The organism is Billgrantia endophytica, assembly GCF_002879615.1.
Taxonomy (GTDB): Bacteria; Pseudomonadota; Gammaproteobacteria; order Pseudomonadales; family Halomonadaceae; genus Halomonas; species Halomonas endophytica.
The window spans coordinates 1-42,134 of the sequence record NZ_PNRF01000004.1; the positions used below are offsets into that span (position 1 = coordinate 1).

Here is a 42,134-nt window from a genome sequence, read left to right on the forward strand (position 1 = left end):
GCTTGTCGAGATCGACGTCGAAGGGCCCAAGGCCGGCGAGGTGCTGGTTCGTATCGCGGCCACCAGCGTCTGCCACACCGACGCCTTCACGCTCTCCGGCGCCGACCCGGAGGGGCTGTTCCCCTCCGTGCTCGGCCACGAGGGCGCCGGCATCGTCGAGGAAGTCGGCCCCGGCGTCACCAGCCTCAAGCCCGGCGACCACGTCATTCCGCTCTATACCGCCGAGTGCGGGCAGTGCAAGTTCTGCCGCTCGGGCAAGACCAACCTGTGCCAGGCGGTGCGCGCCACCCAGGGCCAGGGGCTGATGCCGGATGGCACCTCGCGTTTCTCGCTGGAAGGCAAGCCGCTGCACCACTACATGGGCTGCTCCACCTTCAGCGAATACACCGTGCTGCCCGAGGTGTCGCTGGCGGTGGTCTCGCCGGAGGCCCCGCTGGACAAGATCTGCCTGCTCGGCTGTGGCGTCACCACCGGCATCGGCGCGGTACTCAACACCGCCAAGGTGGAGCCTGGCTCCACCGCGCGGTGTTCGGCCTGGGCGCCATCGGCCTGGCGGTGATCCAGGGCGCGCTGATGGCCAAGGCCAGCCGCATCATCGCCATCGACGTCAACCCGGACAAGTTCGAGCTGGCCCGCCAGTTCGGCGCCACCGACGTCGTCAATCCCCGGGAGCACTCGGACCCGATCCAGCAGGTGATCGTCGACCTCACCGATGGAGGCGTGGACTACTCCTTCGAGTGCATCGGCAACGTCAACGTGATGCGCGCGGCGCTGGAGTGCTGCCACAAGGGCTGGGGCGAGTCGGTGATCATCGGCGTGGCGGGGGCCGGCGAAGAGATCTCGACGCGGCCGTTCCAGCTGGTGACGGGCCGGGTGTGGCGTGGCTCGGCGTTCGGCGGCGTGAAGGGCCGGAGCGAGCTGCCGGGCTATGTGGAGCGCTACATGAACGGCGAGATCAAGATCGACGAGTTCATCACCCACGACATGCCGTTCGAGACGATCAACGAGGCCTTCGACCTGCTGCATGCCGGAAAGAGCATCCGTACGGTGCTGCACTATTGAGCGCTGTCCGGTGACCTGGCACCGGGGTTCAAGGCAGTAACGGCTTCGAACCTCGGATAGAAACAGGCACTATTGAAGGCTGTAACCGGGACGAGCGCTCGACTCCGGGTGCTCATGACGGCGGGAAGCATGACAGGCTGAAGGAGCAAAGCCCTATGACCATGACCGAGAAGCTCGAGATGGTGTCGGCTAACAAGAGTTTCGGTGGCTGGCACAAGCGTTATCGACATTACTCTCGTGCGCTTGATTGCGAGATGGTGTTTGCCATCTATTTGCCTCCCCAGGCCGAGACCGAGCGGGTGCCGCTATTGTGGTGGCTTTCCGGACTGACCTGTACCGACGAGAACTTCATGCAGAAGGCGGGCGCTCATCGGGTGGCGGCGGAGCTGGGCATGGCCATCCTCTGCCCCGATACCAGCCCGCGGGGTACCGACCTGCCCGGTGAACACGACAGCTATGATCTGGGCTCCGGTGCCGGTTTCTATGTCAACGCGTCCCGCGAGCCGTGGAAGAAGCACTATCGCATGTACGACTACGTGACCGAGGAACTGCCTTCGGTCGTGCGACAGCACTTCCCGGTCAATGGCCGCGAGTCGATCAGCGGTCACTCCATGGGCGGCCATGGGGCGCTGACCATGTCGTTACGCCGGCCGGGGCATTACCGCTCGGTGTCGGCGTTTGCTCCGATCGTCAATCCCAGTCAATGTCCGTGGGGGCGCAAGGCGTTCAAGGCGTATCTGGGCGATGATGCAGGAACCTGGACCCAGTACGATACCTGCGAGCTGGTGGCCAAGGGCGCCTCCAGGCAGCCCCTGTTCATCGATCAGGGCGAATCGGATGACTTCCTGGAGGAGCAGCTCAAGCCCGAGCGGCTAGAGGCGGTGTGTGCCGAGCATGATCACCCCCTGACGCTGCGTCGTCAGCCGGGGTATGATCACAGCTATTACTTCATCGCCAGCTTTATCGAGGACCACCTCCGCTACCATGCCGAGTACTTATTCAAACACGGATGAACCAACGCCGACGGGCGTGGCATGATTCGCGCATTACTGCTTCGAGCACTACGTTGGGCGGCCCTGGTCGGGGCCGCCTTCGTCGTGCTGTCGGTGGTACTGGTGCTGTTGATGCGCCAGGTTCCGGCTTATGGCTCCATGGTGATGCTGGAGCGCAAGGTGGAGGCCTGGCTGGGTGGAGAGACGCTACCGCTGCAGCATCAGTGGCGTTCCTGGAACGAGTTGTCCAGTCACGCCAAGCTGGCGGTGATAGCGGCCGAGGATCAGCGCTTCCCCGAGCACCGAGGCTTCGATGTGGCCGAGATGCGCAGGGCCTGGGAGGCCAGCCGCAGCGGAGGTCGCCTGCGAGGCGCCAGTACCATCAGCCAGCAGACCGCCAAGAACCTGTTCCTCTGGACCGGGCGCAGCTGGGTCCGCAAGGTACTCGAAGCCTGGTTTACCCTGCTGATCGAGACCTTGTGGCCCAAGGAAAGAATCCTCGAGGTCTATCTCAACATCGCCGAATGGGATCACGGTGTCTTTGGCCTGGAAGCCGCTGCCCAGCACTATTTCGGCGTGTCGGCCAGTCAGGTGAATGAAGTGCAGGCCAGCCGTCTCGCGGCCATTCTGCCCAACCCGCGTGCCTGGGATGCGGCACGTCCGGGGCCACAAACGGAGCGTCGCAGTCAATGGATCCGTCAGCAGATGCGAAACCTGGGGGGGACGGGTTACCTGGAAAGACTGGCCGCCAACTGACGGATCGTGACGTCACGCTTTCTGCGCCGCCTTGCCGCGCACGGCGAGCACGACACCGACAATGGTAATGACCATGCCCACGAGGCCCGCCAGCGGCAGGCGTTCGTCGAAGAGCCACCAGGCCTGCAGCGCCGTGACGGGGGGCACCAGGTAGAAGAGGCTGGCTACCCGTGATGCCTCGCCACGCCGGATCAATGCCATCAGCAGCAGGATGGCGGCTATCGATAGCACCAGGACCAGCCAGGCCATGGTCAAGACGAAGGTGGGTGTCCAGTCGATGTGGCGTTCTTCCAGCAGAAGGGCGCCTATCCCCAGCAGGATACCGGCCGCCATGTATTGGACCACGGTGCCCGAGAGCAACGGCATGCCGGTACAGAATCGCTTCTGATACAGGGTGCCCAGCGTGATCCCCGCCAGGGCGGCCATGATGCTGGCCAAGGCACCGAGTCCAAAGCCCTGGAAGAGATCCTTGCCCGGATCGAGCTTGCTACCCAGGACCAGGATGATGCCGGCCAGTCCCAACAACAGCCCTAGCCACTGAACGGTCGTGATCCTTTCGCCCAGGAATGGACTGGCCAGCGTGGCGGTCAGCAGTGGCTGCAGGCCCACCAGCAGTGCCGCCAAGCCGGCCGGCATGCCCAGGTGGATACCGTAAAAGACCCCTCCCAGATAGGCGCCGTGTACCAGCATGCCGGAAACCCCGATATGCCCCCACAGGCGGGCGCCTCGTGGCCAGCCCCCTTTGAACAGCTTTACCAGGGGCACCAGCAGCATGAGGGTCAACACGAAACGCATGAACAGGAAGGTAAACGGCTCGGCATGGGGCAGGCCGAACTTGGCGCCGATGAAGCCGGTACTCCAAAGGGCCACGAAAAGCACCGGCATGCCGGCCAACAACATGGCGTCGAGCCGGGAAGGGGCGAGAGCGGTCATTGACAGGCTGTATCCATAGTTGGAAAGTGGTTGACGATACGGTGTCCTGAGGCGGGGCAAATGCTAGCACGTTAAGTATTTGCAGGATGAATGATGTTTCATTCCGTTACATGAAAATTCTGAACCCTTGGTTCTCAGCCGCGTCTCAGTCCCACATACAACGCAACACACCCAACGCAATATGTTTTGGAGGTATTCATGCAACGGATGACTGCACTGTTTTCGGCCGCTCTGCTCACCGCGGGTCTGATGACCGCTCAGGCACATGCCCAACAGGATCCCGCTCAAGATCCGGCAGCCGGTCAGCAACAGCCGCAAGCAGACGCACCGGCTCAGGATTTTTCTGATGATCAGCTGCAGCAGTTTGCTGATGCGTCTCAGGATATCGCCGTAATCTCCCAGGAGTACACCGAGCGTTTGCATGCGGCGGAAGACGAGCAGACCCAACAGGAAGTGCGCATGGAAGCCAACGACAGGATGGTCGAAGTGGTCGAGGACAGCGGTCTCGATGTGGATACCTTCAATGCCATTGGTCATGCCATCCAGCAGGATCCTGAACTGATGCAGCGCGTGCAGGAGATGGCCGAGCAGTCCTGAGCCGGCTTTCATCGCAGCGTGCATGACAAAAGGTCACCTTCGGGTGGCCTTTTTGCGCATCTGGAGGTCGTGTTCAGAGCTTTACAGCGCTAGAGGAGGCTTACACACTGAGCGTAACCATTGGCAGCGACGACAGCGGGGCGATACATGGAAGTGGAACTGCTGGAAATACGACAACACATGGGCCGCTTCCCCCCCTTCGATGGCTTGTCGGACGATTTGCTCGACGACATTGCCAGCCAGGTCGAGGTGGGCTACTTCAAGACTGGCACCGATATCCTGACTCTCGATCAGGAGCTGCATGAGCTCTGCTATATCCGTAGCGGCGCCGTAGAGGTCTATCGTCGCAATGGCGATCTCTACAACCGGCTGGGAGAGGGGGATATCTTCGGCCACTTCAGTCTGCTGCGGAATCATCGTGTGCGCTTCCCGGCCCGGGCCCTGGAAGATACCCTCATCTATTTCATTCCCGAGCCGGCTTTCCATCATCTCTGCGATACCGATGAGCACTTTGCCGACTTCGTCGAATTGGGCCGTCCTCGCATGGAAGCTGCCGTGGAGCAGCACAAGAAAGCCAACGACATGATGATCACCCGGGTGCGCAAGCTGCTGACGCGCTACCCGGTCATGGTCGAAGCCACGACGACGGTACAGGAAGCAGCACGCCAGATAGGTGAGGCCCAGGCCTCGGCGGTGCTGGTCCTGGACGCCCCGGGCGACAACCCACGCTATACGTTTACCGATAGCGAAGACCGTCCCTGGCAGGTCTGCGGTATCTTGACCGACAGCGATTTTCGTACCCGTGTCGTGGCCGAGGGGCTTTCTCCCGATACCCCTGTCGGCGAACTGATCGGCAATCGGCTGATCACGATCCAGTCCGACGAATCGGTACATGAGGCCATGCTGTGCATGCTCCGCAACAATGTGCATCACTTGCCGGTACTCCATCGTCGTCGGCCGGTCGGTATCGTGCATCTCTCCGACATCATCCGCTATGAGACCCATAGCAGCCTGTATCTGGTCAGCAATATCTTCAATCAGTCGAGTGCGGCGGGGCTGGCCAAGCTGGCTCCCGACGTGCGGGCCGCGTTCGTGCGCATGGTAGGGGAGGGGGCAAATTCCCAGATGGCGGGAAGTGCCCTGTCAACGATCGGACGAAGCTTCACGCGGCGTCTACTGGAACTGGCGGAGCAGGAGCTGGGGCCGCCGCCAGTCCCCTACTGTTTCATGGTCAATGGCTCCATGGCTCGCAACGAGCAGACCATCGTCACCGACCAGGACAATGCATTGATACTGTCCGACGATTTCGATGCCAAGTATCACGATGCTTATTTCCTGGCGTTGGCGGAGCGGGTCAGCGACGGCCTTGCGGCCTGCGGCTACACCTATTGCAAAGGGGATGTGATGGCCACCAACAGCCAATGGCGACAGCCCCTCTCGGTGTGGAAGCACTACTTCAGCGACTGGATCGACAACCCGACGCCGGAACGCCTCCTGCATAGCTCGATCTTCTTCGACCTGGACAGCACCTACGGTGAGGAAGCCTATGTGGAACAGCTGCAGGACCTGGTGGCGCAGAAGGCACCGGCGAGCCCTCTTTTTCTGGCTGCCATGGCACGAAACGCCTTGAACCGCACGCCGCCGCTGGGGTTTTTCCGTACGTTCGTCATGGAAAAGGATGGCAAGCAAAATAACACCATCAACTTGAAGCGCCGTGGGACGGCTCCCCTGGTCGACCTCATTCGAGTTCATGCGCTGGCGTGCGGTTCCCGCGCCCAGAACAGCTTCGAGAGACTCGATGATATCGGACAGACTCAACTGTTGGCGCCAGGCGTTGGCGAGAAGTTGCGCTATGCCATGGAGCTGCTCTCCATGGCGCGAATTCGCCACCAGATCATCGATATCCAGCAGGAGCGAACGCCGGATAACGATATCGAACCGGAAAACGTGGAAGACAGTGAACGACACCACCTCAAGGATGCCTTCCAGGTGCTGAGCAACGCCCAGAAATTCCTCAAGTACCGCTATCCGATACCGGCCCGAGCGGGCCGTTCCCGCTGATCATGCTGCCCCGTCACCTGTTGCCACGTTCCAGCGCCGCCGACTGGCCGACATACCTAGAACATCGTGCCGCCGAGGCGCGCCAGCCGGAATTGGCACGATTCTTTACAGCGGGTTGTCCTGAGCCCGATACACCCATCGCCGAGGCACCATTGGTAGCGCTGGACCTGGAAACCACCGGGCTCGATGTGCGTCGTCACGCGATTGTCAGCATCGGTCTGGTGCCGTTCACCTTGCGTCGTATCCGGCTGGCCGAGCGGCGCTACTGGGTGGTTCGACCCAGCCGGCCGCTGTCCACCCAGTCCATCACGATGCATCGCATCACCCATTCTGAGATAGCCGAGGCTCCGGATCTGGCGGAGGTGCTTCCCGAACTGCTCGACGCCCTGGCTGGGCGCCTGGTGGTCGTCCATTTTCGCCACATCGAGCGGCCTTTCCTGAATGAGGCGATCAAGGCTCGCCTGGGGGAAGGGCTGCGCTTCCCGGTAATCGATACCATGTCGCTGGAAGCTCGCCGGCATAGGCTGTCGACCTGGGCACGCTTTCGTCGCTGGATGAGGCGACCGCCCGTCTCGATTCGTTTGAATGACAGCCGTGGTCGCTATGGACTGCCGGCGTACCAGGGACACCATGCCTTGCTCGATGCGCTGGCCACCGCCGAGTTGCTCCAGGCACAGATCGCGACCCACTACCTGCCGCAGACACCGGTTGGTGAGCTCTGGAGCTAGGCAAGGGATAGCCGACCCTGCGTGCTATGGGAGAGAGGTAGACACATGGCCGGTCGGGTCGGTCCGTGTCGTATTAGAGCCAGAGAGCGGCGAAGGCATCGCCATCCACCGGGCGTCCGTAGTGGTAGCCCTGTACGCCGGTGCACCCCAGGTCACGTAGTGCTTCGGCCTGCCCAGCCGCTTCGACGCCTTCGGCGATGGTATCCATGCCTAGCGTTTTCGCTATGGCGATGATCGTGGCGACGATGGCATGGTCGTGGCTGCTCTTGAGCATATCCTGAACGAAGGACATGTCGATCTTCAGCGTATCAGCGGCAAAGCGCTTGAGGTAAGTCAACGAGGAGTAACCCGTACCGAAATCATCGATTGCCAACCCGAAGCCGGCATCGCTCAGGGCCTGGGTAATGCTGACGGTCTGTTCGGGATTACGCATCAGACCGCTCTCGGTGAGTTCCAGGCCGAGCCTCCCAGGGGGGACACGGGTAGCGAGCCGAAGGACATGCTCGGCCAGCCCGGGGTCGTCCATCTGCTGTGCCGATACATTGACACATAGCCGCCCCGGAAATGGTTTCCCTTGAGCGTCCCAGTGATGCAGCTGGCTACAAGCGGCATCCAGTACCCAGTCACCCAGTTGGCGTATCAGGCCCTGCTCTTCGGCCAGGGGGATGAAGATCGCGGGACTGACCTGGCCCAGAACCTCATCGTGCCAGCGACACAGTGCTTCCGCCCCGATAAGACGCCCACTCGCCAGGCTGAATTGAGGCTGGAAATGAAGGGAGAGCTGCCCATGATTCAGTGTGTCACTGAATCGCACCTGCAGTCTCTCTCGCTGACGCAGTTCATCCGCCATAAGGGCATTGAAGAAGCAGGTTCGGCTATCGGCACGCTTGGCATGGTTAAGCGCGATACTGGCATGTTGAAAGAGGGATCGAGGGTTTTCGGCATCACGGGGAAACAGGGCGGCGCCAACGCTGGCAGCCATGGTAAAGCTACGGTCGGCGATCTGGACGGGAGGAGAAAGGCTGTTGCGATAACGCTCTATGGCATGTGCCATGGCCACCGGGTCTGTCCGTGTGAGCAGGACCATGAACTCATCACTCCCCAGTCGTGCAACGAATTCCCCCGACGCGGCTTGAGCACCAAGGCGACCGGCTATGTCGAATAACAGGCGATCTCCCAGTTCGTGGCCCTGAGTATCGTTTATCTGCCTGAAGCGCTGCAAATCGAAATAGAGCAGGCCAAGGCTATGGCCTTGCAGGCGAGCCAGCCCACAAGCCTCTTCAAGGCGCTCCGTGAAATAGCGACGGTTCGGCAGACCCGTCACGCTATCCCAGTAGATAAGCTGTTCGATGCGATGGTCTCTGCTGCGTCGCATCTCTTCCTCCATGCGGCGAGCCATTTCGGCTCCCGCCTGAGCCGCCGCAATGCGTAGTACTTCCGGTGCGTAGTCGCTCTGGGTGAGCGGGCGATTACACAGCACCGCGAGAAGACCCACCAGTTGGCCGTCCGGCGCGTGCAGCGGGACGCCCAGATAGCTTTCTGCGCCAACTTCCTTGAGCAGGTTGTCTTCCGGAAATCGCTGGGTGACGCTATCGGCGTAGTCGCAGACTTGGTCGTTCAATACGTGTTCGCAGGGAGTGCCGGCCAGTGGGTAGACCACGGGTGGTTGAAGGGCCCCACGTGACCAGAAGGCGATGGTCTGGATAGAGGCGCCGTCGGCCAGTACCTTTCCGATCAGTACGTGGTCCCCATCCAGGATAGTCGCGACCCGCTCGACCAAGTGATCGAATGCATGAGGGGTGCCGGCTTTACCCAAGGCATCGGCAAGCAGGCGGAAAGCATCTTCGGGGGCCATCATGGGCGAAGGGCGGCTCCTTTATCATATTTATTGTGCGGCTTTCAGAAATATGCCCGAAGCGTTAATGGGTTGCCAGTCTCTTATCGCCTTATGTCGATGGGCTTGTCGAAAGGCCTTGGTACGGGCCGGCACGAACGGGAGTCGGTGTTGCCGGAATGGAAAAGGCGGCCTGCTGGCCGCCTTTGTCGTAGCGATCCAGGCCTACGCCCTTGGCTCACTCATCAAGGCCTTGATGATGGTATAGCAGCCCGCCAGCAGCACCAGCGTGAAGGGCAGGCCGGTGGAAACCGCCATGGCCTGCAGGGCGACCAGGCCGCCGCCCAATAGCAGGGCGATGGCGATCACGCCCTCGATGATGGCCCAGAACACGCGCTGTGGCTTGGGTGCGTCGACCTTGCCCCCGGCCGTGATGGTATCGATCACCAGCGAGCCGGAATCCGATGACGTGATGAAGAACACCACCACCAGCACGATACCGATGAACGAGGTGATGGCCGCCAGCGGTAGCTCACCGAGCATCACGAACAGCTGCAGCTCGAGTGCTGCATCGCGAACCCCCTCGAAGTCGGCGCTGACCAACTGGTCGACGGCAGTTCCGCCAAAGGCAGTCATCCACAGCACCGAGACGAGCGAGGGCAACAGCAGCACGGCTGTCAGGAACTCGCGCACGCTGCGTCCACGGCTGATCCGGGCGATGAACATGCCCACGAAGGGTGACCAGGAGATCCACCAGGCCCAATAGAAGGCGGTCCAACCCTGGGTGAAGTTGGCATCCTCGCGTCCGAAGGGGTTCGACAGGGCGGGCAGATTGACCACATAGGCGCCCAGGTTCTGGAAGAAGCCGGTCAAGATCATCACGGTCGGGCCGACCAGGATGACGAACAGCAGCAGCAGTATGGCCAGGACCATGTTGATTTCGGAGAGACGCCTTACCCCTTTGTCGACGCCGGCTATGATCGACAAGGTGGCGATGGCGGTAATGCCCAGGATCAGCAGGACCATGGTGGTATCGGTCTCTGGTATGCCGAACAGGTGGCTGAGCCCTGCCGAGGCCTGGGAGGCCCCCAGGCCCAGAGAGGTCGCCAGGCCGAAGAGAGTGGCAAAGACGGCCAGGATATCGATGACATGGCCAGGCCAGCCCCAGATCCGCTCACCCAGAATCGGGTAGAAGATCGAGCGCATGGTCAGTGGCAGGCCCTTGTTGAAGGAAAAGATTGCCAGTGCCAGCGCCACCACGGCGTAGATGGCCCAGGGGTGCAGCCCCCAATGATAAATGGTGGCGGCCATGCCAAGGCTGGTGGCGGCGGCCGGGTCGTTCAATGCGCCGCCGAGCGGAGCCCAGTCGGTGCGAACTCCATTTTCGGTGGCGGTCCCGTCCATTGCGGCGCTGAAATGCGACATGGGCTCCGAGACGCCATAGAACATCAGGCCGATGCCCATGCCGGCGGCGAACAGCATGGAGAACCAGCCCATGTAGCTGAAGTCCGGTTTGGCATGCATGCCGCCGATGCGGACCTTGCCCAGTGGCGAGACGATAAGGCCCAGGCACAGCAGCACGAAGATGTTGCCCGACAGCAGGAAGAACCAGGCCAGGTTGCCGGTCAGCCAATCACGCAAGGCATTGAAGAGTGGTTCCACTTCATCCTGGAGGGAGAGAGTCAGTACCACGAAGAATACAATGACCAGAGCAGAGATGATAAACACCTTGCCGTGCAGGTCGATGCTGAAGCCGAACCTGTCCGTGGCCATATTGTCCTGGCCAATGACATAGTCGGTATCGATCAGGTTCGCCGGCCCTTCCGGGGCTCGCACGCCTTCCGAAGGCTTGTCCGCCTCCTTTGCGCGCTCATCGTGAGAAGGCTTGTTCACGTCGCGTTCTCCCATTGAATGACATCAGGTTGCGGTTATTGGTGTTGGGCCCATGAGGCCCGCTAACGTGGTGCTTTGGACAAGTATTGTACAGGCACCCGGTATTCTTTTCGAATCGACTCAACGCAGGTTGGAAAACCCTACCTTGTCAGGCGGTTGGCATGGCTCCCCTGGAGCCAGTCGGGAGCCGTGCCGGGCGCTATTAGTCGATTTTTCCCACGATTGTCCAGCGTGTCTTCAACGGTGATTGGACCCTGTGGGGATTGCGGTAGCGACGTGTAACGGACTAGTGTCGACAGTAACGTACGATAACAAGACCAGATGGCCGGACGGTAGCGGGGCTATGGAATCCGTTGGAAGCTGGCCATTAGCGGGAACCCTGAATGATTGAGAGTCCTGAATTAGACACAGACGTTAGGGAAGCAACGGATGTGGGTGAGTGCTTTGCCCGCTTCGTGAATGTCCAGAAGAGCTACGACGGTATCGAACTGGTGGTGAAGGGGTTCAACCTGGAAATCCAGCGAGGCGAGTTCGTGACTCTATTGGGCCCTTCCGGCTCGGGAAAGACCACCTGCCTGATGATGATGGCGGGTTTCGAAACCCCGACCCATGGGGAAATTCTCCTCAAGGGCGAGCCCATCAGCGGCCTGCCACCCCACAAGCGTGGCATCGGCATGGTTTTCCAGAACTATGCGCTCTTTCCTCACATGACGGTGGCGGAGAACCTGGCGTTTCCGCTGGAAGTGCGCCACCTCTCCAGGGCGGAGATCAAGCAGAAGGTGGCGCGAGCTCTGGCCATGGTGCGCCTCGAAGAATTTGGTGATCGTCGTCCAGCCCAGCTCTCCGGTGGCCAGCAGCAGCGTGTTGCACTGGCCCGTGCTCTGGTCTTCGAGCCCGAGTTGGTGTTGATGGATGAACCACTGGGCGCCTTGGACAAGAATCTGCGCGAAGAGATGCAGTATGAGATCAAGCGGATCCATGACAGTCTCGGCGTGACCATGATCTACGTGACCCATGACCAGACCGAAGCCCTGACCATGTCGGACCGCATTGCCGTGTTCAACGACGGTGTCGTCCAACAGCTGGCGACGCCCGAAACCCTCTATGAAGAGCCCGATAACGCCTTCGTGGCCTACTTCATCGGCGAGAACAACCGTCTTCATGGCGAGGTCACCGAATATATCGGGGATCAGTGCCAGGTACGTCTCGATGGCGGTGAGACGGTACTGGCCAAGGCAGTGGCAGCCGGCGGCATAGGGGCGAGAACGACCCTCTCGCTGCGGCCCGAGAGGGTCAGTATCGTCCTGGATGATACGGTCCTCTTCGACAACTGCTTCGAAGGCGAGGTGAAGGAGGTGATCTATCTCGGTGATCACCTGCGTACCCGGCTAGCCGTTTGCGGTAACGATGAGTTCATTCTCAAGACGCCCAATGCGAAGGGGCACCCGTCCCTCAGGCCTGGGCAGACCATCAAGGTTGGCTGGTCCAGCAAGGACTGCCGGGCCCTGGATGCCTGAACCGACATCAAGCGAGCCGATACCAGGGTAGTGGTACTGCACGGGTTATGGGTTTTCCTACCGTAATCGAGGCGATGCCCACCAGAATGAATTTCCATTGGCGGGTATCGCGATAGCGGTCCGTCGGCCATGAAAGGGGCTGGCAGGCAAGAGCTGGTAAGCAACAACAATTGGAGAAGCGACATGAAACAGCAGGGATATCACAAGCGCGCGGCGCGCCGCACCTTGGCTCTGGCCGTGGCAGGGGCCTCCATGGTCGGTTTGTCCAGCGTGGCGCAGGCTCAGCAAACGCTCAATATCGTCTCCTGGGGTGGCGCCTACAGCATGAGCCAGGAGAAGGCCTATCATGAGCCCTGGTCGGAGAAGACCGGCGACGAAATCGTCAATATCGATCGCAGTGCCAATGCCCTGGCCGGACTGCGGGCCCAATCTCAGGCAGGCAACGTCACTTGGGACCTGGTCGACATGCTGCCGGCGGATGCCATGATCGCCTGCGCCGAAGGCCTGGTCGAGCCGCTGGATCATGACGAGCTGCTGGCAGAGGCACCAGACGGCACTCCGGCAAGCGAAGACTTCGTCGAAGGTGCGCTTGGTGAGTGTTTCGTGGCCTCGATCGTCTACTCCAATATCGTCGCCTTCAATAGCGAGATGTTCCCTGAAGACAACCAGCCCAGCACCATCGAGGATGTCTTCGATCTCGAGAATTATCCCGGCCAGCGTGCCCTGATGCGCCGCCCCATCAACAACCTGGAGTGGGCGTTGATCGCCGATGGCGTGGATCGGGATGACGTATACGATATGCTCGAGACCGAAGAGGGCATTCAGCGCGCCTTCGCCAAGCTCGATACCATCAAGGACAACGTGATCTGGTGGGAAGAGGGCGCCCAGCCCCCGCAACTGCTGGCCGACAAGGAGGTTGCCTTCGCATCGGCCTATAACGGCCGTATCTTCGATGCCATGGTCACGGAAGACCAGCCGTTCGAAATCATCTGGGACGCCCAGGTATTCGAACTGGATGGCTGGGTGGTGCCAACCGGCAAGCTCGACAAGGTGCGTGACTATCTCTACTTCGCCACCGACACCCAGCGGCTCGCCGATCAGGCACAGTACATTTCCTACGGTCCGGCACGCATGTCATCGTCCGATATGGTTTCGACTCATGCCGAAGCCGGCATCGACATGATGCCGCACATGCCGACCTATGAGCCCAACTTCGCCACTGCTATCCAGAAAGATGATGAATTCTGGGCGGACTACAGTGATGAACTGAGCCAGCGTTTCGATGCCTGGCTGGCCCAATAAGCCAGCCGCCGCCACTCGAGCGATTCGGGTGGCGGCTTCATGACATGAACTGCCCGAAACGTCCTGCCGCTTTCTGGAGAGACCTGCGTGTCTGATTCTCCCGCTTTCCCCTTGACCACCGCCGATGGTGTGCCGCTCAAGGTCAGTTTGCGCCGAGCCGTGCGACGGTCGAAGCTCAAGGCTTTCCTGCTGGTATCGCCGCTATTGCTGTTTCTGGTTATTGCCTTCGTCATGCCCATTATCGAAATGCTATGGCGCAGCGTCGACAATCCGGAAGTCACCAACCACCTGTCTCGTACCGTCGCCGCGTTGGAGGATTGGGATCGCCAGTCGCTTCCCGACGAGCCTGCCTTTGCCGCCCTGGCCGAGGACCTGCGTGAAGGTCAGGAGGCCCGCAACCTGGGGCTGCTGTCGAGCCGGCTGAACTACGAGCAGTCGGGGATGCGTTCGGCCATCACCAGGACGGCACGAGGCTTGGGTACGATGGAGCCGCCCTACAAGGAAGCGCTGATCGACGCCCACGCCCGCTGGGGGGAACTGGATACCTGGAAGCTGATACAGCGTGAGGCGACGCCCCTCACGATGTCCTATTACCTGATGGCGGTGGACCGTCAGCTCACGCCGGATGGCGAGATCGTTCGTGCTCCCGAGAATCAGCGAATCCACGTGAGCCTGTTCTGGCGCACCATGTGGATGAGCCTGGTGATCACCGGCCTGACGCTGTTGCTTGGCTACCCCGTGGCCTTCCTGCTTTCCAACCTGCCGCTGCGTCACTCGAACCTGCTGATGATACTGGTTCTGCTGCCGTTCTGGACCTCCTTGCTGGTGCGTACCACCACCTGGATCGCCATTCTTCAATCCCAGGGCGTGCTGAACGATCTGATGGTGGCCGTCGGTGTCATCGCCGACGAAGCGCGATGGCAGATGATTCATAACAAGACCGGCACCATCATTGCCATGACCCATATCCTGCTGCCCTTCATGATACTGCCGCTCTATTCGGTCATGAAGACCATACCGCCAAGCTACATGCGGGCGGCACGCTCATTGGGAGGGCGTCCCTTCCTGTGCTTCCGGCGGATCTATTTTCCGTTGACCATTCCCGGTATCGCGGCCGGTGGGATCCTGGTCTTCATCCTGTCGATCGGCTACTACATCACGCCGGCACTGGTGGGCGGACAATCCGGCCGCTTCATCACCAACTACATTGCCTATCACATGCAGACTTCGCTCAACTGGGGCCTGGCCGCGGCGATCGCCTCGATCCTGCTGTTCGTGGTGATCATCTTCTATCTCATCTTCAATCGCCTGATCGGCGTCGACAAGGTCAAGCTGGGGTAAACCGATGGCCATTCCTTCCTATGCCACTCGTGGTGAGCGCATCTGGCACTATGTCTTTCTGGGCATATGCGCTCTGATCTTCCTGTTCCTGGTGGGGCCGCTGCTGATCATCATCCCGCTGTCCTTCAATGCTCAGCCCTACTTCACCTTCTCGCAAAAGATGTTGACCCTGGATCCGGAGGGCTACTCGCTGCGCTGGTATCAGGACTTCTTTACCTCCCGTGCCTGGCTCCATGCGATCAAGAATAGCTTCATCATCGGCATCGCGTCGACGATATTGGCGACCGTGCTGGGCACCATCGCGGCGCTGGGGCTATCCAGCCGGCACATGCCGGCCCGGGGCGCCATCATGGCGTTGCTGATCTCGCCAATGATCGTGCCCCTGATCATTTCCGCGGCAGCCATGTTCTTCTTCTTCTCCAAGGTAAATCTGGCACAGACCTATCTTGGCGTGATCCTGGCCCATACCGCCCTCGGTATCCCCTTCGTGGTGATCACCGTTACCGCTACGCTGTCGAGCTTCGATACGACCCTGGTCCGTGCCGCCCATAGCCTGGGGGCCAATCCCACCCGCACTTTCTTCAAGGTAGTGCTGCCTCTGGTGACGCCGGGCGTGGTATCCGGTGCGCTATTTGCCTTCATCACCTCCTTCGATGAGGTCGTCGTCGTGCTGTTCATTGCCGGCCCCGAACAGCGCACCATGCCGATCCAGATGTGGTCCGGAATTCGTGAGCAGATCAGTCCGACGATTCTGGCGGTGGCCACATTGCTGGTACTGCTGTCGATGCTGCTGCTGACGACACTGGAACTGTTGCGTCGACGTGGAGAGCGCCTGAGAGGGGTGACCCCCGGCTAGGCATGTCCTGTTCCGTTCGCTCGATTTGGCAGGGAGGCATCACGGGAATGCCTCCCTCGCTTTTGGCACCAGATCGCCTGGTTACGCTGTGTTAGTCCTGACCCATGTGCCACTTTGAACCAAGAACATGCCCTTCATTCTGTCGTGTTCCGGCAAAGACACTTCAGGTTAAAGGGCTGATTCTGTTTTCATTTGTCGTTAGTTGGTCGGACTGGCACAGCCTGTGCTACCTTCAGGAGGACAACGGATCAATCAGGGAGAGTTTCCATATGAGCCATGACAAGCATTCACGCTTTACATCGACCGGTCGCCTGACCGCTTTGGCCTCGGCAGTGGCTCTATCACTGGGCACGCTGGCCTTGGCGGGATGCGGCAACGATGATGATTTGCCGCCGGTAGAGCAGGATCCGCCTGCTACGGAGCAGCAAGGCTCTCCCATGCAGGATGCGACCGATGATCCTGGCCTGGATCAGGACGATACCATGGGTGGCGATGGTGCCGAAGAGCCGATTGCTCCCGATGAGGAACCCATGCCGGAGGCTGAGCAAGAGCCGATGATGGATCAGGATGCCGACGACCAGGATCCCATGATGAATGATGAGGAGGACGAGCAGGGTGGCATGTGATCGGCCACTCGTTGTCTGATTCTTCAAGCAAGGCTGCCGCCCGATCAGGATGGTCGGGGCAGTGGAGGGGAGGTCCCTACCTTCCCTTTCGTCAAACGACGACACTCGCAGGAGGTGCGACATGATGTCCAAGGTATTTCTCAAGAAACTGGGTGTGCTTGGTGTAACCGTTGGCCTGACCGCCAGCCCGTTCGCAATGGCGCAGCAAGATACGTCTCCATTTGAGCAAGATCCTGCCGCCCAGGAAGGCGCGCCGGGTACTGAGCCGATGCCGGGCACTGACCCCGCGGCTCCGGGCACTGACCCCGCGGCTCCGGGCACTGACCCTGCGGCCCCGGGCACTGACCCTGCGGCCCCGGGCACTGACCCTGCGGCTCCGGGCACTGACCCCGCGGCCCCGGGCACTGACCCCGCGGCCCCGGGCACTGACCCTGCGGCCCCGGGCACTGACCCTGCGGCCCCGGGCACTGACCCCGCTGCTCCGGGTGTCCAGCAGGAAGATGACGCCGGCTTTGGTGAGGGCATGGATCGTATGCCGGGGAATGGTTCGGACGACCACCCCACCATCGATGACGAAGAAGAATTCGGCCAGGATCAGGAGTTCGAGAACGAGGAAGAAGAGTGGGATTATCCTGAAGAGGATGATGAAAGCACCCACTAAGCAAGCAAGGGCTTTCTCGCTCCGGTGCCTTGCACCGGAGCATCTTCAAGGGTAGCTCGCATGGCAACCCTTGCCTTGAACCAACCTCTTGACGCGGCGTAATCCGCTGGCGGCCCGCCATCCCCCCTGCACCGCCAGTCAGGATTGCATGGCGCGCTTCGCCCCCGAATCTCCCACGGGGGCTTTTTTGGTTTCAGGCCCCTACTCGTCTTCCAGTCGTCGATAGAGGGTGCGTCGTGCGATACCCAGGATATCAGCGGTACGCCGCTTGTTGCCCCCGGTGGCTTCCAGCACCTTCTGGATATAGCGCTTCTCCACCTCCTCGAGGCTAGGCCAGCTGTTTTGCTGGACAGCTGGCATCAGGGCATTGTTTGTGTCGGTGGAACGCGCTGCGTTGCGCTGCTCAAGAGCATGTTGACGAATGCGCTCAGGCAGGTCGCCGTGACTGAGCAGCCCGCTTTCGGCCAGGGTAACCGCACGCATGATGGCATTTTCCAGTTCGCGAACGTTGCCCGGATAGGGGTAGTCGAGAAGCGCCTGCAGGGCGGCAGGCTCGACACGTTCGATCGACTTGCCCTGGCTGGTGGCGTGTTTCTCGATCAGTGCCGAAACCAGTCGCTGGATATCGCCATGTCGTTCCCGCAGGGGAGGTATGCGCAACGAGAAGGTTTCCAGGCGAAAGAACAGGTCGCTGCGGAAGTTGCCACTTTCGATTTCCTGTTCAAGATCACGATGGGTCGCGGCAATGATGCGTACATCCACGGCTTCCTCTTTCTCCGCACCCACCGCCTTTATTGTCTTTTCCTGCAGGGCGCGTAACAGCTTCGCCTGCAACCCGGGGGACATCTCGCCGATTTCGTCGAGAAACAGACTGCCTCCATTGGCTGCCTGGAACAGGCCCTGTCGGGATTCGCTGGCCCCGGTAAAGGCCCCCTTTACATGGCCGAAGAACTCACTCTCCATGAGTTCGGAGGGAATACTGGCACAGTTGATGGCAATGAATGACTCCTCGGCCCTGGGGCTCTCCTTGTGTATGGCTTGAGCCAGCAGTTCCTTGCCGGTGCCGCTCTCGCCGAGTATGAGAATGGGAGCGTCGCTCTTGGCGAGCCGGGCGGCGTCATGAAAGAGCGTCTGCATCGACTCGCTCTCGCCCACGATGCCATGGAAGTGGCCAGGCGGGTTCTCCTGCAGGAATTGCTCTGCCAGACGCCGGTTCTCCAGCACGCGGTAGACGGCCTCACGAACGCCTTCAAGGTCCAGCGGCTTGGTCAGGAAATCGTCTGCACCGATTTTCAATGCCTCCACGGCCTGGTCGATGGTGCCGAATGCCGTGATCACGATGAAGCCCAGCCGACTTCCCTCGCTGCGCAGCTGTTCCAGTAGTTGCATGCCGCTGATTCCGGGCAGGCGTACGTCGCTGATCACGAGTGAGACGTCGCTATGACTCAGGGTTGCAATGGCATCCTCTGCACTGCCCACCCCCAGAGTCGGATAGCCGGCTTCCTGCAGCTCTTCTTCCAGCAGTTCCAGTATGGCTGCGTCGTCCTCGACGATCAGAATCGGCAAGGTGGGGGTAGCGATGTTCCCTGTCACGTGGCAGTTCCTCCTTCGGTGGTATCGTCCAATGGCAGGCCGATCTCAAATCCGGCGCCGCCTAGCTCGCTGTCGAAAACGCCGACAGTACCGCCGTGGTCATTGATGATTCGGTGCACCATGGAAAGTCCCAGGCCGCTACCTTGTCCAACGGGTTTGGTGGTGAAGAAGGGGTCGAAGACCCTGGATTGATCGGCGCCAGCTATGCCGGGGCCGTCGTCCTCGACCCACAGTGTCAGCCAGTCTTCAGCCTGGCGGGCCCGAATACGTATCTGCTGGACTCCCTCGGCCTGGGTGGCGTTGAGCAGCAGATTCGTGAGCACCTGGATCAACTGCTGGCCATTGGCCAGCAACTGAGGCGGTGGGTCCGGCAGGTCCAGCTGCAGCCGGATGGCATGTTGCTCCAGATCCTCTTCCACGAGTTCATGGGTGGCCTTGACCAGGCTGGTCAGATCCAGCGCTTCCTTCTCGACATTGTGGCGCCGCCCCAGCTCCATCAACTGACGGACGATCTCGACGATGCGTTCCACTTCACTGCGAATGCGGCCAAGTTTTGCTCGCTCGTCATCACCAATGGTGTTGCGTCTTGCCAGGCGCTGGGCCTGGCCATTGATCACGGTGAGCGGGGCACCGATCTCGTGCGCCACGCCGGCGGCCAGCACGCCCAGTTCGGCCAGTTTCTTGGACTTGCGCAGGCGTTTTTCCAGCTCGATCTCCTTGCGCCGGCGTGCTTCGATGTCAGCATCCTTCTCGACCATGGCGTCGAGCATGCCGTTGAGAGCCACGGCGAGACGGCCATACTCCTGGGGCCCTTCGGCTTCGGCGCGCTGGTTGCGATCGCCTTCCTCGACACGCTGCATGACGGCCAGCAGGCGCTCGAGCGGCCTTTCGATATGGCGACGGAACCCCCACCAGATGCCCAGCATCACACCGGCGGCGCCGATGGCGAAGGCAAGCAATGCCAGCTGGCTGAGAAAGCCGGTGTAGTTTTCGATACCGGTATTGAGCCGGTTGACCTGCAGCACGCCGCGAACCTCTCCGGTAGGGGAGGTGAGCGGCTTCAACGCCGAATAATAGTGCCAGCCATCATGTTCACGATAGGCGGCACGCATTTCACCATCCTCGGCGACCTCCCGAATGGTCTCGGGGCTGAAAAGCGCCTGTCCCAGCCCTAGCCCGTAGATTTCCTGGCCGTTGGCGTCAAAGACATAGGCGCCGTAGATGCGGTGGAAGGAGAAAGCGGAATAGAGCGACTCTTCCAGAGGCTCGGTGACATCCCTGGCCAAGGCGTGAGTGAGCGTGGTACCGATCACGTGAGTGATCACCTGGACTTCCCGTTCCAGCCGGGAACGTACGTTATCCTCCAGTGACTTGATCGCCACCAGGCTGAAGATCAGCAGCACCAGGAAAAGCGGAGCGATGACCGTAATGATGATGAGATTACGTAGACGCATGATGGCTCGCGGCAACAGGGTGGAAATGCAGGTGCCGGTATGAACTTCCCCGACACCTGCACGAAAGGGTCAGTCGGCTGGAACCAGGCGGTAGAGGCTGCCCCGCGGATCGTCATTGAGCAGGTAGATCGCGCCATCATGGCCCTGTCGGACATCGCGGATACGACCGATGTGGCCGTCCAGTATCACTTCACTATCGACGACGCTGCCGTTTTCGAGGGTCAGACGCTCGAGCCGTTCGCTGCGCAGGCCGCCGGCCAGCAGATTGCCGCTCCAGTCGGGGAAGGTGTCGGCAGTGACCTGGGCGAGGCCGGACGGTGCCTGGGTGCCATCGAAGACATGGGCGGGGTCGCGCATGCCGGGCAGGGAATCCTCCCCGATGGGTTCGCCGGTACCGTAATCCCGGCCTTTGCTCACTTCCGGCCAGCCGTAATTTTCGCCGGCCTCGAGAAAGTTGACCTCATCACCGCCCCTGGGTCCATGCTCGCTGGCCCAGACCTCGCCATCCATGGTGACGACCATTCCCTGTATATTGCGATTGCCGATGGTATAGAGCTCGTCCAGGGCCTCGGCATCGTCCAGGAAGGGGTTGTCGTCCGCAGCGCCACCAGTCTCGGTCAGGCGCAGCACGCTGCCGGCATGGTCTCCCTTGTCCTGAGCGCGGGGTGGCTCGGTACCGCGATCACCGATACTCATCAACAAGGTGCCATCGGATAGCCAGGCAATACGTGAGCCGTAGTGACGGCCCGGGTCGGAATAACGATCCTGTACGAACAGCTCCTCCATGTCGGTCAGGCGCTGGCCTTCCAACCTGGCGCGGCTCAGTGCCGTGGCGGTACTGCCGTTATCGGACTTGCTCCAGGTGAAGTAGACCCAATCATGCTCACCGTCACCAAAGGAGGGGTGAAGCGCCAGATCCAGCAAACCACCCTGTCCATGGCTATGGACGTCGGGCAGTCCCTCCAGCCGGGTACTATCTCCCGCTTCGTCGATCAGGGTCAGATGACCAGGCCGCTCACTGACCAGAAAACGATCATCCGGCAGCATGACGACGGACCAGGGGCTCTCCAGGCCGGAAGCGATACGTTCCAGGCGCAGGTCCAGATGTTCGGTGGCAATGCGTTCCTGGACGACTTCGGCAGCCTGGGCAAACCCGGCAGACAAGGCCATGCCCAGCAGCAGGGTTGCCGGCAGCAGCGTGCGTGATTCGTGCATCCCGTTCTCCCTTTCTTGGATTTTCCGCGTGACAGGATAGAGACTCCCGTACGGACAGGGTGTTCCGATCACCCGATCGGTCTGCGTCGTGCCTAGCCTACATCAGGACGGCCAGCAGGATCGGCAAATAGAACAGCGACAGCAGGGTGGAGCAGAACACCAGGCTGGCGACATACTCCGGTTCGCGCCCGGCGCGCTGGGCGAACAGATAGGTGAAGACCGCCACCGGCATGCTCATCTGCAGCACCAGAATGCTGAGTGCCAGCGGGGGAAGCCCAAGTTGCGCACCGATCCCCCAGGCCAGCAATGCCGCTACCGGTATGCGCAGCAGGCTGAAGCCGATGCCCGACTTGAGATCCTTCACCTGAATGCTGGCCAGAGACGCTCCCAGCGTGATCAGCATCAGTGGCACGGTGAAACCGGAGATCAGGTCCAGGCTGTTGTCCAGCCACAGGGGCAGGCCGGTATCCGTCAACAGTAGTGCCAGTGCAATCAGGATAGCGTATACGGTGGGGGTCCTGGCGAGAGTCGCCAAGGGGTTGCCACGACTACTGAAAACGGCACCCAGGGTGAACTGGAACAGCGAGACCGTCACCATTACCGTGATACCGAAGGCAAAGCCGGCGCTGCCGAAGGCATAGAGCACCACGGGCAGGCCCATGTTGCCGGTATTGGGATACATCATCGGGTCCAGCAGTACGCGCCAGTCGCGGCGAAGCAGGCGCGCCATTGCCAGGGTCGCCACCGCCATGCTGACCATGACCAGGGCCGTGGCCAGCATGGTGCGGCCAACGCTTCCGGCATCGATATCGGCGCCAGAGAGCGAGGCCAATACCAGCGCCGGGGTGCCGATGTTGAAGACCAGCCGGGTCACGAAGTCCACGGGGTAGGGATGGCCAAGGCGAATCCAGGTAAAACCCAGCCCGGCACCAGCCAGCACTGGCGCCATGATGGCAAAGAGTTCGGCGAGCATCTGGCGTCCTTGTCGGTGATCAGGTCGTCATTGTCCGTAATCGATGCCTGGCGATGCAAGCCTGCCTCCCCCGAGGTTGCGCGGGTACGAACGAGGCGTTGCGGGGTGAGCGGGTATGTCTGATTCTGATAATCATTACTATTGGGGCTTGGCCACTCCGGCCTCTGCCAAGGAACCGTTACCCCATGCGCCCTCGTGTAATCGGCAAGACCTGCATCGTCCTTCCGCTGGCCGCCACCCTCTTGACCGCTCCGCTGGCCCTGGCCAGTGCACCGCTCAAGGTCCATGCGCCGCGTCTCAATGATCCCGAAGCCCCGATATTTGCCGCGTTCACGCAGGAGACCGGCATTCCCATCGAACTGGTTTCCCTATCCATGGAGGAGCTGACCTCAGCCTTCGAGGCAGCCCTGGCGTCGGAAGCGGAGCCGCCAGTCGATGTGTTGATGGTGGTGGATACCGGCAATATTCATAGGCTGATGGAAGCTGGCTGGCTCCAGCCGCTGGAATCCGAGTCGCTGGAGACCCGGGTGCCCGTGGAGCTGCGCGATCTCGAGGCAGGGTGGAGCGGCTACGCCACCCGGGCCCGGGTAATCTACGTCAACCCGGACAAGATCGACTGGGTGCCGGAAAGCTACGAGGCACTGGCCGACGAGCGCCTGGCCGGCAAGCTTTGCCTGGGAGGCGGGGCATCGGCCTACAACACCTCGCTGATGGCTTCGGTCGTTGCCCATCACGGCGAGGCAGCGGCGGAGGAGTGGGCGGAGGCCCTGGTCGCCAACCTGGCCCAGCCGGCGGGTGGGCGCGACAGCGAGTTGTTGCAAGCCCTGGCCGCACCTGGCGACTGCGCGGTGACCCTGGCCAACCACTACTATTACTTGCGACTCCTCGAATCGGAGAATGCCGAGGAGCAGTCGACTGCCGAAGCGCTGAAACTGGTGTGGCCCAACCAGCAGGGCGAAGGGCTGGAGGGGCGCGGTGCCTACCGCAACGTGGCGGCTTTCGCCGTGGCGCAGGGCACCCCTAGAGCCGAACAGGCCGTGCGCTTCCTCGAGCACACCGCCGGGGTCGCCATGCAACGAGACGTGGCGGGAGGCATCTTCTTCCCGGTAGTGGCGGAAGGAGTCGATGAGATCAACGCCGAGCAGCGACTGGGCCATGCCAGCATGGACACCTTGTCGATGCGTCAACTGACCGGGCATCTGTCCAAGGCGCGCCAGATTCTCGCACGGGTCGGCTGGGAATAAACAAGAGCGTAAACCGGCAAGGGCGCCAACCATTGGTGGAAGTGGACTCGATTCCGTTAAGCTTCGGATCCTGCTTGCCAAGGATCTCCGCATGTCATCGATCACTTCCACCAACAGCTTTCAGGCCCTGGTGCGGCTGCTGCGCTACGCCCGGGGTTATCGGCGCCGCATCATCGCCGCCACCACCTGTTCGATCATCAACAAGATCTTCGATATCGCCCCCGAGATCCTCATCGGGGTGGCCATCGACGTGGTGGTCAACCAGGAGCGCAGCTTCGTTGCCCGGCTCGGTTTCACCACGCCCCAGGAACAGATCCTGATGCTGGCCGTGCTCACCTTCTTCATCTGGGCCGGCGAGTCGATCTTCGAGTACCTCTACAAGATCCTGTGGCGCAACCTGGCACAACGGCTGCAGGCCGACATGCGCCTGGACACCTACGAGCATGCCCAGCGCCTCGACATGGCCTTCTTCGAATCGAAGAGTTCCGGTCAGCTGGTGGCGACCATGAACGACGACGTCAACCAGCTCGAGCGTTTCCTCGACGGTGGCGCCAACTCGCTGATCCAGGTCGGCGTCACCGTGGTGGCGGTGGGGGCGGTGTTCTTCGTCATTTCTCCGCTGATCGCGCTGCTGGCCTTCACGCCGATCCCGCTGATCATCTGGGGCGCCTTCTTCTTCCAGCGCAAGGCGGGGCCGCTATATGCCGACGTGCGCGAGAAGGTGGGCGACCTTGCCAGCCGGCTCTCCAACAACCTGAGCGGTATTGCCACCATCAAGAGCTTCACCAGCGAGGATCGCGAGGCCGCGCGGCTGCGTGAAACGAGCGAGGCCTATGTGGAGGCGAACCGGCGTGCGATTCGCGTCAGCTCGGCTTTCATTCCGGTAATCCGCATGGCGATCCTGGCCGGCTTCCTGGCCACGTTCACCGTGGGCGGCATGCTGGCGCTGCGTGGCGATCTCAACGTCGGTGCCTACGGTGTGCTGGTCTTTCTCACCCAGCGGCTGCTCTGGCCGTTGACCGGCCTGGCCGAGGTGATCGACCTGTTCGAGCGCGCCATGGCCAGCACCCGACGCATCCTCGATCTGCTGGCGGTGCCCATCACCGTCAAGGATAACGGCGACCGGCCCCTGGCGGTACCGGTACGCGGTGAGGTGAGCTTCGAGGCGGTGAGCTTTCACTATGCATCGAGCGGTGTGGGCGTCGATGACGTCAGCCTGCGGGTGCCGGCCGGCAATACATTGGCCCTGGTCGGCGCCACGGGTTCCGGCAAGTCGACGCTGATCAAGCTGCTGCTGCGATTCTACGACCCCGAGGCCGGCCAGGTCTGTATCGATGGCCAGCCGATTCGTGAAGTGAGCCTCAATTCGTTGCGACAGGCCATTGGCCTGGTCAGCCAGGACGTCTATCTGTTCGAGGGCTCGATCCGCGACAACATCGTCTATGGGAAGCCCGAGGCCGAAGCGTCACAGGTAATCGAGGCGGCGAAAACGGCCGAAGCCTGGGAGTTCATTCAGGCGCTGCCCCAGGGGCTGGACACCCCGGTGGGGGAGCGTGGCATTCGCCTGTCCGGTGGCCAGCGTCAGCGCCTGTCGCTGGCCCGGGCATTGCTCAAGGACCCGCCCATCCTGGTGCTGGACGAAGCCACCAGCGCGGTGGACAATGAAACCGAAGCGGCGATCCAGCGCTCGCTGCAGAAGATCGGCCATGGGCGCACGGTGATCATGATCGCCCACCGGCTCTCGACCATCGTCCATGCCGACGAGATCGTGGTGATCGACGCCGGCAGGGTGGCAGAGCAGGGCACCCATGCCGAGCTGATCGAACGAGGGGGCCGCTATGCCGCCCAGTGGCGGGTACAGACCGGAGCGATTCAGGTAGGGGAGGCGGTCCTCTGAACCAGGCTCATGGGGCGTGGCATTTCGAATCACTGACGTGTCAGTACCGCGTCGAGATTCACCGGCACCTCGTCACCGATCTGTTCGTAGCCCAATAGCAGCATGACCGAGCGCAGGGTGGGGTCGGCCATCAGCTCCTGGCCGTCCAGCGCCATTCGCTCGGCGTTGGTGACCCGTATCCGATTGGCGGACTCCTTCGTGAAGCGCACCGGCAACGACTCCTGCCGTATGGCGTTGCCCGACCGGACCGAGAGCATGAGGGTCTCTACCATCGAATCGCCGATGGCGAGCCGCTCCAGCTGCTCGGGTGGGTAGCGGGTCGTCAGGGTGGCCATGGGGCGCTCGGTCAGGCCGGACAGCCAGGGCGGTAACGGCCCCAGCCGCTCCACCACATCGCTCTGGTTCAACCGCAGCGGTAGCTGCAGCACGCCGCTGGCATCCGCACTGCCTGCAAGCCGGCGTACTTCATGATGGCGAGGCACCGGGCCGTCAGGGCCTATCTGCATGACCGTGGCCGACACCCGCGACTGCTCCGGGTCCAGCTCCCACTCTGCCTGCACGGGTGAGATCAGCAGAACCAGGCCCCATGCCAGCCCAGCCCCTTGACCAAATCTTTTGCCCAGGCGACCGAATCGTTTCATCAGCGATGTATCTCCAGCGGACGACATGCCCATGCATGCAGACACGGGAACAGGCCGGAAGTGCCCGGATGGGGAGCGGGAAAGAAGGAAGAAACGGGAAGCTTGCCTCTGGCCTCGTCCAGTAGCTTTCGCTATCATACGCCGGCGCAAGCACGGGCCTATAGCTCAGTTGGTTAGAGCAGGGGACTCATAATCCCTTGGTCGCTGGTTCGAGTCCAGCTGGGCCCACCATTAAAATCAATCGCTTACGATTCTTGCTTGGTGAGTCCCATAGTCCAAGGGTACAGTTTCGGTACACTGCCGATCCTTCAGCCCCCTGGAGATTTTTGTGGCCACCATCGTCAAGACACCCTCTGGTAGCTGGAAAGCCGTCATCCGCAAGACAGGCTGGCCGACTACTGCCAAGACTTTCCGCACGAAGCGTGATGCCCAGGACTGGGCACGCCGCACCGAAGACGAAATGGTGCGCGGTGTCTATATCCAGCGCAGCGCCTCGGAGCGCATGACGCTCGAGGCCGCCCTCAAGCGCTACCTTGCTGATGTCACCCCCACCAAGAAGCCCAGCACTCAGAAAAGTGAACGCCAGAAGGCCAACACGCTGATCGAGCATCTAGGAAAATACTCCCTCGCAGCCCTCACGCCGGAGCTGATCGCCAACTACCGCGACATGCGGCTCAATACCCTGGGGCGACGGGGGCAGCCTATCAGCCCTAATACTGTGCGCCTGGAGCTGGCCCTGCTTGGCCATCTCTACACAGTGGCCATCCAGGAGTGGGGGCTGGGCCTGGCATACAACCCGGTTCAAAATATCCGCAAACCCAGTCCAGGAGAGGGGCGCAACCGCCGCCTAAGTGCCGACGAGGAAAAGCGGCTCTTCGCCTTGCTTCGACAGCACAGCAACCCCATGTTGGCCTGGATCGCCAGAATCGCCCTGGAGACGGGCATGCGTTCGTCGGAGATCCTGACCCTCACTCGCTCCCAGGTCGACGTGAAACGCCGTGTGGTGCGCCTCACAGACACCAAGAACAACGAAGCCCGCTTGGTACCGCTGACCCAGGCGGCTACCGAGGTGTTCAAGCAGGCGTTGAACAACCCGGTGCGGCCGCTTGACTGTGACTTCGTGTTCTTCGGTGAGCCTGGCAAGGGCGGCAAGCGAGGCCCATATGCCTACACCAAGCTTTGGAACCAGGCGAAGAAGAAGGCAGGGCTCGATGACTTCCGCTTCCATGATCTGCGCCACGAGGCCGTCAGCCGGCTGGTGGAGGCGGGGCTGTCTGACCAGGAGGTCGCCGCGATCAGTGGCCACAAGTCAATGCAAATGCTGCGGCGATATACGCATTTGAGGGCGGAAGACTTGGTAGTGAAGCTGGATCAATTAGTTGACGTTTGATAGTTTTTATTTTTGTTTAAAATTTGGTTTTAGCTATGCTGAAGCTATATTTGTTCACCTTTGTAAGGATTAATGAGTTATGCCACATTTAAGTGACATGGAAGAAATGGTTGGAAGGATTGAAGAGGATAAAATAAAGGATTATATGCAAGAGGCGCTATCATGCTATATGGCAAAAGCATATAGAGCATGCATTGTGCTCACCTATATAGCATTGTTTGATGATATAGTGGAGAAGCTTGGCGAGCTTGGCCGAGTAAATAAAAAAGCAAAAAAGATATACGATGAAGCGACAAAGAAATTAAATGCACAAGATGTATATGAAAGCTATGTAATTGATCAGCTGAAATCTAATGCTTTGTTGCCTTCATTGGATGCCGAGTTTTTGAATACGTTGCGTACATTGAGGAATAAATCAGCTCATCCGTCAGGTCATCATGCATCCGCTGAAGAAGCTAGGTTTATATTTTATGAAGCAATCAATCGTTTTTTATCTAAGCCTATATTAACTACTACGCAATTAGTAGACGAGGTTCTTTCTCGCATGGGGGAGAAGCACTTTTTTCCATCTACGGATATAAGCAAAACATCATCTGTGGTTAGAAAAGAGCTGAAAAATATACATGTGCAGGCTTTTCCGTACCTGATTAATAAAGCATTGGAGAAAACACAGAGTTCAAGCCGGGAAGTTTCTGTTAATGCAGGTTTTTTCTTGGCTGGATTTGCATACCAGAAAGATCCAGAAGCCACTGAATATATAAAAAGATATATCATTGATGCTAAGTGCTCTGATGATAAGTTTTCGCTGATAGTGCTGCGGGTGATCTCCGCAAATGGAGCGGTTGTGAACGATCTTGATCCAGTAACTTATGACAGGTTAAGGTCTGTAATATCAAGAAGGATTGAAAATATTGAAACATATGTAGAACATACAAAATTCTCGCATCCTGCTTCGGTTATGAAGTCAATTATGGAAACATCAGGTGAAGATGTACTGATCGATAATTTTAGTGAGCAATTGATTGAGTTTTTTGGAAAAAATATTTTTGGGAAGTATTTCATTGGTTTTATGGAAGGAAATCATAAGGTGGTAAATTTGTATTTTGAAGTGGCGTGCAGGAAAGCTGGTTCTTCTGATTTTGATGCAGCCAACTACTTTTCTAGAAACTTGAAGAGTGTCGAAAATGCTTTGTCTAGATCACTAACACCTGAGCAATCATATACGCTGCTTGTGAATATTCTTCATGCTGCGGAAGGTGGTGCTTGGGGAGCAGAAGGATTGAGAGATTCGAAGTTTTCGTCTGTCGCGAATTTAAAAGAAAAAGCACTGATTTATTTGGAGTCAGATAATGAAGGCGCAAAATCTGTATTTGTAAGTCGTTTCGGAAGTGATGAGGGCTTTGATCATAGTGTCGAAAACTATTTTCTTGCTTGAGAAGGTAGGTGATGAATTGATTTACTGTTTTCATGAGTATATAAATAAGGTGGCGTTAGGCTCGGTTTTTAGCCTGGTTTAAGTGCTGTGTGGAGAAGAAAATGGCGACTATGAGAATATACAAATTTCGCGGCGATCACCGGGGTAGAATGTAGCTTTTAGGCGGAGTGATAGGGAGAGGAAGGCTGACTTATTCCATGGCTTCACTTTGGGTGGATGCACACTACCATCTTCATGAAGATGGGGTATAAGAATAAGAATAATAATCTTCTTATTCTTATTCTTATTCTTATTCTTATTCTTATTATTATTGTTTTCCCTGTTCTTGGGTAGGCATGGTTCGGCTGTAAATAAATTGTTTTATTTTGTTAACTTGCTGATAGTTGGCAGGTTTGTTTTAATCGGTTCTGTCGATATTATATATTCTGATTGTCAAGATTGGCGTCTTTGATGATCATTATGTAGTGTATTGATTCACTTTTAATCTTACTCATAGATTGTGCGCTTGAGTTTCAAATAGCCTAGGTTAACACTACCTCCGTCAATGCCTGGTTGATGGAGGTTTATCCATGAATGTTGAGGACTATCTTGTCGAACGATTTGGCCTTCTGATGAGCATATCGGACCTGGCGGATCTTCTGGGCCGTTCACCCGATGGAGTGCGGGTCTCCCTTTATACAGATACTGAGGTCTCTCGGAAGCTGAAGCCGACGATGGTTAAGGTCGGGCGTCGTGTCTATTTCCGGACGCTCCAAGTAAAAGACGCCCTGGGTTTGGAGCCTTCTGAATATGGCGCGTGTTAGTCCATCGGTAGTGCAGAAAATTCTGGGTAGGGTGGTCGCCTATCATGCTGCGTTCACGCTCCTTCCGGGAGTTTCAGTTCCTGGTGCAGTGTTCCTTAGCCAAGCATTTTACTGGACACGCAACACCAAGGCGGAGGAAAGAGGTGGATGGTTTTACAAAAATCAGCGTGGCAGAGATAGTTGGGAGTCAGAAACTGGACTTTCTCCAAAGCAGCAGGCTAACGCTAGGAAATCGCTAGTGGAAATTGGCGTATTGGAAGAGGAAAGGAGAGATGTTCCTGCAAAAATGTGGTATCGGGTGAACTGCGAGCGCTTGCTTGAGCTTCTGGCGGAGCAACTCGACGAAGAGCCTTCTGGAACTGATTGTAATTCCCAGTTTTTACCTTTGGTAGATTCTACTATCCCTTCTGGCCAATCTGGTGATCAGGATGGTCAAACCTTGATTCTACCAAAGGGCAAATCTATTACAGAGAATACAACAAAGAGTACATCAAGAAATAAAAGCGAGGCGGCCAAAATTGAGAGTCATCCTGGGCCCGAATCAAAATTAACGCGGGCCGAGATGGCTGAGTTGCTGGGCCAGCAAAGAGCAGACCTAATAGCCAGAAACTACGGCAGTGATAAAGTTGGAGCTCCTGCAGTAGAAGAAATGCGCAGAACCCTTCGCACATAGAATTCAAGCGGCGCGGAACGGGGGTGATGGCCCCGACCGCGCCTAACCACGACTGCCTGCATAGGAGGCATACATGGCTAACAGACAGGGTATCACACCCGCCTACACCGACAGTGGCCTGTCACGGCTCTACCGATCACACGCAGTCGAACAGCATGCCATCCAGAGTGAGATTCGAACTCTGGTGATCATTGCCGGTTACGCTTGCGATTTTCTCACCGAAGGGTTGGAAGCCCTTCCCGAAGACTTCTTCACCTGCATCGAGGAGATGAAAGAGGTGATGGAATCCATCGACCTGAAAAGTCTGGATTTTGAAAAACGGTCGCTCACGCTCCAGAGGACGAAACGGCGTCTGGAGGCTAAGGCGACCCGCCAGGATCGTCAAAAGGAGGTCTGATCATGAGCAACAAAATTTCGTGCGCACGAAAAATCGCGGGTTTCACCCTCGCGGCCACCATCAGTCTATCGCAGCCTGCCATGGCTGGCGGGATTCCCGTCATCGACACGTCGAACCTGGCCCAGCAGATCCTGCAAGTAGAGCACATGCTGAGCCAGCTCGAACAACTGCAAGACCAGCTCGAAACGGCCAATAGGCAACTGGACAGCATGAGCGGATCTCGGGGCCTGGCTGGCGTCATCGACTCGGCCTATGACACTGCCGTGAATGTCGATCCTAACCAGGTGCTGAACAGCGCCGGTATCAGGGGCGCGAACGAACACGGTCTGTCCGGCGATGTGGCGGACCTGTACGACAGCGGCAACCACAACACGGCAACCTGGCTGGGCCAGTCCCAAAAGTCCCTGGAACAAGCTCAGGAGCGCTTTAGCGAGCTAGCCGGATTGGTGGCTGAGGTCAACAACAGCCCGGACCAGAAAGACGTTCTGGACCTCCAGGCCCGTATCGGCGCCGAGGAAGTCTTGCTGCAAAACGAGATGGCCAAGCTGACCATGCTCCGGTCGCAAGCCGGGGCCAACAGGGCAATGCACAACCAGCGCGTTCAGCAGATGGCCATCGAGTCATCCGGCGAGCCCCGCGACATCTGGTAAGGAGGCCCCATGAGTATCAGGAAATTTTCGTGCGCACGAAATTTTGTGATCGTCGCTCTGGCCAGCGTCGTGCTGACCGGTTGCCTTGACGACACCCCGGAAACCGGGCCAGTGCAGACCGTGGACTGGTATCAGGCCCACGACAACGAACGCCAGGCCACACTGGAAGAATGCTCGAACAACCCCGCCGAGTTGAAAGACGATTCGAATTGCATCAATGCCAGGGAAGCCGAACGAATGCTGTCCAGTGGCGAACCTCGCGATATCTGGTAAGGAGGGCTTATGGATCTCTTTCAAGGGACCTTCGAGCTCGTCGAAAATGCCCTGGACACCTATATATCCAGCACTGTTGGGGATGTGGTCGCCTACATTGCACCGATCTTTACCAGCATGATGATCCTTTGGATTGCCGTCTGGGGTTACATGATGATGTTTGGAAAGGTCAGTGAGCCCTTGCAGGAAGGTGTTTTTCGCATCATCCGCATCGGCTTCATCATGACCCTGGGGCTGACAGTCGGCACCTATATGGATGTTGTCGTCGATGTGTTGGCTCACGGCCCGGAGGAAATCGCGTCTGTTGTAACCGGCACACCTGCCGACAGCATGGCCAGCATCATGGACGAACTCTTTTCTCGGGTATTCGAGATAGCAGACCGGGCCTGGGACAAGGCTGGCGTGATGAACGGTAATTTTGGACTGTACCTGATTGCCCTAGCCATCCTTACCGCGGGTGGCGCCGTGGCCTTTATCGTGGCGTTCCTTATCTTGCTGAGCAAGATCATGACTACGCTGCTGCTGGGCATCGGCCCACTGTTCATCATTGGCCTTCTATTCAACACCACGCAGCGGTGGTTCGAGAGCTGGCTGGGTCAAGTGATGAATTTCGGGATGATCCTGGTGCTTGCCGCCGCTGGCGGACGACTGGCTCTCGAATTCTGTGAATTGTTCCTGGACAGGATGACGGCAGGCGGCGGAGACCTGACCACCATGTGGGACGCTGCTGTCTTTGTGATGTTCTTCGGGCTTTGTTTCTTGTTTCTCAAGCAGGTACCTGCCATGGCATCGGCCCTGTGCGGTGGTATCGCGCTGGCAACGCAAGGTGCCCTAGGCTCGGCCATGAACGCCATGCGGCCTTCAACGATCCGGCGTCAATATCGCGGTGTCCAGCGTGACGCTCGCCTCGCTGGTGCGGCAGCGGCGGCTCCAGCAAAAGGCGTTTACAAGGCCGGCAGGGTTGCCCAGCGGGCCTATCAGAAGCGCTTCAGCGCCAACACGATTACGGGAGGTTAAACGATGGGAACTAAGTGGATTGGTACCTGGCGCGTCCGCTGGGCGCGAGTGAGGCGAGGCGGTGAGCTGGGACTCTCGGGCCTGTTACTGGTAGTGGGTATCCTGCTGTCCGTGGCGTTGCTCCCTGAACTACCTGGTTTGGTCAGCGGCACCCTTGCTGGCGATGGCGAGACTGCTCGTACTTTGTTTGTCTGTATGGCAGGTATTGCCGTGTGCATGCTCCAGTGGCGATGGCGCGCAGCGATATATCCAGAGCTCCGGCGTGATACATCTCAGGAGGAGATATCATGAGCTACCGCCGTTTGACACCCGAGGAGATCGAGGACCTGCGGGCCGAGATGCGTGCCGCCGGCCATTGGATGAAAGCTGAAATGGCTAGGCGTCGGTGCGAGCGTTCTGAAACCGAAGCTTCACTACCGGGGTCCGGATCAACCGAGAGTGTTCAAAGTCCCTCCCCTATGTCTAATGGCGAAGCCTCTGGCTCAGCACCAAGCGACGAGCAGGTTTGAGACAGGTCCGTGCGTATTACTAATGGCGAAGCGTAGCGCTCGTATCCGTTGCCGTTTACTTCATATGGGATGGCAGCCATTTTTCGTACGCACGAAAAGAATGGATGGGTTTAGTGCTAGGGCAGGATTCGGCAAGTGCTGGCGTATGCCGGCAAATTTACCTAGCCCCACCTCCCTGCGGTGGAGAAAACTGGACTATGCCGAGAGTTGAAGCGCGCCTGACAGATACCGAGAAGAAATCCTGGACGCAGTTCTGCAGGGCCAACGGCCTGCGCGAGTCGGACATGCTGCGGCGAATGATTCAGCGCGTTGCCGGTAAAGCTGAAAAAGCGGAAGACCAGAAGGTCGAAACTAGATCTCGCAAGCTCACTATTCGGCTATCGCCTACTCAGGATCGATGGCTAGCGCAACGTGCTCACAAGGAAGGCTATCCCAGCAGAACCAGTTGGCTTACGGCGTTGGTGTTAGCTGAATTGCATAGGGAACCCGTGCTTACCGATGACGAGATATCGGCCTTGCGTGAATCCAACCGAGAGTTGGCGGCCATCGGGCGCAACCTCAACCAGGTAGCCAGGGCGATAAATATCGAGTTTCGAGAGAGTGAGAAGCTCAAGCAAGATGCCATCGAGAAACTGATTGAGCGGATTGAGCAGCACAAGGACCTGGTGGCCAGTTTGCTGTCCAGGAACATGAATCGGTGGAGGGATGATGGATAAGCCGGAAGTCGTCGTGCGGATCGTCAGTAATGCCTACGATGCGGACCAAGTAGAGAGGGATTTGCTTCGCATCAGTAAGAACGGAGCCGTGGAGCTTGAGGACGAAAGCGGCCAGTTCTCCTTCACCGAAGATATGGTCCGTGACTTGGCTAAATACTGGTCGAGGTTTCAAGGTCGGCAGCGCAAGAGCACCCGCTATACCATTAATATCGTTCTGTCGATGCCGTCCGGAACCGAGCCGCAGGCGCTAAAAAGGGCTGTCCAGGCGTTCGCCAAGCGGCAGTTTAGCCAGAACTATCGGTATGTCATGGCCCTGCACACGGACACCGACAACCCGCATGTCCAACTCACGGTACGGAACCTTGGCCATGATGGGCGCCGGCTGCATGTGAAGAAGGGTGACCCGCAGGAGTGGCGGGAGGCCTTTGCGGCCGAGCTGGAACGGTACGGAGTGGAAGCGAAAGCCACATTAAAGGCCACCCGAAGGAGGCAGGATGGGCAGTCTGGCTGATGACACCATTGCTGACTTGTTGGAAGGCCCTGTAAAGCATAAGGGCAACCAGGCCGCTAATCGGGCGCGTGCGCGCCGCGTAGCAAGTCGAGTGCCAGAGGTCATGGTGAAGATCACCGGTAATGCCAAGGGAGCCGATCATGTGCAGTCTCACCTGGACTACATCAGCCGAAACGGCAAGCTGGAGCTCGAAGACGAGCGCGGCGACGTGATACAGGGGAAAGACGAAGTAAGGGCCTTGGCCAAGGACTGGTCGCAGGACCAAGGCAAGCGCCGGAAGAACACCCGCGATACCACCAACATCATCATGTCCATGCCGGCCGGCACTGAGCCGCGTGACGTGAAGAATGCCGTCCGAGCATTCGCCAAACGACAGCTTGGCCAGAATTATCAGTATGTCATGGCACTGCACACCGACACGGACAGCCCCCACATCCACCTGACGGTGAAGAACTTGGGCTATGACGGGTACCGGCTGAATGTGAAGAAGGGCGACCCGCAGAAGTGGCGGGAGTCCTTCGCGGCCGAGCTGGAGCGCCGAGGGGTGGAAGCCGAGGCGACGCCACGCGCCACCCGCGGTGTGATCAGGAGGGGCGTCAGCCAAGTGGTGTGCCACATCCGCGAGAAAGGCCAGACGCCACAGGTGGACCAGGCGAAGGTCCGGGAGGTCCTCGAGGACTTCCGCGACCAGCGGGCCGGTAAAGCACTGAAGCCGCGGCCCTGGGAGGATCGTATCAAGGAGCGCCAGACCTATGTCCGCAAGGCCTGGCTGACGGCGGCGAAGGACCTCAACCAGAGCCACGACCCTGAGGAACAGGAGCTGGCCAAGCGCATCGCGGCTTTTGTGAGTTCCATGCCGCCGATGAAGACCGAGCGGCACGAACTCCAGGAGACGGTAGCAGAGCAGCTACAGCGGAACACCCAAACACGCCAGGAGAGAGAGAAGAGAAGAGAGCTGGATCAACAAGACGAACGGTAGGTGGAAGCTGGCAGACAGACCGAATAGTGTAGGTTGTGGGTACAAGGATCGCCGGCTTGCGGTTAAAGGAAGAGCAGATTCCGCTGGTGGGCGGTGATTCCTTAGCTCCCGGAGGCTTCTGTCGGGTCCCGGGGAAATCAATAACCGGGACCCGACATATACTATCCTAAGTTAGGCGTCGTCGAACGCTGGCATCGTTGTCATGATGCATCGCTTCGCGTTCGTAAGTGTCTGCTAGCTCTAGTAAAAGTTTTGTGGCTACAAATGGATGGGTTGGAAGAATAGCTTCTCCCCACTTACGGTATTTCGCAGCGAGATTCCGTTCTTGACTTCCACCCTCTCCTGGCATTCGAGTAGTAACTCCGCGTGAGTTATAAACACCGCTATGTGCACCTCGCATCATAGGATCGGACTGGATGTTCTCCATCACATCCCGCACCACCTTGCAAGGCCATACCCCATCTTCGCCAATAGATGCGCTTGACAGAACTTTTCCGATGCAAACATCGGCTATATCAGCACGACTGAGTTCCATGCAAGACTGGCGTACAGTAGAAATCCATTTCTCAAGACGCTCTGCTTTTAATTCTCCAAGGTCGTCGTGGCCAGGAATACGCTCAATAGCTTCCAATAGTCTATATCCTCGTTTAGACAAATTGCTAATATTGTCTTGAGGAACTTTGTACTCGATAGGGTCAGTTGCCCCGTCACTGCGCTTGTACGTCCACACAATAGCTTGAATAAATAGCTCAGGATGAACTTCAATGTACCGCTCAAGATTTGGTATGCCATTTCCGCTGCGGCTACCCCAAGGGCGAGCCAGTATTTCTAAATATGAAAACTCCAATGCTGCTTTTTCCTCTAGTGTGAGCTTTGAGCTTGCATTGAGATGTTCAAATGCCTTTTCTACAGAGTAGTGCTCTAGCATATATTGGCCTGGCTTATCATTGCCACCTTTAGCCACATCTGAAAGTAAGCGGTAAAGGAGCTCTTCACCCACCTTTTCAGGGTGAAAATGGATGCATGAAAATGCAGCGCGAGGCCGTCCAACCTTCATTAGTCGGTCAATGCTTTCTTTGTTGTCTTCTTCAGGGTGGTGAATCCAATCTGGTATTACTTCACTCCAGTACTTTTCCTGAGCTTTTTTGTCTAGATTGTCGACCAGCTTCCAGGTGCTCTTCCCATACGGTGCAAGCATGAGTAACTTCGCCGTATCGATGCCGGAAAGGTTATATGATACGTCAGTGATAATTTCTTCGCGACTTTGGTCGTCATTAATTGAGTGTAATGCACCTGCGATAAGGTTTTTTTGGGGGTAATTCTCATCTTGGTTAATTAATATTGGTTCTATAGCGAGTTTTATGAGTTCGCCAACTTTTTCTGGAGTTAATAAAGAGCTTGCGGAGATTCTCCCGATTATCCATGAAGCTTTGCCTTGGCAAGAAAGGTCTATCAGACCTGTAATGCCTTGGCCGTTGTAAATTTCTCGCAACGCCGCCACTCTGAGATTATGAATGCGTTCATCTCGCTTCTCAAAATCGACTCTTTCGATATCTTCTAGTTCGTCAGCAGATTCTTCAACCCATGTTTCACGGAAAAGCCAAGCGTGTCTATTAAGCAAGTTTTCTGGTTCAAGTTCGGCGTAAACATCTTTTGCTGCAATGGCGAGGTTAAGCGAGGTTGACCTTTTTCTGGCGCGCAATGCTGCACGTCGTGAAAGTGTTGATATGCGAATTTTTTCGCGTAGAGCTGTCTTTTCAGCATCACTGGCCCTATCTCTACCCCAAGTTTTAATCAATGTCCAAACTCGATCTTGGTCGAATTCAGGTAAGGCGTGAAGCCGTTCGACTAGATCGCAAAGCATTGACAGAGAATAGTCATTTCTAGTTAGGGCCATATCAACCATTTCTCGCACGAATGCAGTGATCGGCTGCCTTGTTTGGATGGGTTCACCAAACCCGTAACCATCTGAGCGCCATCGTGGTTTGTGGCTGTAATCACCAACCAGATGATGGTCGCCGAATTGCGTTATGCAGAGTTTCCAAGCAATATTAGGGAATTTCTCAGCAAGTCTGTGCATTAGTCTTACGCGAACCTCATGACTCGCTGCAGTTTGTGGCATCCATGAGCGGAAGATCGATTCAAGTGAATGTATTGGCTTGTTAGACCAATTATCGTTAATTTCGACTTCCGCAAGACGCGCTAAAATGAAAGCTGCACGTGGTAACGTCAAGGGGCTCCATGAAAGTGCCTCAAGAGCCCACAGTAAACCAGTGCGACTAGGATGGCCGAATGGGCCCGCTTCCGCAGGGCGTAGAAGGCCGAGGACTGCTGGGTTTTCGGTCTTTAAGTCACGCTCAAGGATGGACAAGAACTCATCTGGAGCTGCTTCCGCATAAGTAGGAAGGTCGCGATCGTTTGCTTCTAGTTTTCGCGTAGTCAACGGCGTTGGGAGGAGGTCGCGAACGACTTTTACAGCCTCCGCTTCGGTATCAATTCCAAGCTGACCTTTGAATAGCTGGTTGCCATGAACGGCTAGTAGCACGAGAGTTTCTGAAATTCCTTCGCGAAACGCGCCTGAAAACTCGCGTGTCTTTCCATGAATTGAAGCTGCCCAACGCTGGTCTTCATCGAGATCCAGTGCAGGGTCATCTTCACCCAGCACCATTCGTGCTACGTCAAAGTAACGCCTCAAGTCGTCTGTAGTAACTGCCCCTTTGATGGCATAAAGTAAATCAATTTTCGAAACTACGCCGCGATAAGTATTAATAGACCATGCCGGTACATCATTTAATTGAGCAAGACGTTGGTGCTCCCTCTCAAGCTCAGAATAAGGTTTGTCATTGGCTAGTAATTCGAGGCAACATTTGTCAGCATCGTTGCTACTGTCCCATGCACCTACTAGCATAAAGGGTACAAGGTTCAACGTTGCTTGGTGATCTGTCACCCATTCTGGAGTTTTTACCGCAGGAAGAGTGGCAAGACGACGGCGTAAAACAGTCAATGATCTACCTGATTCATTTGAATATCGCGAAATTTCATCGCGATCCTTGCCCATTTCCTCTAATGCCGTTTGAAATGTCTCGTAGCTCGCTGGCTCGAGAACGATATGAGGTTCGGTGTTTATAGCATTGCGCGGATAGATGACTATTGAGTGCATCGATTTCGCGTATGGAGAAAGCTCGCGTTCGACTTCAGGGCTGAACACTACAGGGATGAAAGTTTTAGCTCCTTCCGCTAAACGCGGCAGGACCCCAGGTTTGTCGAATACCAAGACCCGGTCGCGATAAGAAACTAATTCTTCGCCACCAGCTTCGCTAAAAAGTTGAGCCACAAAAGCAAGCGCCTCTTCAGTTGAGTCGGCTGCGATCATGGTTGGTCCGTCGGAGGGCTTAGAGAGGCGTGATAGCATGATGCGTTTAGCTGCCTCAATAGCTGAATTAAACAGCGTCCCAGACAATGGTGGCTCTGATACATTGGCCCAGTCGGTCCAGCATTTGTCGAGTGAGCGAACGTTCTGTGCCGGAATCCTCGTTTCATTAGCGAACCAGGCTTGCGCAGGTAGCGATTGCTCTATCCATTGTTCAAGATCGCTTGCGTCATACGCCCGAACTTCCTTCCAGAGTCCTTTAGCTTGTTTTTCGGCAACCCAGGCTGCCTTGCCGTTAGCCCACCGGCGTGGAGTGACGAATATGAACGTCGTCTCGGCTCGCTCTTTATCGCTGAGTGCCTTAACGCTCTTTTCGAAATCCTTATCTGCCTTCCTTTTAATATCCTCGTTGGTGCCGAACTCCCAGCCCGAGCGTCCAGTGGGTACCCAAGGCGTTCCATCACTCGCTTCAATAAGCCCGTCCCAGCCAGGACGTTCGGCGTCATCGTTGCCAGGAAAATCAACTTTTTTAAGACCACTTCCTGTCGAATGGACAAGTGTCCGCAGAAATACCGAAAGCCTAGCTCTTGCCGGAACGTTGCGAGTTACCCACTGTTCAATGTCATTCGCTTTAATTGTAAGAAATGGAGGTACGTATGCCCGCGTATTTGAAGGCATACTCTTTACCATTGCTTGTGACTCATCATATTGAGCCTGCATTTCCAAAAGATTCTTGCTTGGATAATTGAAGGCCTTCTCTAGGCGCTTCGCCATATCTGTGGACAGTGACGCTTTGCCGTTTAGCAGGTTTGATAAAGCTGGGCGGCCAACTCCGATGATCTGAGCAGCTTTTGTGACGGATACTCCCGCCGGAATGACTTCTGCCCTGATGCGTTCTCCAGGATGAGGAACAGTCTTCGAATCTTGCATGATTTTCTCCAGGCATGCTCGACAAGGTAAAGAGCAAGCTCACGCTCACATGCCTTACTGTAGCGTGTAGCGCTACACAATACAAGGTCGATTTCCCCAAGCCGCGAGAGGAGTATGTATCACCATCGCGCAGTACAAGAGCGGTACACACATCAGCTTCCTGTGCTATCCTCAGCTTTCGCTAAGTTACTGATTCAAAAGAACTGTACCTTTCGCTTGATTACGGTCTCTTTTCCTTGGGTATCAGTATCTTATTGATTTGCAAGCGAACTCATAATCCCTTGGTCGCTGGTTCGAGTCCAGCTGGGCCCACCAAATTTCTATCTCGTTTCGTCCAAGAACATGCCATAAGCTCCGCCACAAGCGGCCGGGCCGAGCAGCGTTCGGAATGGATATGTCCATTCCGAACGCACACAAAAAGCACCTGTATCCTGGGATGCGGGCGCCTTAGCTTGGCAGGGAAGCGGCCTAGTAGCCGAGCATGATCGATGGCAGTCCGGTGATGAGCCAGGGGAAGAAGGCCATCAGCACACAGGCCAGCAGGATCAGGGCGACGAACGGCACCACCGCCTTGTAGAGATCGACGATCTCGACCCCCTTGGGTGACACCCCTTTCATGTAAAAAAGCGCGTAACCGAACGGTGGCGTGAGGAAGGAGGTCTGCAGCACGACCGCCACCATCACCACGAACCACAGCACGTCGATACCCATCTGGTTGATGATCGGCAGCATGATCGGGAAGCTCAGCAGCACGATACCGGTCCAGTCGAGGAACATTCCCAGCACGAACACCAGCGCGAACATGAAAATCAGGGCGCCAATCGTGCCGCCCGGCATGGCCATGACCAGATCGTTGATCACGGTCATGCCGCCGCCACGGGAGAAGACCCCGGTGAAGGCGGTGGCGCCGACCAGTACCAGCATCACCATGGTGGTGGTCTTGCTGGCGTCGATCATCGTGCGAAAGCAGGTGCCGATCCTGCGATCACCGAAGATCATGAACAGGAGGAAGGCGATCAGCACGCCGATGGCCGAGGCCTCGGTGGCGGTGGCGATGCCGGTGAACAGTGCGCCGAGCACGCCGAGAATCAGCGACATGGGCGGCAGCACGTACTTCACCAGCATCATCATCAGTTGGCCGGTAGAGTACTCGGCGCGCTCTTCGACCGCCACCGGCGGTCCGTAGGAGGGCTTGAGGTGGCAGATCACCAGGACGTAGAGCGCATACATGGCCCCCAGCAGCAGGCCCGGCACCAACGCGCCGGCAAACAGCGCGCCCACCGACACCGGCGAGTAGCTGGCCATCAGGATCAGCATGATACTTGGCGGAATCAGGATACCCAGGCAGCCGCTGGCCATGATCACCCCGGTGCTGAGCTCCTTGTTGTAGCCATACTTGAGCATCGGCACCAGCGCGATCATGCCCATCACGGCAATGGAGGCGCCGACGATGCCGGTGGTGGCGGCCAGCAGCACCGAGACGATGACCACGGTCAGTGCCAGGCCGCCGCGCAGTTGCGCCAGCAGCAGGCGCATCACCTCGAACATCTTCTCGGTGACCCCGGAATCATTGAGGAATCTCGCCATCAACACGAAGAGCGGAATGGCCACCAGCACATAGTTGTCCATGGCGTTGCCATAGATATTGTTGATGATGGTGCCGAGCACCCGCGGGCCGGGGCCGAGGTAGGCACCCATCACCGCGACGCCGCCGAGCACGAAGGCCAGCGGATGGCCCATGAACAGGCCGACCAGCAGGCCGCCGAACATGAACAGGGTAAGCAGTTCCGGACTCAGGCTCATGCTGGTTTCTCCTCACGCAGCACCTGGATGGCGCGGATGACGATGGCGATGGCCTGTAGCAGGAGGGTCACGGCAGCGACGACGATCACGCCCTTGATGGGTGCGACCGGGATCGACACCATCCCGTAGGTGGTCTCGCCGCGGGTGAAGGCGCGCATGAAGAAGCTCCAGCCGAAGGTCAGCAGCATCCAGATGAACGGCACGAAGAAGATCAGATAGGCGAGGATTTCGATGACGGCCTGCTTCTTGCGCGACAGCAGGCGCTTGAGCACGTCGACCTCGACGTGGGCGTGGTGGCGTAGCCCGTAGGCGGCCATCAGCATGAAATGGGCACCGAAGAGCATCTTGGTGATATCGAAGGCCCAATCGCTGGGACGGCCGACGAAGAAACGCAGTGCAATATCGTACAACACCACGAGGGTGATCACGGCAATCAGGGGGGCAATGAGACGGCCGAATCCCTCGTTGAGGGCATCAATTGCCTTGGCAATGGCATTCATGG

Annotated in this window: 35 protein-coding genes, 1 tRNA gene and 1 pseudogene; 26 read left to right on the plus strand and 11 right to left on the minus strand. The window is 58.1% G+C overall.

Annotated elements, in window-relative coordinates:
• From C1H69_RS01305 to mtgA, 3 genes and pseudogenes are all read left to right on the plus strand, one after another.
• Positions 1–1,062: pseudogene (locus C1H69_RS01305) on the plus strand (S-(hydroxymethyl)glutathione dehydrogenase/class III alcohol dehydrogenase); the annotation flags it as partial.
• 155 nt (positions 1,063–1,217) lie between these two features.
• Complete coding sequence (fghA, locus tag C1H69_RS01310) at positions 1,218–2,075, plus strand: S-formylglutathione hydrolase (RefSeq protein ID WP_102651620.1); 858 nt, start codon at positions 1,218–1,220, stop codon at positions 2,073–2,075.
• A 21-nt stretch (positions 2,076–2,096) separates the two neighbouring features.
• Positions 2,097–2,810, plus strand: coding sequence for a monofunctional biosynthetic peptidoglycan transglycosylase (gene mtgA, locus C1H69_RS01315; RefSeq protein ID WP_102651621.1), 714 nt, complete (start codon positions 2,097–2,099; stop codon positions 2,808–2,810).
• Positions 2,811–2,822: 12 nt separating this feature from the next.
• On the opposite strand, the gene C1H69_RS01320 is transcribed toward mtgA, so the two are convergent.
• Complete coding sequence (locus tag C1H69_RS01320; protein ID WP_102651622.1) at positions 2,823–3,743, minus strand: DMT family transporter; 921 nt, start codon at positions 3,741–3,743, stop codon at positions 2,823–2,825.
• A gap of 198 nt (positions 3,744–3,941) precedes the next feature.
• On the opposite strand from C1H69_RS01320, the gene C1H69_RS01325 reads away from it, so the two are divergent.
• The 3 genes from C1H69_RS01325 to C1H69_RS01335 all read left to right on the plus strand — a co-directional run bounded on the left by C1H69_RS01325 (position 3,942) and on the right by C1H69_RS01335 (position 7,129).
• A complete protein-coding gene (locus C1H69_RS01325; RefSeq protein WP_102651623.1) occupies positions 3,942–4,340 on the plus strand; it encodes a DUF4168 domain-containing protein in 399 nt (132 codons plus the stop codon).
• Positions 4,341–4,487: 147 nt separating this feature from the next.
• Entirely contained in the window at positions 4,488–6,401 is a 1,914-nt protein-coding gene (locus C1H69_RS01330; protein ID WP_102651624.1) for a DUF294 nucleotidyltransferase-like domain-containing protein, read from the plus strand.
• Positions 6,402–6,403: 2 nt separating this feature from the next.
• Positions 6,404–7,129: a 3'-5' exonuclease gene (locus C1H69_RS01335; protein WP_102651625.1), complete on the plus strand. Its 726-nt coding sequence runs from the start codon at positions 6,404–6,406 to the stop codon at positions 7,127–7,129.
• A 73-nt stretch (positions 7,130–7,202) separates the two neighbouring features.
• Here C1H69_RS01335 and C1H69_RS01340 read toward each other — a convergent pair whose 3' ends face one another.
• Complete coding sequence (locus C1H69_RS01340) at positions 7,203–8,987, minus strand: sensor domain-containing phosphodiesterase (protein WP_102651626.1); 1,785 nt, start codon at positions 8,985–8,987, stop codon at positions 7,203–7,205.
• Between the two features lie 201 nt (positions 8,988–9,188).
• Positions 9,189–10,856 carry a BCCT family transporter gene (locus C1H69_RS01345; protein WP_422666871.1) on the minus strand — a complete coding sequence of 556 codons (1,668 nt, stop codon included), beginning with the start codon at positions 10,854–10,856 and terminating at the stop codon, positions 9,189–9,191.
• Between the two features lie 383 nt (positions 10,857–11,239).
• Here C1H69_RS01345 and C1H69_RS01350 point away from each other — a divergent pair, with 383 nt between their 5' ends.
• The 6 genes from C1H69_RS01350 (at position 11,240) to C1H69_RS23510 (ending at position 17,159) form a co-directional block, all read left to right on the plus strand.
• A complete protein-coding gene (locus tag C1H69_RS01350) occupies positions 11,240–12,373 on the plus strand; it encodes an ABC transporter ATP-binding protein (RefSeq protein WP_102651628.1) in 1,134 nt (377 codons plus the stop codon).
• 183 nt (positions 12,374–12,556) lie between these two features.
• Complete coding sequence (locus C1H69_RS01355) at positions 12,557–13,675, plus strand: extracellular solute-binding protein (RefSeq protein ID WP_102651629.1); 1,119 nt, start codon at positions 12,557–12,559, stop codon at positions 13,673–13,675.
• Between the two features lie 87 nt (positions 13,676–13,762).
• Positions 13,763–15,016, plus strand: a complete 1,254-nt coding sequence (locus tag C1H69_RS01360; RefSeq protein ID WP_102651630.1) for an ABC transporter permease — start codon at positions 13,763–13,765, stop codon at positions 15,014–15,016.
• A gap of 4 nt (positions 15,017–15,020) precedes the next feature.
• Positions 15,021–15,872 carry an ABC transporter permease gene (locus tag C1H69_RS01365; RefSeq protein ID WP_102651631.1) on the plus strand — a complete coding sequence of 284 codons (852 nt, stop codon included), beginning with the start codon at positions 15,021–15,023 and terminating at the stop codon, positions 15,870–15,872.
• Between the two features lie 269 nt (positions 15,873–16,141).
• Complete coding sequence (locus tag C1H69_RS01370; RefSeq protein WP_102651632.1) at positions 16,142–16,498, plus strand: hypothetical protein; 357 nt, start codon at positions 16,142–16,144, stop codon at positions 16,496–16,498.
• A gap of 523 nt (positions 16,499–17,021) precedes the next feature.
• Entirely contained in the window at positions 17,022–17,159 is a 138-nt protein-coding gene (locus C1H69_RS23510) for a hypothetical protein (RefSeq protein ID WP_165789395.1), read from the plus strand.
• A 201-nt stretch (positions 17,160–17,360) separates the two neighbouring features.
• Here the strand turns inward: C1H69_RS23510 and C1H69_RS01380 are convergent, their stop codons facing one another.
• The 4 genes from C1H69_RS01380 to C1H69_RS01395 form a co-directional block, all read right to left on the minus strand.
• Positions 17,361–18,752 carry a sigma-54-dependent transcriptional regulator gene (locus tag C1H69_RS01380; protein ID WP_240609771.1) on the minus strand — a complete coding sequence of 464 codons (1,392 nt, stop codon included), beginning with the start codon at positions 18,750–18,752 and terminating at the stop codon, positions 17,361–17,363.
• Positions 18,749–20,206, minus strand: coding sequence for a sensor histidine kinase (locus C1H69_RS01385; protein WP_102651633.1), 1,458 nt, complete (start codon positions 20,204–20,206; stop codon positions 18,749–18,751). The genes C1H69_RS01380 and C1H69_RS01385 overlap by 4 nt, the downstream gene beginning before the upstream one ends.
• Before the next feature lie 69 nt (positions 20,207–20,275).
• Positions 20,276–21,421: a PQQ-dependent sugar dehydrogenase gene (locus C1H69_RS01390; protein WP_102651634.1), complete on the minus strand. Its 1,146-nt coding sequence runs from the start codon at positions 21,419–21,421 to the stop codon at positions 20,276–20,278.
• Positions 21,422–21,518: 97 nt separating this feature from the next.
• Positions 21,519–22,394, minus strand: coding sequence for an AEC family transporter (locus C1H69_RS01395; RefSeq protein ID WP_102651635.1), 876 nt, complete (start codon positions 22,392–22,394; stop codon positions 21,519–21,521).
• A gap of 185 nt (positions 22,395–22,579) precedes the next feature.
• Between C1H69_RS01395 and C1H69_RS01400 the strand changes: the two genes are divergently transcribed.
• Entirely contained in the window at positions 22,580–23,638 is a 1,059-nt protein-coding gene (locus tag C1H69_RS01400) for an extracellular solute-binding protein (RefSeq protein WP_165789396.1), read from the plus strand.
• Positions 23,639–23,729: 91 nt separating this feature from the next.
• Positions 23,730–25,535, plus strand: coding sequence for an ABC transporter ATP-binding protein (locus C1H69_RS01405; RefSeq protein ID WP_102651637.1), 1,806 nt, complete (start codon positions 23,730–23,732; stop codon positions 25,533–25,535).
• 29 nt (positions 25,536–25,564) lie between these two features.
• On the opposite strand, the gene C1H69_RS01410 is transcribed toward C1H69_RS01405, so the two are convergent.
• Positions 25,565–26,176 carry a hypothetical protein gene (locus C1H69_RS01410; RefSeq protein WP_102651638.1) on the minus strand — a complete coding sequence of 204 codons (612 nt, stop codon included), beginning with the start codon at positions 26,174–26,176 and terminating at the stop codon, positions 25,565–25,567.
• 154 nt (positions 26,177–26,330) lie between these two features.
• On the opposite strand from C1H69_RS01410, the gene C1H69_RS01415 reads away from it, so the two are divergent.
• From C1H69_RS01415 to C1H69_RS01470, 12 genes are all read left to right on the plus strand, one after another.
• Positions 26,331–26,407 (plus strand) — tRNA-Ile (locus C1H69_RS01415).
• Positions 26,408–26,504: 97 nt separating this feature from the next.
• Positions 26,505–27,566: a tyrosine-type recombinase/integrase gene (locus C1H69_RS01420; protein ID WP_102651639.1), complete on the plus strand. Its 1,062-nt coding sequence runs from the start codon at positions 26,505–26,507 to the stop codon at positions 27,564–27,566.
• Between the two features lie 79 nt (positions 27,567–27,645).
• Positions 27,646–29,001, plus strand: coding sequence for a hypothetical protein (locus tag C1H69_RS23220; protein ID WP_133154946.1), 1,356 nt, complete (start codon positions 27,646–27,648; stop codon positions 28,999–29,001).
• A gap of 569 nt (positions 29,002–29,570) precedes the next feature.
• The gene (locus C1H69_RS01425; RefSeq protein ID WP_102651640.1) at positions 29,571–29,804 is read left to right on the plus strand and encodes a plasmid-related protein; all 234 of its coding nucleotides are present in this window, start codon (positions 29,571–29,573) and stop codon (positions 29,802–29,804) included.
• The gene (locus C1H69_RS23225) at positions 29,791–30,477 is read left to right on the plus strand and encodes a hypothetical protein (RefSeq protein WP_133154947.1); all 687 of its coding nucleotides are present in this window, start codon (positions 29,791–29,793) and stop codon (positions 30,475–30,477) included. Before C1H69_RS01425 ends, C1H69_RS23225 begins: the two co-directional genes overlap by 14 nt.
• Positions 30,478–30,550: 73 nt before the next feature.
• The gene (locus C1H69_RS01430; RefSeq protein WP_102651641.1) at positions 30,551–30,874 is read left to right on the plus strand and encodes a hypothetical protein; all 324 of its coding nucleotides are present in this window, start codon (positions 30,551–30,553) and stop codon (positions 30,872–30,874) included.
• Between the two features lie 2 nt (positions 30,875–30,876).
• Positions 30,877–31,524, plus strand: coding sequence for a TrbJ/VirB5 family protein (locus C1H69_RS01435; RefSeq protein WP_102651642.1), 648 nt, complete (start codon positions 30,877–30,879; stop codon positions 31,522–31,524).
• 45 nt (positions 31,525–31,569) lie between these two features.
• A complete protein-coding gene (locus tag C1H69_RS01440; protein WP_240609772.1) occupies positions 31,570–31,797 on the plus strand; it encodes an EexN family lipoprotein in 228 nt (75 codons plus the stop codon).
• A gap of 9 nt (positions 31,798–31,806) precedes the next feature.
• Positions 31,807–32,814 (plus strand): TrbL/VirB6 family protein, encoded by a 1,008-nt coding sequence (locus tag C1H69_RS01445; protein ID WP_102651644.1) that lies wholly within the window; start codon positions 31,807–31,809, stop codon positions 32,812–32,814.
• Between the two features lie 706 nt (positions 32,815–33,520).
• Positions 33,521–34,039 (plus strand): plasmid mobilization relaxosome protein MobC, encoded by a 519-nt coding sequence (gene mobC, locus C1H69_RS01460; protein WP_102651647.1) that lies wholly within the window; start codon positions 33,521–33,523, stop codon positions 34,037–34,039.
• A complete protein-coding gene (locus C1H69_RS01465; protein WP_102651648.1) occupies positions 34,032–34,550 on the plus strand; it encodes a relaxase/mobilization nuclease domain-containing protein in 519 nt (172 codons plus the stop codon). Before mobC ends, C1H69_RS01465 begins: the two co-directional genes overlap by 8 nt.
• Positions 34,534–35,529 (plus strand): relaxase/mobilization nuclease domain-containing protein, encoded by a 996-nt coding sequence (locus C1H69_RS01470; protein ID WP_102651649.1) that lies wholly within the window; start codon positions 34,534–34,536, stop codon positions 35,527–35,529. Before C1H69_RS01465 ends, C1H69_RS01470 begins: the two co-directional genes overlap by 17 nt.
• A gap of 166 nt (positions 35,530–35,695) precedes the next feature.
• On the opposite strand, the gene C1H69_RS01475 is transcribed toward C1H69_RS01470, so the two are convergent.
• The 3 genes from C1H69_RS01475 to C1H69_RS01485 form a co-directional block, all read right to left on the minus strand.
• Positions 35,696–39,829: a HigA family addiction module antitoxin gene (locus tag C1H69_RS01475; RefSeq protein WP_102651650.1), complete on the minus strand. Its 4,134-nt coding sequence runs from the start codon at positions 39,827–39,829 to the stop codon at positions 35,696–35,698.
• Between the two features lie 468 nt (positions 39,830–40,297).
• A complete protein-coding gene (locus C1H69_RS01480) occupies positions 40,298–41,632 on the minus strand; it encodes a TRAP transporter large permease (protein WP_102651509.1) in 1,335 nt (444 codons plus the stop codon).
• Positions 41,629–42,132, minus strand: a complete 504-nt coding sequence (locus C1H69_RS01485; RefSeq protein WP_102651510.1) for a TRAP transporter small permease subunit — start codon at positions 42,130–42,132, stop codon at positions 41,629–41,631. Before C1H69_RS01485 ends, C1H69_RS01480 begins: the two co-directional genes overlap by 4 nt.
• Positions 42,133–42,134: the final 2 nt, after the last annotated feature.

Bases quoted from the DNA above. Each gene is read 5' to 3' on its own strand.
- fghA (WP_102651620.1), top strand. From the start codon at position 1,218: ATGACCATGACCGAGAAGCTCGAGATGGTGTCGGCTAACAAGAGTTTC.
- mtgA (WP_102651621.1), top strand. From the start codon at position 2,097: ATGATTCGCGCATTACTGCTTCGAGCACTACGTTGGGCGGCCCTGGTC.
- C1H69_RS01320 (WP_102651622.1), bottom strand. From the start codon at position 3,743: ATGACCGCTCTCGCCCCTTCCCGGCTCGACGCCATGTTGTTGGCCGGC.
- C1H69_RS01325 (WP_102651623.1), top strand. From the start codon at position 3,942: ATGCAACGGATGACTGCACTGTTTTCGGCCGCTCTGCTCACCGCGGGT.
- C1H69_RS01330 (WP_102651624.1), top strand. From the start codon at position 4,488: ATGGAAGTGGAACTGCTGGAAATACGACAACACATGGGCCGCTTCCCC.
- C1H69_RS01335 (WP_102651625.1), top strand. From the start codon at position 6,404: ATGCTGCCCCGTCACCTGTTGCCACGTTCCAGCGCCGCCGACTGGCCG.
- C1H69_RS01340 (WP_102651626.1), bottom strand. From the start codon at position 8,987: ATGATGGCCCCCGAAGATGCTTTCCGCCTGCTTGCCGATGCCTTGGGT.
- C1H69_RS01350 (WP_102651628.1), top strand. From the start codon at position 11,240: ATGATTGAGAGTCCTGAATTAGACACAGACGTTAGGGAAGCAACGGAT.
- C1H69_RS01355 (WP_102651629.1), top strand. From the start codon at position 12,557: ATGAAACAGCAGGGATATCACAAGCGCGCGGCGCGCCGCACCTTGGCT.
- C1H69_RS01365 (WP_102651631.1), top strand. From the start codon at position 15,021: ATGGCCATTCCTTCCTATGCCACTCGTGGTGAGCGCATCTGGCACTAT.
- C1H69_RS01370 (WP_102651632.1), top strand. From the start codon at position 16,142: ATGAGCCATGACAAGCATTCACGCTTTACATCGACCGGTCGCCTGACC.
- C1H69_RS23510 (WP_165789395.1), top strand. From the start codon at position 17,022: ATGGATCGTATGCCGGGGAATGGTTCGGACGACCACCCCACCATCGAT.
- C1H69_RS01385 (WP_102651633.1), bottom strand. From the start codon at position 20,206: ATGCGTCTACGTAATCTCATCATCATTACGGTCATCGCTCCGCTTTTC.
- C1H69_RS01390 (WP_102651634.1), bottom strand. From the start codon at position 21,421: ATGCACGAATCACGCACGCTGCTGCCGGCAACCCTGCTGCTGGGCATG.
- C1H69_RS01395 (WP_102651635.1), bottom strand. From the start codon at position 22,394: ATGCTCGCCGAACTCTTTGCCATCATGGCGCCAGTGCTGGCTGGTGCC.
- C1H69_RS01400 (WP_165789396.1), top strand. From the start codon at position 22,580: ATGCGCCCTCGTGTAATCGGCAAGACCTGCATCGTCCTTCCGCTGGCC.
- C1H69_RS01405 (WP_102651637.1), top strand. From the start codon at position 23,730: ATGTCATCGATCACTTCCACCAACAGCTTTCAGGCCCTGGTGCGGCTG.
- C1H69_RS01410 (WP_102651638.1), bottom strand. From the start codon at position 26,176: ATGAAACGATTCGGTCGCCTGGGCAAAAGATTTGGTCAAGGGGCTGGG.
- C1H69_RS23220 (WP_133154946.1), top strand. From the start codon at position 27,646: ATGCCACATTTAAGTGACATGGAAGAAATGGTTGGAAGGATTGAAGAG.
- C1H69_RS01425 (WP_102651640.1), top strand. From the start codon at position 29,571: ATGAATGTTGAGGACTATCTTGTCGAACGATTTGGCCTTCTGATGAGC.
- C1H69_RS23225 (WP_133154947.1), top strand. From the start codon at position 29,791: ATGGCGCGTGTTAGTCCATCGGTAGTGCAGAAAATTCTGGGTAGGGTG.
- C1H69_RS01430 (WP_102651641.1), top strand. From the start codon at position 30,551: ATGGCTAACAGACAGGGTATCACACCCGCCTACACCGACAGTGGCCTG.
- C1H69_RS01435 (WP_102651642.1), top strand. From the start codon at position 30,877: ATGAGCAACAAAATTTCGTGCGCACGAAAAATCGCGGGTTTCACCCTC.
- C1H69_RS01445 (WP_102651644.1), top strand. From the start codon at position 31,807: ATGGATCTCTTTCAAGGGACCTTCGAGCTCGTCGAAAATGCCCTGGAC.
- mobC (WP_102651647.1), top strand. From the start codon at position 33,521: ATGCCGAGAGTTGAAGCGCGCCTGACAGATACCGAGAAGAAATCCTGG.
- C1H69_RS01465 (WP_102651648.1), top strand. From the start codon at position 34,032: ATGGATAAGCCGGAAGTCGTCGTGCGGATCGTCAGTAATGCCTACGAT.
- C1H69_RS01470 (WP_102651649.1), top strand. From the start codon at position 34,534: ATGGGCAGTCTGGCTGATGACACCATTGCTGACTTGTTGGAAGGCCCT.
- C1H69_RS01475 (WP_102651650.1), bottom strand. From the start codon at position 39,829: ATGCAAGATTCGAAGACTGTTCCTCATCCTGGAGAACGCATCAGGGCA.
- C1H69_RS01480 (WP_102651509.1), bottom strand. From the start codon at position 41,632: ATGAGCCTGAGTCCGGAACTGCTTACCCTGTTCATGTTCGGCGGCCTG.
- C1H69_RS01485 (WP_102651510.1), bottom strand. From the start codon at position 42,132: ATGAATGCCATTGCCAAGGCAATTGATGCCCTCAACGAGGGATTCGGC.